The organism is Streptomyces sp. NPDC044063, assembly GCF_056434285.1.
Window position 1 is genome coordinate 75,812 of record NZ_JBWKFM010000025.1, and the last position, 51,845, is coordinate 127,656.

The 51,845-nt window shown below is 72.5% G+C and carries 48 protein-coding genes, 1 tRNA gene and 1 pseudogene (1 of these 50 cut by a window edge); 19 read left to right on the forward strand and 31 right to left on the reverse strand.

What is annotated here, in order from left to right:
- The 4 genes in view from AC07BS_RS26705 to AC07BS_RS26720 are tightly spaced (at most 19 nt apart) and all read left to right on the forward strand, a layout consistent with a single transcriptional unit that may run on beyond the window.
- On the forward strand, positions 1–1,175 hold the 3' portion of the coding sequence (locus AC07BS_RS26705) for an MFS transporter (RefSeq protein WP_478641959.1). 241 nt of this gene lie to the left of the window's left edge; the window shows 1,175 of its 1,416 coding nt (coding positions 242–1,416); its start codon lies off the left edge, out of view; its stop codon occupies positions 1,173–1,175.
- A 2-nt stretch (positions 1,176–1,177) separates the two neighbouring features.
- Positions 1,178–1,765: an RNA polymerase sigma factor gene (locus AC07BS_RS26710; RefSeq protein WP_478641961.1), complete on the forward strand. Its 588-nt coding sequence runs from the start codon at positions 1,178–1,180 to the stop codon at positions 1,763–1,765.
- Entirely contained in the window at positions 1,762–2,568 is an 807-nt protein-coding gene (locus tag AC07BS_RS26715) for an MGMT family protein (RefSeq protein WP_478934716.1), read from the forward strand. The genes AC07BS_RS26710 and AC07BS_RS26715 overlap by 4 nt, the downstream gene beginning before the upstream one ends.
- 19 nt (positions 2,569–2,587) lie before the next feature.
- Entirely contained in the window at positions 2,588–3,193 is a 606-nt protein-coding gene (locus AC07BS_RS26720; RefSeq protein WP_478641966.1) for a methylated-DNA--[protein]-cysteine S-methyltransferase, read from the forward strand.
- Here the strand turns inward: AC07BS_RS26720 and AC07BS_RS26725 are convergent.
- The 7 genes from AC07BS_RS26725 to clpS form a co-directional block, all read right to left on the reverse strand.
- Positions 3,156–3,845 (reverse strand): LysE family translocator, encoded by a 690-nt coding sequence (locus AC07BS_RS26725; protein WP_478934717.1) that lies wholly within the window; start codon positions 3,843–3,845, stop codon positions 3,156–3,158. The two genes, AC07BS_RS26720 and AC07BS_RS26725, sit on opposite strands and share 38 nt — an antisense overlap.
- Positions 3,845–4,198, reverse strand: a complete 354-nt coding sequence (locus AC07BS_RS26730) for a Rieske 2Fe-2S domain-containing protein (protein WP_478934718.1) — start codon at positions 4,196–4,198, stop codon at positions 3,845–3,847. Before AC07BS_RS26730 ends, AC07BS_RS26725 begins: the two co-directional genes overlap by 1 nt.
- Positions 4,189–5,607: an iron-containing redox enzyme family protein gene (locus AC07BS_RS26735; protein ID WP_478934719.1), complete on the reverse strand. Its 1,419-nt coding sequence runs from the start codon at positions 5,605–5,607 to the stop codon at positions 4,189–4,191. The genes AC07BS_RS26730 and AC07BS_RS26735 overlap by 10 nt, the downstream gene beginning before the upstream one ends.
- A gap of 51 nt (positions 5,608–5,658) precedes the next feature.
- Positions 5,659–6,696, reverse strand: coding sequence for a class I SAM-dependent methyltransferase (locus AC07BS_RS26740; protein WP_478641976.1), 1,038 nt, complete (start codon positions 6,694–6,696; stop codon positions 5,659–5,661).
- A 611-nt stretch (positions 6,697–7,307) separates the two neighbouring features.
- Positions 7,308–8,756: an amino acid permease gene (locus tag AC07BS_RS26745; protein WP_478641978.1), complete on the reverse strand. Its 1,449-nt coding sequence runs from the start codon at positions 8,754–8,756 to the stop codon at positions 7,308–7,310.
- A gap of 294 nt (positions 8,757–9,050) precedes the next feature.
- Positions 9,051–9,644 (reverse strand): DUF2017 domain-containing protein, encoded by a 594-nt coding sequence (locus tag AC07BS_RS26750; protein WP_478641981.1) that lies wholly within the window; start codon positions 9,642–9,644, stop codon positions 9,051–9,053.
- Positions 9,644–9,955, reverse strand: coding sequence for an ATP-dependent Clp protease adapter ClpS (gene clpS / locus AC07BS_RS26755; protein ID WP_071963615.1), 312 nt, complete (start codon positions 9,953–9,955; stop codon positions 9,644–9,646). The genes AC07BS_RS26750 and clpS overlap by 1 nt, the downstream gene beginning before the upstream one ends.
- A 133-nt stretch (positions 9,956–10,088) precedes the next feature.
- On the opposite strand from clpS, the gene AC07BS_RS26760 reads away from it, so the two are divergent.
- Positions 10,089–11,429 carry a nicotinate phosphoribosyltransferase gene (locus AC07BS_RS26760; protein ID WP_478934720.1) on the forward strand — a complete coding sequence of 447 codons (1,341 nt, stop codon included), beginning with the start codon at positions 10,089–10,091 and terminating at the stop codon, positions 11,427–11,429.
- Positions 11,430–11,654: 225 nt separating this feature from the next.
- Positions 11,655–12,248, forward strand: a complete 594-nt coding sequence (locus AC07BS_RS26765; protein WP_478641987.1) for an isochorismatase family protein — start codon at positions 11,655–11,657, stop codon at positions 12,246–12,248.
- 36 nt (positions 12,249–12,284) lie between these two features.
- Here the strand turns inward: AC07BS_RS26765 and AC07BS_RS26770 are convergent, their stop codons facing one another.
- Positions 12,285–12,641, reverse strand: a complete 357-nt coding sequence (locus AC07BS_RS26770) for a hypothetical protein (RefSeq protein ID WP_478641989.1) — start codon at positions 12,639–12,641, stop codon at positions 12,285–12,287.
- 213 nt (positions 12,642–12,854) lie between these two features.
- Entirely contained in the window at positions 12,855–15,269 is a 2,415-nt protein-coding gene (locus AC07BS_RS26775) for an immune inhibitor A domain-containing protein (RefSeq protein WP_478641991.1), read from the reverse strand.
- A 318-nt stretch (positions 15,270–15,587) separates the two neighbouring features.
- Between AC07BS_RS26775 and AC07BS_RS26780 the strand changes: the two genes are divergently transcribed.
- The gene (locus AC07BS_RS26780; RefSeq protein WP_478934721.1) at positions 15,588–15,848 is read left to right on the forward strand and encodes a hypothetical protein; all 261 of its coding nucleotides are present in this window, start codon (positions 15,588–15,590) and stop codon (positions 15,846–15,848) included.
- 26 nt (positions 15,849–15,874) lie between these two features.
- On the opposite strand, the gene AC07BS_RS26785 is transcribed toward AC07BS_RS26780, so the two are convergent.
- Entirely contained in the window at positions 15,875–16,507 is a 633-nt protein-coding gene (locus tag AC07BS_RS26785; RefSeq protein WP_478934722.1) for an RDD family protein, read from the reverse strand.
- A gap of 60 nt (positions 16,508–16,567) precedes the next feature.
- On the reverse strand, positions 16,568–17,983 hold the full coding sequence (locus tag AC07BS_RS26790; protein WP_478934723.1) for an RDD family protein: 1,416 nt from the start codon (positions 17,981–17,983) through the stop codon (positions 16,568–16,570).
- Between the two features lie 245 nt (positions 17,984–18,228).
- On the opposite strand from AC07BS_RS26790, the gene AC07BS_RS26795 reads away from it, so the two are divergent.
- Positions 18,229–18,645: an SsgA family sporulation/cell division regulator gene (locus tag AC07BS_RS26795; protein ID WP_478642002.1), complete on the forward strand. Its 417-nt coding sequence runs from the start codon at positions 18,229–18,231 to the stop codon at positions 18,643–18,645.
- Positions 18,646–18,792: 147 nt separating this feature from the next.
- Here AC07BS_RS26795 and AC07BS_RS26800 read toward each other — a convergent pair whose 3' ends face one another.
- Positions 18,793–20,166: an FAD-binding oxidoreductase gene (locus tag AC07BS_RS26800; protein ID WP_478934724.1), complete on the reverse strand. Its 1,374-nt coding sequence runs from the start codon at positions 20,164–20,166 to the stop codon at positions 18,793–18,795.
- Between the two features lie 56 nt (positions 20,167–20,222).
- Positions 20,223–21,365, reverse strand: coding sequence for a 4-hydroxyphenylpyruvate dioxygenase (gene hppD, locus AC07BS_RS26805; RefSeq protein WP_478642006.1), 1,143 nt, complete (start codon positions 21,363–21,365; stop codon positions 20,223–20,225).
- A 124-nt stretch (positions 21,366–21,489) separates the two neighbouring features.
- Here hppD and AC07BS_RS26810 point away from each other — a divergent pair, with 124 nt between their 5' ends.
- The gene (locus AC07BS_RS26810) at positions 21,490–21,954 is read left to right on the forward strand and encodes an Lrp/AsnC family transcriptional regulator (RefSeq protein ID WP_478642009.1); all 465 of its coding nucleotides are present in this window, start codon (positions 21,490–21,492) and stop codon (positions 21,952–21,954) included.
- Between the two features lie 31 nt (positions 21,955–21,985).
- On the opposite strand, the gene AC07BS_RS26815 is transcribed toward AC07BS_RS26810, so the two are convergent.
- From AC07BS_RS26815 to AC07BS_RS26845, 7 genes are all read right to left on the reverse strand, one after another.
- The gene (locus AC07BS_RS26815) at positions 21,986–22,852 is read right to left on the reverse strand and encodes a S16 family serine protease (protein WP_478934725.1); all 867 of its coding nucleotides are present in this window, start codon (positions 22,850–22,852) and stop codon (positions 21,986–21,988) included.
- 89 nt (positions 22,853–22,941) lie between these two features.
- Positions 22,942–23,583: an IclR family transcriptional regulator gene (locus AC07BS_RS26820; RefSeq protein ID WP_478642014.1), complete on the reverse strand. Its 642-nt coding sequence runs from the start codon at positions 23,581–23,583 to the stop codon at positions 22,942–22,944.
- Positions 23,584–23,888: 305 nt separating this feature from the next.
- On the reverse strand, positions 23,889–25,679 hold the full coding sequence (locus tag AC07BS_RS26825) for a DEAD/DEAH box helicase (RefSeq protein WP_478642016.1): 1,791 nt from the start codon (positions 25,677–25,679) through the stop codon (positions 23,889–23,891).
- Between the two features lie 129 nt (positions 25,680–25,808).
- The gene (locus AC07BS_RS26830) at positions 25,809–27,290 is read right to left on the reverse strand and encodes an MFS transporter (RefSeq protein ID WP_478934726.1); all 1,482 of its coding nucleotides are present in this window, start codon (positions 27,288–27,290) and stop codon (positions 25,809–25,811) included.
- Positions 27,291–27,501: 211 nt separating this feature from the next.
- Complete coding sequence (locus AC07BS_RS26835; RefSeq protein ID WP_478934727.1) at positions 27,502–28,548, reverse strand: YeiH family protein; 1,047 nt, start codon at positions 28,546–28,548, stop codon at positions 27,502–27,504.
- Positions 28,548–29,102, reverse strand: coding sequence for a cysteine dioxygenase family protein (locus tag AC07BS_RS26840; RefSeq protein WP_478934728.1), 555 nt, complete (start codon positions 29,100–29,102; stop codon positions 28,548–28,550). Before AC07BS_RS26840 ends, AC07BS_RS26835 begins: the two co-directional genes overlap by 1 nt.
- A 110-nt stretch (positions 29,103–29,212) precedes the next feature.
- A complete protein-coding gene (locus AC07BS_RS26845) occupies positions 29,213–30,118 on the reverse strand; it encodes a LysR family transcriptional regulator (protein ID WP_478934729.1) in 906 nt (301 codons plus the stop codon).
- Positions 30,119–30,512: 394 nt separating this feature from the next.
- Here AC07BS_RS26845 and AC07BS_RS26850 point away from each other — a divergent pair.
- The 3 genes from AC07BS_RS26850 (at position 30,513) to AC07BS_RS26860 (ending at position 31,663) form a co-directional block, all read left to right on the forward strand.
- A tRNA-Cys gene (locus AC07BS_RS26850) sits at positions 30,513–30,584 on the forward strand.
- Between the two features lie 94 nt (positions 30,585–30,678).
- Positions 30,679–31,023, forward strand: coding sequence for a hypothetical protein (locus AC07BS_RS26855; RefSeq protein WP_478934730.1), 345 nt, complete (start codon positions 30,679–30,681; stop codon positions 31,021–31,023).
- Between the two features lie 121 nt (positions 31,024–31,144).
- A complete protein-coding gene (locus AC07BS_RS26860) occupies positions 31,145–31,663 on the forward strand; it encodes a hypothetical protein (protein ID WP_478934731.1) in 519 nt (172 codons plus the stop codon).
- Here AC07BS_RS26860 and AC07BS_RS26865 read toward each other — a convergent pair whose 3' ends face one another.
- A complete protein-coding gene (locus AC07BS_RS26865; protein WP_478934732.1) occupies positions 31,664–32,035 on the reverse strand; it encodes a DUF1801 domain-containing protein in 372 nt (123 codons plus the stop codon).
- Between the two features lie 192 nt (positions 32,036–32,227).
- Between AC07BS_RS26865 and AC07BS_RS26870 the strand changes: the two genes are divergently transcribed.
- The 6 genes from AC07BS_RS26870 to AC07BS_RS26895 all read left to right on the forward strand — a co-directional run bounded on the left by AC07BS_RS26870 (position 32,228) and on the right by AC07BS_RS26895 (position 37,422).
- Positions 32,228–32,551 (forward strand): YciI family protein, encoded by a 324-nt coding sequence (locus tag AC07BS_RS26870; RefSeq protein WP_478642167.1) that lies wholly within the window; start codon positions 32,228–32,230, stop codon positions 32,549–32,551.
- A gap of 13 nt (positions 32,552–32,564) precedes the next feature.
- Entirely contained in the window at positions 32,565–34,580 is a 2,016-nt protein-coding gene (locus tag AC07BS_RS26875) for a sigma-70 family RNA polymerase sigma factor (RefSeq protein ID WP_478934733.1), read from the forward strand.
- 206 nt (positions 34,581–34,786) lie between these two features.
- Complete coding sequence (locus tag AC07BS_RS26880) at positions 34,787–35,134, forward strand: hypothetical protein (protein WP_478934734.1); 348 nt, start codon at positions 34,787–34,789, stop codon at positions 35,132–35,134.
- Entirely contained in the window at positions 35,131–36,417 is a 1,287-nt protein-coding gene (locus tag AC07BS_RS26885; protein WP_478934735.1) for a hypothetical protein, read from the forward strand. The genes AC07BS_RS26880 and AC07BS_RS26885 overlap by 4 nt, the downstream gene beginning before the upstream one ends.
- Positions 36,418–36,448: 31 nt before the next feature.
- Positions 36,449–36,946, forward strand: a complete 498-nt coding sequence (locus AC07BS_RS26890) for a hypothetical protein (protein ID WP_478934736.1) — start codon at positions 36,449–36,451, stop codon at positions 36,944–36,946.
- Between the two features lie 2 nt (positions 36,947–36,948).
- Positions 36,949–37,422, forward strand: coding sequence for a hypothetical protein (locus AC07BS_RS26895; protein ID WP_478934737.1), 474 nt, complete (start codon positions 36,949–36,951; stop codon positions 37,420–37,422).
- A gap of 16 nt (positions 37,423–37,438) precedes the next feature.
- On the opposite strand, the gene mycP is transcribed toward AC07BS_RS26895, so the two are convergent.
- From mycP to AC07BS_RS26935, 8 genes are all read right to left on the reverse strand, one after another.
- Positions 37,439–38,644, reverse strand: coding sequence for a type VII secretion-associated serine protease mycosin (gene mycP / locus AC07BS_RS26900; RefSeq protein ID WP_478934738.1), 1,206 nt, complete (start codon positions 38,642–38,644; stop codon positions 37,439–37,441).
- A gap of 1,552 nt (positions 38,645–40,196) precedes the next feature.
- The gene (locus AC07BS_RS26905; RefSeq protein WP_478642043.1) at positions 40,197–40,658 is read right to left on the reverse strand and encodes a hypothetical protein; all 462 of its coding nucleotides are present in this window, start codon (positions 40,656–40,658) and stop codon (positions 40,197–40,199) included.
- A gap of 91 nt (positions 40,659–40,749) precedes the next feature.
- Positions 40,750–43,107, reverse strand: a complete 2,358-nt coding sequence (locus AC07BS_RS26910) for a xanthine dehydrogenase family protein molybdopterin-binding subunit (RefSeq protein ID WP_478642169.1) — start codon at positions 43,105–43,107, stop codon at positions 40,750–40,752.
- 23 nt (positions 43,108–43,130) lie between these two features.
- Positions 43,131–45,089, reverse strand: coding sequence for a (2Fe-2S)-binding protein (locus AC07BS_RS26915; RefSeq protein ID WP_478642046.1), 1,959 nt, complete (start codon positions 45,087–45,089; stop codon positions 43,131–43,133).
- Positions 45,086–45,991 (reverse strand): FAD binding domain-containing protein, encoded by a 906-nt coding sequence (locus tag AC07BS_RS26920; RefSeq protein ID WP_478642049.1) that lies wholly within the window; start codon positions 45,989–45,991, stop codon positions 45,086–45,088. The genes AC07BS_RS26915 and AC07BS_RS26920 overlap by 4 nt, the downstream gene beginning before the upstream one ends.
- A 323-nt stretch (positions 45,992–46,314) precedes the next feature.
- Complete coding sequence (locus AC07BS_RS26925) at positions 46,315–48,063, reverse strand: beta-N-acetylhexosaminidase (protein WP_478934739.1); 1,749 nt, start codon at positions 48,061–48,063, stop codon at positions 46,315–46,317.
- Between the two features lie 155 nt (positions 48,064–48,218).
- Positions 48,219–48,506: a DUF3039 domain-containing protein gene (locus tag AC07BS_RS26930; RefSeq protein ID WP_478642053.1), complete on the reverse strand. Its 288-nt coding sequence runs from the start codon at positions 48,504–48,506 to the stop codon at positions 48,219–48,221.
- Between the two features lie 30 nt (positions 48,507–48,536).
- Positions 48,537–49,169, reverse strand: coding sequence for a YqgE/AlgH family protein (locus AC07BS_RS26935; RefSeq protein ID WP_478934740.1), 633 nt, complete (start codon positions 49,167–49,169; stop codon positions 48,537–48,539).
- 263 nt (positions 49,170–49,432) lie between these two features.
- Here AC07BS_RS26935 and murA point away from each other — a divergent pair, with 263 nt between their 5' ends.
- Complete coding sequence (murA, locus tag AC07BS_RS26940) at positions 49,433–50,764, forward strand: UDP-N-acetylglucosamine 1-carboxyvinyltransferase (protein WP_478642057.1); 1,332 nt, start codon at positions 49,433–49,435, stop codon at positions 50,762–50,764.
- A 328-nt stretch (positions 50,765–51,092) separates the two neighbouring features.
- On the opposite strand, the gene AC07BS_RS26945 is transcribed toward murA, so the two are convergent.
- Together AC07BS_RS26945 and AC07BS_RS26950 are read right to left on the reverse strand one after the other, a co-directional pair.
- Positions 51,093–51,374, reverse strand: a complete 282-nt coding sequence (locus AC07BS_RS26945) for an HU family DNA-binding protein (protein ID WP_004951951.1) — start codon at positions 51,372–51,374, stop codon at positions 51,093–51,095.
- Positions 51,375–51,663: 289 nt separating this feature from the next.
- Positions 51,664–51,845, reverse strand: a pseudogene (locus AC07BS_RS26950) (NAD-dependent malic enzyme); the annotation flags it as partial.

Genomic DNA, 51,845 nt, shown 5'->3' on the forward strand with positions numbered 1-51,845 from the left:
CCGTCTTCACGGCGGCCTCCCTGGCCTGCGCCCTGGCCCCCGGGCCGGTGACGCTCATCTGCGCCAGGGTCGTGCAGGGCGCGGGGGCGGCGCTGATGGTCCCCCAGGTGCTCAGCGGCATACAGCTGCACTTCACCGGCAGTCAGCGGATGAAGGCGCTGGGGTACTACGCCGTCGCCCTCTCCGGGGGCGCGGTGGCGGGGCAGGCGCTGGGCGGTGTCCTCATCGCCGCGGACCTGTTCGGCACGAGCTGGCGGCCGATCTTCCTGATCAATGTGCCGGTCGGGCTGGTGCTCATCGCGGCCGCGCTGCGGGTCATGCCCGCCGACGACGGCGAGCGCGAGGAGCAGCGGCTGGATCTGCGGGGCATGGCGCTGCTGTCGGTGGCGGTGCTGCTGCTCATCGTCCCGCTGCTGCTGGGCACCGATCAGGGCTGGCCGCTGTGGATGTGGGTGTCGCTGGTGGCGAGCGGCGGGGTGCTGGTCGCGTTCCGGCGCAGTCAGCGCCGGCTGTCCGCCCGGGGCGGCAGGCCCCTGATAGCGGAGGAGGTGATCCGGGAGCCGGCGGTGCGCTGGCCGTTGATAGCCCACGGCGTGACCACCCTGACGTACTTCGCCCTGCTGTTCGTCCTGGCGGTGTATCTGCAGGACGGCCTGGGGCACGGGCCGGCCTACGCCGGGCTGGCGATGGTGTCGTGGGTGACGGCGTTCGGTTTCGCCGGGCCGCTGCTGGCCCGGGTGCCGGAGGAGCGGAGGGCGCTGATGCCGGTGCTGGGCTGCCTGATCCTGGCCGTGGGCTATCTGTCGGTGTGGCTCTATCTGCTGGCCGGGCACCGCACCGGGCCCCTGCTGTTCGTGCTGCTGGGCGTCGGCGGGCTGGGGCTGGGCATCAGTTCCAACGCCCTGATCGGATGGATGACCTTCGCGCTGCCCGACCGCTACGCGGCCGATCTCTCGGGGGTGATCAGCACCAACGCCCAGCTGTGCGGGGCGCTGGGGGTGGCCACCCTGGGGGGCGTCTATCTGGCTCTGGCGCGGGGAGGTTCGGCCCGGATCTCCGCCGGCGCGCTGGCGGTCGCCCTGGGCGTCTCCGCGGTGCTGGCCCTGCTCAGCGCCGTGGCGGCCCACCTGGGCACCCGGCATGCAACCCATCGGGCGCCATCAGTGTTCACCTAGTAATGGACGAGATGGCAGAGCAATTGACTGACCGCTTGGCCATGGACCTCGACAACGGCTTCGTGGAACTGGTCCGGGTTCATGGCTCGGCGATCCGCACGTATCTCTTACGCCTCACCGGTTCCGCGGCTGAAGCGGACGACCTGGGTCAGGACACGTTCCTGCGCGCCTATGTGGCGCTGCGGGAGTACTCCACCGCCCGTCGCCGTGCGCTGCGCCCGCGGGCATGGCTGATGAGCATCGCCATCAATGTGTGGCGCAATGACATCAGATCGAAGAGCAGACGCCCGGTGCCCGCCGGGTGTGTCGAGGACAGCGGGATCGTCTGGCCGGACGAGCGGCCGGGCCCCGAGGAGCGGGCGGCGCTCGGCGCCGACCGCAAGGTGCTGGTCGACGCGCTGGCCGCCCTGCCGGAGCGTTACCGCGTGGCGGTGGTCCTGCGCCATGTGGTCGGGATGAGCTATACCGAAGTGGCCGAAATCCAGGGCTGTCCCGTCGGGACGGTCAAGGCCCAGGTGTCCCGGGGACTGGCCCGGCTCCGCGAGCTGCTGGAACGGGGTGAGCTGATGCAGGAGGAGGTGATGAGGTGAACGGAAAGGATGACGGGGGGCCGGTGGACGGCGAGTTGGAACGTGCGCTGGCGGGCCTGGCCGAGGCGTCGCCGACGGGCTTCGAGTTGCGGATCCTCCGGGCCGTGGGGATCCCGGAAAGCCGCTTCGACACCTACACATATCTGGAGGCGCCCGCGGGCGGGCTCTATGTGGCCAGTCGGCGGGAGGAGTTGACGGGAGCGCTGCTGGCCGCGGAGGTGGCGGACGGCAGAGCCTTCGAGGAGCGATATCTGAAGCGCACGGGGCGCTCCGCCGTCAGCACGACGGCGTCGCCGGCGGGGGTCCGTACGGCGCTGCGGACCGGCCGGGCCAAGCGGCTGAGAGTGGATCTTTCCGGGCTCACAGAGGTCGAGCAGGCGGTACTGACGGCCGTCCGGGCCATTCCCGGCGGGCAGTTGAGGCCCATATCCTGGCTGGCCCGGGAGGCCGGTCTGCCCGACGGCGGCCCGGTGGTCGAGGCGCTGGCCCGCAATCCCCTCCACCTGCTCATTCCGTGCCACCGCGTGGTGGACGACGACGGCCTGCCGTGCGACGCGTCCTACGGCCGGCCGGTGGGGGACGCGCTCCGGCGCGCCGAGGGGCTCGACCCCGATTTCATCGACGCTCTGGCGGGCCTGCGTACGCTCTTCCTCGGCAGTGACACCACCCAGATCTACTGCCATCCGACGTGCGCCCACGCGCGCCGGATCACCGCACCCCACCGGGTGCCGTTCCGCTCCGCCGGGGAGGCCCGGCACGCGGGCTACCGCCCGTGCAAGAGCTGCCGGCCGCTCGCGGCCTGAGCCGGACGAGGAGTCCCTCTTGTACAGCCAAAGCACGTCCCCCCTGGCCGAGGCGGCCGTCGTCGTCCATGACACGTCGCTGGGCCGGCTGGTCCTGGCGGCCGGCGACGGAGCACTGATCTATTGCGGCTTCGCCCATCTGGACATGGCCCGAAGACGGATCGCACAGCGGGCCCGCGCCTGCCTGGTGGACCCGGCGGCGTTCTCACCGGGACAGACGGCGGTGCTGGCGCGGGCGCGTTCCGAGATCGACGACTATCTCGCCGGGCGGAGCCACTCGTTCACCGTGCCGGTGGACCTGTGCCTGGCCACACCGTTCTGCACGGAGGTGCTGGTCGCGCTGGACGACCTCGTCCCGTACGGCTGGACCACCACCTACGCGGAGGTGGCCGCGCGGCTGGACCGGGCGGGGGCGGCCCGGGCGGTGGGGGCGGCGCTGGGGGCCAACCCCGTGTGCATCGTGCTGCCCTGCCACCGGGTGGTGGGCGCCTCCGGGCGGCCGACCGGGTACGCCGGCGGCGTCCCGGCCAAGCGGGCCCTGCTCGCCCTGGAGGCGCGGGAGGGGTCCCGGTCGACGGCGTCCCCGCTCATCCGCTCAGCGCCAGACGGGCTGCGAAGCCGATGAAGACCAGGCCGACCAGCCCCTCGGTGAGACGGCCCAGGCGGGAGGGGGAGCCCCCCTCGCCGGTCCGCCCCGCGGCCCGTCTCCTGGCGACGGCCCAGGTCCGGAGCGCGTGGACCGTCATGGTCAGGAAGCCGAGCCAGAGGGCGGCCAGCCCCAGGTGCACCGCCGACAGCACGGCCATGCTGCGCGCCGACGGGGCGCCCGCGGGGACGAACTGCGGCAGATAGGCGAGGAGGAAGAGACCGACCTTGGGATTGCCGCCGGTCGTCAGCAGTCCCCTGACGAAGCAGCGGCCCGCCGATTCGGCGGACCGGACGGCGTCCCCGCCGCCCCCGCCATCCGGCCGCGCGCCGCCGTCCGTGCCGGGCGGGCGGACGGCGGAGCGCAGGGCCGCGGCTCCCCAGAGGAGCAGCAGGGCCGCGCCGCCCCACTGCAGGGCGGTCAGCAGGGCGGGTTCGGTCCGCAGGAGGAGGGAGACGCCCGTCAGCGCCAGGGTCGCGTGGACGACCCCGGCGCAGAGCATCCCCAGGGCGGCGAAGGCCGCCGGCCGCCGGCGTCCGGTGCGCAGCACCAGCTGGGCGACCAGGACCGAGTCGGGCCCTGGGGTCGCGATCAGCACCAGGGAGGTGCCCAGGAAGACACCGCTGACCATCAGGCCGCCGGACCGCCCACCCGTTCGCCCCCCAGGTCCGGGGAGAGCGGCCGGTGCCGCCAGGCGATCCCGGCGTCGCCGGGGCCGTCGATCACGGCGGTCACCGTGTCGCCCCTGCGGACGGCCGGTACCTCCCGGCGGAGGCGGGTGAGGGAGACCTTGCGTTCGTGCCAGGGGCACACCAGCCGGTTGCGCTGGGGCGACACGGCCGCCAGATGAAGGGGGCCGCCCCGGTGCGGGCAGGTGGCGGGCATGACGAACGCTCCCTCCGCGGTGCGGGCGTAGACGAAGGGGGTGCCGTCGACCTCGACGCAGTTGCGCGGCCCGGCGACGGAGAAGGTGACTACAGGCACTTCTGGTAATCCCCCACGGAGTGGATCTGGTAGACGCATTCCTCGGATTCGATGATCGCGCCGTGGAGCCGGTCGCGCTGGATGACGGTGCCCTCGCCGGCTTCGAGGATCTGGTACGAGTCGAAGCCGCTGACGAACTTCATGGTGCCCGAGACGATGTGGCACAGCTCGTCGCCCTCGTGGCTGTGGGTGTTGGAGAGTTCGCCGTAGGGCTCGACGATGTCGGCGACGGGGGCGGTGACCCGGCCGCTGGAGATGGCGTCCCAGACGGGGGCGTGGAGCTTCTTGTACTCCGGGCCCCGGTCCATCCAGTCGATCTGGGTGGCGAAGTCGTCGTCGGCGATCTCCTGGACGACCCGGTACTCCTCGATGCCGCGCACGATCTCGGGGATGATCTCCTCGCCGTGCGCCTCGATGAGCGGGAGGATCAGCTTGTCCATGGCCATGCGGCCGTGGTGCTGGTCGATGTGGACGTGCTCGGTGAAGTACTCGGTGTCCACGGTGTCGCCGAAGACCGCCTTCAGCAGGGCGTCGGCCCGGCGGCAGAAGTCGACCAGGGTGGCCTCGGTGTAGAAGAGGGCGCCGACGTAGCGGAAGAACAACTCGTGGTTCTTCCCCAGGTAGTGGAAGTAGTTGTTCATCAGCAGGCTGCTGTTGAGGTAGTACTGCCAGTACCGGTGGATGTCGGACTTCAGGCCGACCGATTCCAGGGTGCGCTCGAAGAGCAGGCTGTGCTTGGTGTCGTGGACCCCGTAGCCGTACTCATCGATAATGATCTTGAACCATTCGGACTGCGGCGCCCCGTAGTGGCCGAGGACGTTGCGGATCATCGGCGACGCCTCGGACAGGAAGTCGGGGGCGAACTGGATCAGCCACATACGCGCGGCGCGCTCCCGGTCGACCGAGCCGAGGATGGCCTTCTCGGAGCGGGACGGCTCGCCGGTGCCGTAGGGGTCCAGGGACTCGACGTAGGAGGCGAAGCTGTCCTTCGTCCAGGTCCCCGAGACCTCGACCTCCTCGTCGAGGAAGCCGAAGGCGAACCGCTCCAGGGCGGGGCGGATCGCCTCGCCCAGGGCCCGGTTGGTGGAGCTGTAGAACCGCTTGAAGTCCTCGGCCCGGCCCCGCAGGCCGGCCCGGGGCATGAACACCAGGTCCGCCTCGTAGACGCAGGTCAGCACCCGTTGCGCGGCCAGGCCGCTGTACTCCAGGATGCGGTCCCGGCCGGGCACCCGGTCGAAGTCCAGGTGCCGCAGCACCTGCGGGCGCAGCTGCCGCCGGTAGGGGTTGTCGTCGTTCTCCCATTCCTCGTTGTCGAGGTAGACGGGGTTGGAGGCGTACCGCACGACCGCGTCGCGCAGGGCGTCGCCGTGGAGTTCGTACGGCTCGTAGGTGAAGGGGGTGTGGCTCATGGCGCCGGCGTCACCTTTCTCTGAGGACCGTCGGGAGGTTCCGGGAATCGTTCAGGACGCGCTCAGGAGCACGTCCGACCAGCGCAGCTCGAAGTCGAACCACTCGCCGGCCGCGACGGGGACCGGCTTCTCGAAGAGGATGAGGGCCTGCATCCAGTGGGAGGTGGGGTTCCGCGGGGAGTTGTGCAGCGTGACACCCCCACCCAGGTCCATCTCGAACCAGGCCACCAGGGCGTGCGCCTCGCCGTCGGCGGTCGCCCGGAGGGACAGGGGGCGCCGGCCGGGGCCGAGCGGGCCGGACTCCAGGTCGAAGGAGACCAGCTCCTGCGGATCGGAGAGCATCTCGTGGGGCCAGGTGTTCAGGCGCACGGGGAAGTGCCCCCGGGTGGCCGCGGCGTTCATCAGGGAGACGTCGAATCCGGCGGCGGTGCCGACGCGGTTGAGTCCGGCGATGGCGTCGCTCTGGACCAGCCGGCCGTGGATGCGGGCCGCCACCGGCATCATCAGTCCGCCGGGGGCCAGCAGCCGTTCCCTGGCGTCCCGTACCGAGGGCAGCAGCCCCTCGCCGATCAGCCCGCAGTCGACGATCTCGGAGACGAGCACATCGACCCGGCGGTCGAGGTCACGGCCGATCTCCAGGCGGGTGGAGCGCTTGTCGAGGACGGTGATGACGTCCGACATCCCGTGCTCGGCGACGGTCTGGCGGGCGATCTCGGCGAGGAGCGGGTTCTCCTCGCAGGTGTAGACGTGGGAGGCGCCCGCCCGCACGGCGCTCATGGCCAGCAGACCGGTGCCGCTGCCGATGTCCAGGACGACGGCGCCCGCCGGGACCCGTCGCTTGAGGGCCTCGCCGAGGGCCGCGTTCCGCTCGCTGTCGTTGAGCATCGCGAAGTGCCAGCGGGGCACGGTGCTCCTGGCGATGTCGGCGAACACCGCCGAGCCCGGCCCGGTCAGGCCCTCCGGGTCCGAGAGCGCCTCGGTGGACGCGTCGATCAGCCGGCCGATCTCACGGGCCTGCGTCTTCAGGGCGGCCAGCATCAGGCGCATGCCCGGGGATATCTCGTGACCTGTATCGATGATCTGGCTCATGGCGACGCCTGCACGCTCCTTCACAACAGTCTCATGACGGGGGGAAATCAGGGAGACGATTATTCGGTGCGGATATCCGGCGAATAGGCGGCGGATATCTGGCGGTGCAATATGTGGCCGGTGCATATATGTCGGTGCGGATATATGGCGGTGCGAAATGCGCGACGGTACGACATACGCTGCGGTGCGCCCCGCCACCCATCGGCGGGCACACGGGTCGGGCCCGGTACGGCCTGCGCCGGACACCGTGGGCGGGGCTTCGGCCCGCGCCCCCTCAGTGGTCTAAGCCAACCGCGAGGTTGTCGCGGCACGCAACTAAAGAAACGGTAAAGCGGCCCGGTCCGAGGGCATAGGACAATCCCATACCCGGCCCCCTCGTCGTAGCGTTCCCGCTGGTCGGAGAAGGGCATGCAACCCGTTCGATTCCGGCGGTGTTAGTACCTGTACGGGGGCCTTGCGTCCCCGGCGCGGAAAAACCAGATCAACTGCATGGTTCACATCGCGCCAGACCGGCCGGGAGGCGACCTCGACACATCCCCCGGAAACGCCGAACCCGCCCGTACCGGAACGGTACGGGCGGGTCCTGGGCGTGCGGCCGGACGGGAAGTCCGTCAGGCGGCCTGCGAGTAGTCCTTGCGCTCGAACGCCTGCGGGTTGCGCTTCTTGAGCACGAGGTACGAGACCCACATGATCGCCGCCCAGACGGGGGCGCAGTACAGCGAGACCCGCGCGTCCTTGTCGATGCCCATCATCACGATGACCATGAGGATGAAGGCGAGGGCGAAGAGGCTGGTCCACGGCGCGCCGGGGGCCCGGAACGCGGACTGCGGGAGCTCGCCGCGGTTGGCCTTGCGGCGGTAGCGCAGCTGCGCGACGAGGATGACGATCCACGCCCACATACCGGAGATGGTCGCGAAGGAGACGACGTAGTCGAACGCCTTGCCCGGCCACTGGTAGTTGATCCAGACGCCGACCAGCATCAGCGCGGCGGAGAAGGTCGTGCCGCGCAGCGGCAGACCACCCTTGGTCAGCTCACCGAAGAACTTCGGACCCTGGCCGTTGAGCGAGAGGTCGCGCAGCATACGGCCGGTGGAGTACATACCGGAGTTGCAGGACGACAGCGCCGCGGTGAGGACGACGAAGTTGACGATGCCGGCGCCGGCCGGCAGACCGATCTTCTGGAACGCGGCCACGAACGGGCTGACGCCCGGCATGAACTCGCCCCACGGGACCACGGCCAGGATAATGATCAGCGCGCCGATGTAGAAGACCGCGATACGCCACGGAACGGTGTTGATCGCCTTGGGGAGCGTCTTCTCCGGGTCCTTGGCCTCGCCCGCGGTGACGCCGACCAGCTCGACGGCGAGGAAGGCGAACATCACGATCTGCAGGGTCATCAGGGTGTTGCCGATGCCGTGCGGGAAGAAGCCGCCGTCGTTCCAGAGGTTGGCGACGGTGGCGGTGTCACCGGCGTCGGAGAAGCCGATGGTGAGCACGCCGATACCGATGAGGATCATGCCGATGATGGCGGTGACCTTGACCATCGAGAACCAGAACTCCAGCTCACCGAAGAGCTTCACGGAGATCAGGTTGGCGAAGTAGAGGACGACGGTGAAGACCAGCGCGGAGACCCATTGCGGAATGGAATGGCTCCAGTACTGCACATAGGAGGCCGCGGCGGTCACCTCGACGATTCCGGTGACGACCCAGAAGAGCCAGTACGTCCATCCGGTCACATAGCCCCAGAAGGGACCGAGGAACTCTCGGGCGTAGTCCGAGAAGGAGCCCGACACCGGGCGGTACATGAGCAGCTCACCGAGCGCTCGCATGATGAAGAAGATGACCAGGCCTGCGATCGCGTAGGCCAGGATCAGGCTGGGGCCGGCCTTCGAGATGGCCTTGCCCGCGCCGAGGAAAAGACCGGTGCCGATGGCGCCACCAATGGCGATCATCTGAATCTGCCGGTTGCCCAGCCCCCGCTGGTAACCCTCGGAAGCGTCCTGTCCGCTTCCCTCTCCGTCCCGCACTGCGGTGCGGTCGGCGACCTGCTCAGAGGTCATGGTGGTGCGCCTTTCTCCATACCGACCCGGTTGCTCCGGATCGGGTTCCGATCCCCCCGGATGGAGTCCTGCAAGTGCCGACGGTCGGCCGGCTCAGCGCTCCCGCCGTGACAGGGGTGGCGTCACGGAGGCAGGTCGGCAAGATGTATCACGTGTGACGGGAAGATCGTCCGACTCGTTATGACGCGCGCCACAAACAAAAGCGGACAAAAGCAATAACGGCGGCCAAGAGCCGCCGTCACAGTGATTCGATCGTTATCCGGAATTGAGCGTTCGCTGAGCGAACGGCCCGTTTCAGGCCATCAGGGCCTCGACCAGCGTCTCCTGGAGGCCGCCGAGCCACAGATAGGCCATGACCATCGGCTTGCGCGGATCCTCGTCCGGCAGCCGGAAGAGCGCGTCACCGTCGTCCTCGTCCGTGATCTCCAGCCGGGTGCCGATGGTCAGCCGGAGATCGTTGAGCGCGCCGAGCCACTGGCGGCACTGTTCGGGAGGGAGCCGGAGCACCGCGGCGCTGTCGCCCGCCACCGCGAGCGAGTCCAGCGAGCGGACCATGCCCAGGGCGTCCTCGCGCTTACGGGCGCGCAGGTCGTTCTCGGTGTAGCGGCGGAATTCGGCGGCGTGGGCGCGCTGCCGCTCGTCCTGCTCGGCGCCCGGGTCGCCGTAGGCGTCGGGGAACAGCCGGGCCAGGGCCGGGTCGGCCGGGGGCTCGCTGGGGCCCTCCGCGAACAGCCGGGCCAGCGGGTCGGCGGCGTCCGGGCCCTCGCCCTCACCCGGGCCGATCAGCTCCAGCAACTGCACGGCCAGGCTGCGCAGGATGGAGACCTCTACCTCGTCCAGGGCGACGGCGGCCCCGCCGCCGGCGAGCGGCTCGAAGTGCCCGGCCATCAACGGTCCTGCGACAGGGTCGCCCAGAGCCCGTAGCCGTGCATCGCCTGCACGTCGCGCTCCATCTCCTCACGACTGCCACTGGAGACCGTCGCGCGGCCCTTGTGATGGACGTCGAGCATCAGCCGGTGCGCCTTGTCCTTGGGGTAGCCGAAGTAGGCCTGGAACACATACGTCACATAACTCATGAGGTTGACGGGGTCGTTGTGGACCAGGGTTACCCAGGGGACGTCGGGTTCGGTCACCGCGAAGGGCGACTCGCCCGTTTCGGGCCGTTCGATCTCGACCGGTGCAACACTCACGCTTCCCATGCTGCCACTCGGCCCGGCGCGACGCACAAACGGGGTCCCCCTGAGCGCGCCGCGGGCCGGGGTTCCGTAGATCACGTCGGATCCCGCCCCAGAAATCGTCAAACTGACGAGAGCCGGGGGTAGCATCGTCGTCATGAACGCTGCGGACCTGAGGCTCCCGGTCGACGTGCCCTCGACGGCCCTCTTCACCGACCGGTACGAACTCACGATGCTGCAGGGCGCCCTGCGCTCCGGAACGGCGGACCGGCGCTCGGTCTTCGAGGTCTTCACCCGCCGGCTGCCCGAGGGCCGCCGCTACGGCGTGGTGGCCGGCACCGGCCGGGTCTTGGACGCCGTGGAGAACTTCCGCTTCGACAGCGGCGTGCTGGACTTCCTCGCCGAGCACCGGATCGTCGACGGACCGACCCTCGAGTGGCTGGCGGACTACCGCTTCCGCGGCGACATCTGGGGCTACCCCGAGGGCGAGGTGTACTTCCCCGGCTCGCCGATCATGCGGGTCGAGGGCACCTTCGCCGAGGCGGTCCTGCTGGAGACGGTGATCCTCTCCATCCTCAACCACGACTCCGCCGTCGCCGCGGCGGCCTCCCGGATGTCGGTGGCCGCGGGCGACCGGGCCCTGATCGAGATGGGTGCCCGGCGCACCCACGAGCTGGCGGCCGTGGCCGCCGCCCGCGCCGCCTTCGTCGGCGGCTTCACCTCCACCTCCGACCTGGCCGCGGGCTTCCGCTACAACATCCCGACGGTCGGCACCAGTGCGCACGCCTTCACGCTCGTGCACGACAGCGAGCGCGACGCCTTCACCGCCCAGGTCGACTCGCTCGGCGCCGGCACCACCCTCCTCGTGGACACCTACGACGTCACCGAGGCGGTCCGGATGGCCGTGGAGATCGCGGGCCCGGGCCTCGGCGCGGTCCGGATCGACTCCGGCGACCTGCTGCTGCTCGCCCACCGGGTGCGGCAGCAGCTGGACGACCTGGGCGCCAAGGAGACCCGGATCGTCGTCACCAGCGATCTGGACGAGTACGCCATCGCCTCGCTGGCCGCGGCCCCCGTGGACGCCTACGGCGTCGGCACCCAGCTGGTGACCGGCAGCGGCCACCCCACGTGCTCGATGGTCTACAAGCTGGTCGCCCGCGCGGACGCCCCCGGCGCGGACGCGCCGCTGCGGCCCGTGGCCAAGAAGTCCATGGGCGCCAAGACGTCCGTCGGCGGGCGCAAGTGGGCGGCGCGCCGGGCCGACGCGGCCGGCGTGGCGGAGGCCGAGGTCGTGGGCACCGGCGAGATCCCGGCGGAGCTGGCGGACCGGCGGCTCCAGGTGGAGCTGGTCCGGGGCGGCGAGGTCGTCGCCCGTGAGCCCCTGGACGCGGCGCGTGACCGGCACCGGCGGGTCCGCGAGGGGCTGCCGCTGTCCGCGACCCAGCTCTCCCGCGGCGAGCCCGTCCTGCCGACGGAATTCCTCCCGGACACCCCCTAGGACCGCCCGGGGGCGGCCGCGCCCGGGCCGACCAGCCCCGGAACGCCCCGGGAAGATCCCGGGGCGCTGCCCGGGCACGGCGGCCGGGCCGGGCCGGGGCCCCTCGGGCGGAAGCCTCCGGGAGCCCCCGAGTGCCCCTCCCGTAACGCAATCCGAGTCACTACCCTCGGTCACACAGGGTTGATCGCATCGTCGGCCGAGGGCCCCTCACAAAGGATCTGCACCATGAACCGTGCGCTGATCGTCGTCGACGTGCAGAACGACTTCTGCGAAGGCGGCAGCCTCGCGGTGGCCGGCGGCGCCGACGTGGCCGCGGCGATAACCGACCTGGTGGGCGAGGCGCCCGCCGGATACGCGCACGTCGTCGCCACCCGTGACTTCCACATCGACCCCGGGGAGCACTTCTCCGCGCACCCCGACTACGAGAAGACCTGGCCGCCGCACTGCGTGGCGGGCACCGAGGGCAGCGGCTTCCACCCGAACTTCGCCCCCGTGCTGGCCTCCGGCGCCGTCGCGGCCGTCTTCGACAAGGGCGCCCACTCGGCCGCCTACAGCGGCTTCGAGGGCGCGGACGAGAACGGCACGTCGCTGGCGGACTGGCTGCGCGAGCGCGGGGTCACCGAGGTGGACGTGGTGGGCATCGCCACGGACCACTGCGTGCGGGCCACGGCCCTGGACGCCCGGCGCGAGGGCTTCGTCACGCGCGTCCTGCTCGACCTGACGGCGGGCGTGGCCCCGCACACCACCCGGCGGGCGCTGGAGGAGCTCCGGGCGGCCGGAGTGGAGCTCAGCGGCGAACCGGTCGTCCGGGGCGACTGAGGGAGGCCGAGGCCGTCCGAGGGCCTCTGAGCGCCCTCAGGGGGCCGCGGCGGGGCCCCGTGGCGTACCCGCGGTCCTGCCGCCGCGCAGCAGGGCGGCGATCGGGTGCCAGGACTCGGTGTCGTCCTCGGGGACGGACCGCCAGACCACCCCGTCCGGGTGGTGGAGCACGGCGGTGATCTCGTCGGGGACGGGCGGCTCGGTGTTGCCGCGCAGGTAGACGGAGCGCAGCCCCAGGTTGCGGAGCCGGGTCAGGGCCCGGGCGCGGTTGGCGGCGTGGACCAGGACGCGGACCCGCGCCCCGGGCCGGGAGCCGTCCTCCGGCGGCACGGTCAGCGACAGGGCGACGACCACGCTGCCGTCGGGGAGCCGGGCGTATCCACCACCTGCCACGCGCCTCACGCCTCCCTCGGGTCCGGGGATGCCGGTAAGACCATCATGAGCATCATGAGGGGCATTCTCAGCACGACCGGCCGCCGCCCGCCAGGGGGCGACGGCCGGTGCGCCGCTGACCTGCGACGTCGGTCGCGGGCCCGAGTACCGCCAGAGGTATTACCGAGGAGTACCACCGAACCGTGGAGTACTACCGGGAGGTGCCTCGGGGGGTCACTTGCCGGACGGACCCACCTGGACGGTCATCGTCGAGCCGCCGGGGGCCTGGAAGAGGATCCCGATCCGGGTGTTGGTGTCGGTGATCTTCACACCGCCCGTGGGGTTCGACGCGTCGTAGTACGTGTTCTTGTGGTCGTCGAAGACCGGGACGCCCAGCTTGCCCTTGACGCGCGTCGGCACGCCCTTGGAGTGCACGGTGTAGCCCTGGGCCGGCAGCCAGCCGAAGGTCGAGTCGTACGCCTGGAAGCGGTTGTCCATGAGCTTGCCGTCGGCCCACTTCTCGGCCTTGGGGTGGGCGTCGATCGGCAGGATGCGGCCGGAGCCCGGGTGGACACCGACGTTGTTGTCCACCTGCGAGGTGTCCCACTGCCAGATCAGCAGGCCGGTCTGGTACGGGAAGTGCTCGACCCAGGAGCGCTTGGTGTCGCGCCAGCCGAAGTTGTACGGGCCGTTGCGCAGGGTCCGGTCGTACGAGACGTACTGCCGGTTCTCCGCGATGTAGTACTGCGGGTACTCCTTGGTGAAGGAGGCGCCGATGCGCGAGAAGCCCTTGACCGTCCAGCCGTTGTCGCCGGACTCGGCGCCGTCCGTGAAGAGGCTCGTGCCGTCCGCGGTCACCGCGATGGCGTCGGCGGTGAAGCCCTTGCCGGAGGTGCCGCCGTCGGTGGCGTAGCGGAAGCGCAGCTGGATCTTCTTGCCCGCGTAGGCGTCGAGGGAGTACGAGAGCTTCTTGTACGCGCCCGAGACGCCGGTCAGGGCGGGCTTGTCGCTGCCGTCGCGGGTGATCGTCTTCCCGTCCGCGGTGCCGTCGAGCGGCGTGAAGTTGGCGCCGCCGTCCGTGGAGACCTCGGCGTAGAGGTAGTCGTAGTTCTCCTCGATGTCCCACCAGCCGGAGAGGTCGAGGGACGCCTTGGCCTTGCCGGTGAGGTCGACGGGCCGGGAGAGGGTGTTCTTCAGGTCGTCGCCCTGGCCGCTCCACCACTGCGTCGCGCCCTCGGCGGGCTTGACCACGTCGGTGGTGACCTTCTTCTGGGGCAGCTCGACGACCAGCGCCTGCTTGTCCTTGGTGTTGTACTCCGCCACGCCCAGCTTGTGCGTCGACTTCGTCGCGGCCTTGGCCTTGCCGTAGTTGAGCCAGCCCAGCTGGAGCTTGTCCCAGGCGCTCATGTCGCCGGGCAGGTCGCCGATGGTGTCCTTGCCCTCGCCGAGCCAGGAGCCGGAGGACATCAGGGACCAGTAGGCGACGGAGGACTCACCGGTGCCGCTGGTGTCGTACTCGTCGGGGAGGCCCAGGTCGTGGCCGTACTCGTGGGCGAAGACGCCGAGGCCGCCGTTCTCCGGCTGCATGGTGTAGTCGCCGACCCAGATGCCGGTGTCGCCGATCTGGGCGCCGCCCGCCTTGTTGCCGGCGGGGCCGGTCTTGCCGGCGTCGGAGCCGTAGGCGTACCAACGGTGGGCCCAGATGGCGTCCTTGCCCTGGACGCCGCCGCCCGCGGACTCGTCCTCGCCGGCGTGCACGATCTGGAAGTGGTCGATGTAGCCGTCGGGCTCGTTGAAGTTGCCGTCGCCGTCGTAGTCGTTGCGGTCCCACTGGTCGTACTTGGCCAGTTCCGCCTTGATGTCGGCGTCGCCGCGACCGGCGGCCTTCTGGTTCTTCACCCACTGGTTGACGCCGTCGCGCACGAGGTCCCAGGCGCTGGGGCAGTTGGTGGAGCCGCAGTAGTTGGACCCGTAACGGGCCTCGTTCCAGTCGACCTTGACCCAGTCGGTGACCGTGCCCTCGACCGAGTAGCGTCCGGAGGACTGCTTCTCGTAGTACTTGGCCAGGGACTCCTTGTCCTTGTCGTGCGAGAAGTAGAGGTCCTGGAAGTACTGGCGGTCGAAGTCCTTCCGCCAGGCCGTGCTGTTGTCCTTCGCACGGTCCGGCTCGGCTATCTTGTTGTGCGCCGGGCCGGCCGTGCCGCCGTACTTCTTGACGGGCGGCTTGGGGCCGTCGGGGCCGTCCGGGTCGTACATCGTGGTGTCGTCGACCTTGTCGCCGAAGTCGACCAGGATGGTGAAGATCCGGTCCGTCTTCTCCCGGGCGAGCTCGACGTACTTCCCCTTGCCGAGCTGGACGACCTTCGACGCGCCCCGCTGCTCGGCCTTGGCCTCGCCCGAGACGACCTGCTCCAGCGCGGCCTTGCGCTGGGCTTCCTTCTTCTTGCTGAACGGGCCCTTGAGGTCGTGCTCGACGGCACGACCGGTCTGCGCCGGGTCCTGGCGCGCGGCGGATGCCCGGTCCGCGCCGGACGGGGCGGTCATGCCCGTCGCCTGCGCGATACCCGTCGTCAGCGTCCCCGCGCCCAGCGCGGCGGCGACGACGACCACGGCGGCGGATCGAGCGATCCGCCGTTGGCTGCTCTTCACTTGTGAATGTCCTCCCCAGTAACAACTGTGGAGGTATTTGACCGGAGCGACTCAAGAAAAGACAGATCTTGACTGAGACCCGACAAGCAAGTACGTTATCCGGCCTTTACGTTGCGGATATCGGGTCACACCGGGCGCACGCTTCGCACGCTCCGGCTCGGTGGGCGAGCCCCTGCGCCCCTCATGCTCCGAGTACGGTGGGTTAGGTCACGCTTACCACCAGTTCCCCTCGGGCAGAGAGCACCGTAGAGTCGGAATCGCTGTAGGCACCACCCGGCTCCGTACCCCCCTGTCGACGCCTTGAGGACGGATCCCGCCATGTCGCGTCCGGCTCCCGCACAGATCGCCTACGGATCGGCCACCGTCGTCGTCTCCGCCCTCGTCCTGCTCCCGCTCGCCGGGGACGGATCGGGTCCGGGGGCCGCGGTCGTCGCCCTGGCCGCCCTCGCACTCGGTCTGCTCGTCGCCGCCCTCGTACCGGGCCGGCGCGAACGGGCGGACACCGCCGCCCGGTTGCCCGAGCAGCGCACGCCCGCCCACGCGGCGCCGGCCGTGGGAGAGCACTCCCTCCACGGCTGACCCGCCCTCACCTCACGGTCGCGCCCTCACTCCACCGTCGAGACCACCACGGTCTTCGCCGCCTTGTCGTGGATGCACTGGTGGTACGGCTGGTCCCATGTGCACCAGAGCACATTGATCAGCCAGAAGACGAAGCCGCAGCACGGCACGACCTCCGGCAGGGAGTAGACGGCGGCGCGCGTCCAGCCGGGCCTGCCCTCGGGGATCGCGCCGTCCTCCAGCATCGCGACCCTGATCCGCATCGCCATCTTGCCGACCGTCTGACCGCGCGTGGTCAGCATCAGGCCCTCGTAGAGGAAGTAGACGAGCGTGAAGACGATGCCCAGTCCGGTGTTCCTGCTCGTGTCCCGCCAGGGGTCGTAGCCCCAGAAGGCCAGCGAGAAGACGAGGCTCAGCGGGATGCCCACGAGCAGGCCGTCGATGATCCGGGCCACCAGCCGCTTGAAGCGGTTGGCCAGCGGCGGCATCCCGGCCAGCGGATCGGCGGCGCCGCGGCCGTCGCCGTAGGGACTGCCCGGACCGCCACCGCCGCCGTACGGGCCACCGCCACCGTACGGACCCCCGCCGCCCGGGCCCGCCCCGCCGGAGCCCGGGTACGGGGGCTCCGGCGGCTTCTTCATGAACGGGTCGTTGTCGTCCGGCGGCTGCGCGGTGCTCATGCCCCCAGTGGAACCCGGGGTTCCGGTGGGCGCATCCGGCCGTATGCCGTTCGAGTCAGGTCAGTCCCGCGCCGACGCCACGAACGTACGGGCCGACTTGTCGTGCCAGCACTGCCGCCAGGGCCGGTCGAACAGGCACCACAGCACGCCCAGCACCCCCACCCCGAGCACGCCCAGCACGCCGTAGAGCAGCCACCGGCGCAAGGCCGCTCCCACCGAGGGCGTCTCGTGGGACTCGATGTCCAGCACCCGCACGCCGAACAGCTTCTTGCCCACCGTGCGCCCGCACTTGGCGATCGGCAGCGCCTCGTACAGCACGCCGCCGATCAGCAGCACGGCCAGTACGACGGCCAGATAGCCGCCGGTCGTGCCGTCGAGCAGCCAGACCGTGACGGTCTCACCCGTCTGCCGGGCCTGCTCGACCTTCGCGTCGATGTGGTCGACCGCCCTGCCCCACAGCGGCACGGCGACCGCCGCCACCACACCGCCCAGCAGCGCCGTGTCCAGCAGCCGGGCGGCGAGCCGCCGGCCGAGACCGGCGGGCCGGCCCTGCGCCTGGGCGGCGCTCAGGAAGGGGTCGTCCTTGGGCGGCTTCCAGGCCGGGGCCGCCTCGCCGGGGGCGGGCGCACCCTGCTGGGCGAGCTGCTGCACCTGCTGGGCCCAGCCCCCGGGCCGGGCCTGCCCGGCGGGGACGGGCGCGGACTCCGGGCGGCGTACGGGCAGGGCGCTGCCGCCGCCCTCCGCCGGGGCCGTGCCGTGGGGAGCGGTGACGGCGGGGGCCACCGGGGCGGCGGCCCGCGCGGCCGGGGCGTGCGACGTCGCGACGGGGCCGTTGCCCCGGGCGGCCGTGGGCGCCGCCGGGGCGGGCTCCCGGCGCGGGTCGACGGACGGGACGGGCGCGGGCGGGCCGCCCGGGGCGGCGCCGTGCGGCTTCGGACGCAGGCTCAGCGTGCCCTGGCCGGGCTCCCCCGAGGCGGTGGGAACGGCCCGCTCCGCGATGTCCCGGGCGGACGGCCCGGTCAGGCGCGGGTCGGCGGCCGGGCGCGGGTCGCGCGCCACGGGCAGCGGCGCCGAACCGGTCCGCTCGCCGCCCCAGGAGACGCGCCGGTCGCGCTCGCCGCCGAAGCCCTCCTGACGCGTGGCGTCGGCCTGCCACACGGGGGCGGCGACCCCGGCCCGGTCGTCCGCGGGGCCCTGGGGCTCCTCGTCCAGGAACACGGGGCCGGTCTCGTCGGGCAGTTGCCGGGGGGCGGGGCGCGGCGTGGGCGGTACGGGCGCGGCGAGCGCGGGCAGTGGCGCGGGGGCCACCGAGGCGGGCGGCGCCGGCATCGGCTCCCCCTCGGCGGGCGCGGGCCTGCTGGTGCCGGGCACCCAGGCGCTGCCGCTCCAGTAGCGGATGTAGCCCGGGATGGAGGGATCGGGGTAGTAGCCGCTGGCGGGGCTGCTGTCGGCGGATCCCGAGGTAGGTGCGCTCATGGTCTCCGGTGTCCCGTATCTCTCGGCCGTACATGAGTAGCCAACAGGTCTACCAGACACCAGTTGGGTCCGGGACCGTCACCGGGCCGGACCACTCACACGTGCGACTGACCGGAGCGGGCAAAAAGCCGGTACCGGTGACCGTAAGTCGCGTAATGATGTGCGCCCTGGACTCTCTCTGAAAGCAGCGGGGCCTCGTCGCGGGGTCGCGTACCGAGGGAAGCGGAGCAGAGAGGGCGTACGTCATGCACACCGTGGTGGAACGAGAGCTCGAGATCGGCCTGGTGCTGTCGCCGGAGCGCAGCATTCCTGTCCCGGCCCTGCTGGCCTACCGTACGGACGACCCCTACGCCGTCCACATCACCTTCCACACCACCTCGCAGAAGCCGGTGACCTGGACCTTCTCCAGGGAGCTGCTGGTCGACGGGACGTTCCGGGCGAGCGGCGAGGGGGATGTGCGGGTGTTCCCCGGCAAGGACCGGGGGCGGCCGGTGGTCTGCATCGCGCTGTCCTCGCCGGACGGGCAGGCGCTGCTCATGGCCCCGGCCGGCGGGCTGTCGGCGTGGCTGGAGCGGACCCTGCGGACCGTGGCGCCGGGCGCGGAGCGCGAGTGGCTGCCGCTGGACGAGGCGCTGCGGGACCTGCTGGCGCCCGGCGCCTAGCCGGGCCGGGGCGGCGGGCGGTCCCGGGCCGGCCGGGACGGGCGGCCGGGCGGAGGGGACCGTTCGGGTGCGGGCGGCCGCCGGGGAGGAACTCGTTGGGGTGGTCGGGACGGCCTCCCGCGTAACCTCCCCGGCGCCCGGCGCCGGTCAGCCGTCGAGCACCTTGCCCGGGTTGAGCAGGCCGAGCGGGTCGAGGACGGCCTTGATGCCGCGCTGGATCTCCAGGGACACGGGGCCGGCCTCCCGGGCCAGCCACTCCTTCTTCAGGACACCCACGCCGTGTTCGCCGGTGATGGTGCCGCCGAGCTCCAGGCCCAGGGCCATGATCGCGTCGAAGGAGGCGCGGGCGCGGGCCGCCTCGTCCGGGTCCGCCGGGTCGAAGCAGACGACGGGGTGGGTGTTGCCGTCCCCGGCATGGGCGCAGACGCCGATGGTCAGATCGTGTTCGCGCGCGATGGCGGCGGTGCCCTCCAGCATGGCGGCGAGCTTCGACCGCGGCACGCACACGTCGTCGATCATCGTGGCGGGCCGGAGGGTCTCCAGGGCGGGCAGGGCCGACCGGCGGGCCCGCAGCAGCAGCTCGGACTCTGCGGCGTCCTCGGCCGGGACGACCTCGGTGGCCCCGGCGGCGGTGCACAGCTCCGCCACGGCGGCCAGGTCGGGCGCCGGGTCGGGGGTGTCGAAGGCGGCCAGCAGCAGGGCCTCGGTGGAGTCGGGGAGCCCCATGCGCATCAGGGAGTTGACGGCCCGTACGGTCGTCGCGTCCATCAGCTCCAGCAGTGAGGGCGCGTGGCCGCGCGCCATGATCTGCCGTACCGCCTCGCAGGCCGCGGCCACGGACGGGAACTCGGCGGCCAGCGCGAGCGGGACGCTCGGGGCCGGCCGGAGGGCGAGGACGGCGCGGACGACGATGCCCAGGCTGCCCTCGGAGCCGACGAACAGGCGGGTGAGGTCGTAGCCGGCGACGCCCTTGGCGGTGCGCCGGCCGGTGGTCAGCAGCCGGCCGTCGGCGAGGACCACGTCGAGGCCGAGGACGTACTCGGCGGTCACCCCGTACTTGACGCAGCACAGGCCGCCGGAGCCGGTGCCGATGTTGCCGCCGATGGTGCACTGCTCCCAGCTGGAGGGGTCCGGCGGGTAGGACAGGCCGTGCTCGGCGACGGCGCGGGAGAGGTCGGCGTTGACGACGCCCGGTTCGACCACGGCGATCCGCTCGACGGGGTCGATCTCCAGGATGCGGTTCATCTTGACGAGGGAGAGCACGACGCAGCCGTCCACCGCGTTGGCCGCGCCGGAGAGGCCGGTCCGCGCGCCCTGCGGCACCACGGGCACGCGCAGGGCGGTGGCGGTGCGCATCACGTGCCGCACCTGCTCCGTCGTGCGGGGCAGGACGACGGCCGCGGGGGTCCCGGCGGCGCAGAAACTCGCCATGTCGTTGGCGTACGCCGCGGTGACGTCGGGGTCGGTGAGGACGGCCTCGGCCGGGAGTCCTTCGAGCAGGAGCTTGATCAGATCGCCCATGGGCCCCACCCTGCCACCGCGCGGTGGCAGGGGGAAGATCGCGGCCCGTGGGTGGCTCAGAGATTGCCGCGCTTGGCCTGCTCGCGCTCGATGGCCTCGAAGAGCGCCTTGAAGTTGCCCTTGCCGAAGCCCATCGAGCCGTGCCGCTCGATCATCTCGAAGAAGACCGTGGGACGGTCCTGCACCGGCTTGGTGAAGATCTGCAGCAGGTAGCCGTCCTCGTCGCGGTCGACGAGGATCTTCAGCTCGCGGAGCGTCTCGACCGGCACCCGGGTCTCGCCGGCCCAGTCGCCGAGGGTGTCGTAGTAGCTGTCGGGCGTGTCGAGGAACTGGACGCCGGCGGCGCGCATGGCCCGGACCGAGGCGACGATGTCGTTCGTGGCGAGCGCGACGTGCTGGACGCCGGGGCCGCCGTAGAACTCCAGGTACTCGTCGATCTGCGACTTCTTCTTGGCGACGGCCGGCTCGTTGAGCGGGAACTTCACCTTGCGGGTGCCGTCGGCGACGACCTTCGACATGAGCGCGGAGTACTCGGTGGCGATGTCGTCGCCCACGAACTCCTTCATGTTGGTGAAGGCCATGACCTTGTTGTAGAAGGTGACCCACTCGTCCATCCGGCCGAGCTCCACGTTGCCCACGCAGTGGTCGATGGCCTGAAAGCGGCGGGGGACGGGCTCGACGAGGGGCTCGGCGGCCACATAGCCGGGCAGGTACGGGCCGGTGTAGGCGGAGCGGTCGACGAGGGTGTGGCGGGTGTTGCCGTAGGTGGCGATGGCCGCCAGGACGACGGTGCCGTGCTCGTCCGTCAGCTCGTGCGGCTCCTCCAGACCGGTGGCGCCGTGCTCGATGGCGTAGGCGTACGCGGCGCGGGCGTCCGGCACCTCGATGGCCAGGTCGACCACGCCGTCGCCGTGCTCGGCCACGTGCTCGGCGAGGAAGCGGCCGCGCTCGGTGGTCGGCTTGATCACGGTGGTGAGGACGAACCGGGCGCTGCCGGACTCCAGGACGTAACTCGCGGTCTCGCGGCTGCCGTTCTCCGGTCCGGAGTACGCGACGCGCTTCATGCCGAAGGCGGTGGAGTAGTAGTGGGCGGCCTGCTTGGCGTTGCCGACGGCGAAGACGACCGCGTCCATCCCCTTGACCGGGAAGGGGTCGGCCTGCCGTGCGGTGTGCGGGGTGTGATCCGTGGTCTGAGTCATGGCCGCAGGGTCTCTCTGAACCACAAGGTGCGCAATAGTTTGTGTTTTCGCTGGGCATTATGCATAGCGATGCTCCGGGTAACCCGGGCTATGTGTGCAGGATGACCACGAGAGGCGGATCGGCGTGATCGATCGTTTGGACGGGCGGCTGATCGAGCTGCTCGCCGAGGAGCCCCGCGTCGGGGTGCTGGAGGCCTCCCGGCGGCTCGGCGTGGCGCGCGGCACGGTCCAGGCACGGCTGGACCGGTTGCAGTCCCAGGGCGTGATCCGCGGCTTCGGCCCGGACGTCGACCCGGCGGCGCTGGGCTATCCGGTGACCGCCTTCGCCACGCTGGAGATCAAACAGGGCCAGGGCGCGGACGTCCGCACCCATCTGGCGTCCGTCCCGGAGGTGCTGGAGCTGCACACCACCACCGGGCACGGCGACATGCTCTGCCGGCTGGTGGCCCGCTCGAACGCCGACCTCCAGCGGGTGATCGACAGGGTGGTGGCCTTCGAGGGCATCGTCCGGGCCTCCACGGCGATCGTCATGGAGAACCCGGTGCCCCTGAGGATCATCCCGCTGGTCAAGCAGGCGTCGGAGGACTGAACGGGCGCGGTCCCGCCGGGGCGGACCGGCGTCAGGCCGGGCAGGAGGGAACGTTCCCGCCGCTCGCCAGGGCCCTGAGGGAGGAGACGGCGCCCTTGAGGTCGGTGACGGGGACCAGCCGCAGGCCCGCGGGCAGCTCGGCCCCGGCGTCCGAGCACTCGCCCTTGGGCACGAGGAAGACCGTGGCGCCGGCCCGGCGCGCCGCCTGCGTCTTGAGCGAGACACCGCCGACGGGGCCGACCGTGCCGTCCGGGGCGATGGTGCCGGTGCCGGCGATGTCGCGGCCCCCGGTCAGGTCGCCGCCGCGGCCGTCGCCGTCGAGCTTGTCGATGACGCCGAGGGTGAAGAGCAGTCCGGCGCTGGGCCCGCCGACGTCGGCCAGGCTGAGCTCCACCTTCACGTCCTTGGGCGAGCGGTGGAGATAGCGCAGCGCGGCCTGGGCCGCGGAGTCCTGGGACTTCCTCATCTCGGCGGTGTTGTGCCGCTCGATCTCCTCGTCGGACTGCCCGGCGGGGTAGACGGAGTCGCGCGGCATCACGGCCCGGTCGGTGCGCAACCAGCTGTCCGCGACGTCGCCGAGGCGGATCGGGGTGTCCGGGCCGGTGGCCTCGATGGTGGTCATGCGCAGCTGTCCGGTGGTCCGGCGGACCGGGGCGCCGGAGATGGAGATCACCGGCTTGCCCTTGTGCTCGCCGAGCACGTCCGCGGTCGTGGAGCCCGGCTGGGCGATGACGAACGGCAGCGGGACGACGGCCGCCACCGCGAGCAGGGCGACGACGGGCGCGGCGCACACGGCGAGGGTACGGGCGCGCTTCTTCCGGGCGGCCCGGTCGTCGGCACCCTCGGAGGGGGAACCCGTGTTCTTCGCGCCCGGCGCGGGCTGGGACGGAGCTGGCATGCTGCGAATCTAATTCACTCCCGGGGCGGGTGCGGCATGCGGGCGGCCCGGGGCCGCCCGCACGGAGGTGCCCGGGCGGGTGCCGGGCGTCACCTCAGGGCGTCCGCCACCTCCTTCGCGGCCTCCACGACCCGCGCGCCGACGCGTTCGGGGACGGAGTCGGCGAGCATGACCACACCCACGCTCCCCTCGATCCCGCTCACCCCGAGCAGCGGCGCCGCGGCCCCGCTCGCCCCGGCCTCCAGCTCGCCGTGGGTGAGCGCGTACCCGGGGGCGTCGGTCTCGCCGCGGCGCGCGGCGAGGATCGCCCGGCCGGCCGCACCACGGTCCAGGGGGTGGCGGAACCCGGTGCGGTAGGCGACGTGGTAGTCGGTCCAGGTCGGCTCGACGACGGCGACCGCGAGCGCCTCGGCGCCGTCGACGAGCGTGAGGTGGGCGGTCGCCCCTATGTCCTCGGCCAGCGACCGCAGGGCGGGCATGGCCGCCTCGCGGACAAGCGGATGGACCTGGCGGCCCAGCCGCAGCACTCCCAGGCCCACCCGGGCCCGGCCGCCGATGTCGCGGCGGACGAGTGCGTGCTGCTCCAGGGTGGCGAGCAGCCGGTAGACGACCGTGCGGTTGACGCCGAGCCGGGTGGACAGCTCGGTGACGGTCAGACCGTGATCGGTGTCGGCGAGCAGTTTGAGGACGCGCAGTCCTCTGTCGAGCGTCTGCGAAGTCTCCGCGGTCACGACGCCCCTCCTCCGATGAGAGGCGGCCCTCGTCCCGGTGGGGTGTTGCGCCACCGGTCCCGTCCGGCAGCGCGCGACGAGAGGCCGCCGGCCGTTGACGCATGATCCGGCTGCGCTCCGCGGCGGCGCTGCCACGGGGCGTGTGCGTGAGCGGACCGTAGCGCCGCCGGTCCGCTCAGCGGAAGAGTCTGCCCACAATCCGGTCACGGTGCCCGTGATTCGCGGGTTTTGGCGGGTGCTTCCCAGCATATGGACAGGGCGTGGGCCCCCACCGGGAGGACCCACGCCCCGTACGACACGTCACATCAGCGCATGCGCGTGGCCCACTCGCGCACCTTCTTGATGCGCTCGGCGAGCTGACCGGCCGTCGCCTCCGCGCTGGGCGGGCCGCCGCACACCCGGCGCAGCTCGGTGTGGATCACTCCGTGCGGCTTGCCGCTCTGGTGGACGTACGCGCCGACCAGCGTGTTGAGCTGCTTGCGCAGTTCCAGCAGCTCCTTGTGGGTGACCACCGGCCGCCGCTCCGCCGGGAGTTCGAGCAGGTCGGCCTCGGTGTCGGGGCGCTTGCGGCTGTGCGCGATCTGGCGGGCCTGCCGCTTCTGCAGCAGCAGCTGCACCTGATCGGGCTCCAGCAGGCCGGGGATGCCGAGGTAGTCCTGCTCCTCCGCGCTGCCGGCGTGCGCCTGCATGCCGAACTCGGCACCGTCGTAGAGCACACGGTCGAAGACGGCGTCCGACTCCAGCGCCTCGAAGGAGAGTTGGTCGCTCTCGCCGGTGTCCTCGTCCTGCTGCCGCTCCGCCTCCGCGAGGAGCTTGTCCTCCTCGGCGTACGGGTTCTCGTCGTCGCCGTCCTTCTTGGGCTTGTCCAGCGCGTGGTCGCGCTCGACCTCCATCTCGTTGGCGAAGGTCAGCAGCGTCGGGACGGTGGGCAGGAACACCGACGCGGTCTCGCCGCGCCGGCGCGAGCGCACGAAGCGTCCGACGGCCTGCGCGAAGAACAGCGGTGTGGAGATCGTCGTGGCGTACACGCCGACCGCCAGCCGGGGCACGTCCACGCCCTCGGACACCATGCGGACGGCGACCATCCAGCGGTCCTCGGAGGCCGCGAAGTCGTCGATGCGCTGCGAGGCGCCGGAGTCGTCGGAGAGGACGAGGGTGGCGCCCTCGCCGGTGATCTCGCGGATCAGCTTGGCGTAGGCGCGCGCCGACTCCTGGTCGGAGGCGATCACGAGGGCCCCGGCGTCGGGGATGGACTTGCGGACCTCGCTCAGCCGCCGGTCGGCGGCGCGCAGCACGTTCGGCATCCAGTCGCCGCGCGGGTCCAGGGCGGTACGCCAGGCCTGCGAGACGGCGTCCTTGGTCATCGGCTCGCCGAGGCGGGCCTCCAGCTCGTCGCCGGACTTGGTGCGCCAGCGCATGTTGCCGCTGTAGGAGAGGAAGATGACCGGCCGGACGACGCCGTCGGACAGCGCGTTGCCGTAGCCGTAGGTGTAGTCGGCGGAGGAGCGGCGGATGCCGTCGGTCCCCTCCTCGTAGGTGACGAACGGGATGGGGTTGGTGTCCGAGCGGAAGGGCGTGCCGGTCAGGCACAGGCGCCGGGTGGCCGGCTCGAACGCCTCCAGGCACGCCTCGCCCCAGGAGCGGGAGTCGCCGGCGTGGTGGATCTCGTCGAGGATGACGAGCGTCTTGCGCTGCTCGCTGCGGTTGCGGTGCAGCATGGGGCGCACGCCCACGCCCGCGTAGGTGACGGCGACGCCGTGGTACTCGCGGCCGAGGGGGCCGGCGCTGTACTCGGGGTCCAGCCGGATGCCTATGCGGCCCGCGGCCTCGGCCCACTGCTTCTTCAGGTGCTCGGTGGGGGCGACGACGGTCACCTGCTGCACGACGTGGTGGTGCAGCAGCCAGGAGGCGAGGGTGAGGGCGAAGGTGGTCTTTCCGGCACCCGGGGTGGCCACGGCGAGGAAGTCACGCGGCTGCGTCTGGATGTACTTCTCCATCGCACCCTGCTGCCACGCGCGCAGCTTGTTCGCGGTACCCCAGGGGGCCCGGCCGGGGAAGGCGGGTGAGAGGTGGTGGTTCGCTGTGGTGGTAGTCACGGTCTCCGTCTGGGGGTGCCCCAGCGGCGGCTGGGGGAGGTTCGGCGATCGGCAACCGCGACAGCCTACCTGCGCGGCCCCGCCGTCCCGGGTGGGACAAGCGGGGCTCACCCGAGGGTGGGACGGAGGTCACACGGCCTTCTCGAGTCGGACATTCCGCTCGCGGGGGACGAGCCGCGTGGCGATGTACGAGCCCACCAGCGCCGATGCCGAGGCGAGGGCGAAGACGATCGCGAAGGCGTGCGGCGGGGCCGCCCCGCCGGCCGCGTCCCCGCCCACCGAGCCGCCGCCGGACGAGACGAAGAGCACACCGGCCAGGCCCACCAGGACGATGCTGCCGAGCGCGTCGGACACCTGGAGAGAGGCCGAGTTCGCGCCCTCCTCCCCCGGCTTGGAGAGCTTGAGCAGCAGCATCGCGCCGCCGGAGATCGTCAGGCCCATGCCGTAGCCGCCGATGATCCAGGCGACGGCCACGATCCACACCGGCACCGAGCCGATCAGCACCAGCGGCGTCAGGGCCACGGCCAGCGCCAGCAGGGCCATACCCACGCTCATCAGACGCGCGCGGTACGGCTCCAGGCGGGCCCGGCTCTGGGTGAACGAGCCCAGGGCCCACGTCAGCCCCCCACCGGTGAGGGACAGCCCGGCGAGGGTCGCCGACAGGCCGCGCTCGGTCACCAGCAGCAGCGGGACGAAGCTCTCGGCGGCCAGGAAGGACCCCTGCGCGATACCGCGCAGCAGCACGACCGAGGGCAGCCCGCGCCCGGCCCGGAAGGTGCCCGCCGGCAGCAGCCGCAGCACGCAGGGGACGAGCAGGGCGAGCCCGGCGGCGGCGGGCAGCGCGGAGAGCGGGCGCAGGTCCTGGCCGGCGTACTGCAACAGCCCGGCGCCGGTGGCCACGGCGAGGGCCAGCAGGATGCGGCGGCGGTCCATGGCCTCGGTGCGCTCGCCGACGGGCAGCTTGCGCAGCGCCGGCAGCATCACGGCCAGCGGCAGCAGCACCAGCACCGGGATGGCCAGGAACACCCAGCGCCAGCCGAGCCGCTCGGTGACCGTGCCCGCCACCACCGGGCCGACGATCACAGGGACGACCCAGGCCGCCGAGAAGGAGGCGAGGACCAGCGGCCGCAGCCGCTCGGGGTACGCCCGGCCGACCACCACGTACAGCGAGACGATCACCAGGCCGGCGCCGACGCCCTGGATGCCGCGGCCCGCGACGAACGTCCACATCTGCTGCGCGGAGCCCGCGACGACCAGGCCGGTGCCGAAGGCGGCGATGCCGGTGAAGAGCGGGGCGAGCGGTCCGGAGCGGTCGCACCACTCCCCCGACAGCGCCATGGCGAACAGGCTCGCCGTGAAGAAGGCGGAGAAGGAGAAGGCGTAGAGCTCCAGTCCGTCGAGCGCGCGTGCCGCGACGGGCATCGCGGTGTTGACCGCGCTCGCCTCGAAGGCGATCAGGGAGACGACGGAGACGATGCCGAGGGTGAGCGCCCGGTAGCGGCGCCCGAGTATGCCGCCGCCGGGGTCGGGTTCGGCGGCGGGGCCTGTGGTCGTCGTGCCTTCTGTGGCGGGGCCTTCTGTCGTGGTGCCTTCGGCGTCGGTTGCGGTCATGGCCGCCAGCGTAGGGAGGGACACCCGGTCCCGGCCCCGGCCGGACGAACGGAATTCCATGGTCCGAAGGGCCTAGTCCGCAGGGCCCGCGACGGGTGGGGCCCGGGATGCGCGAGAGGCCCGGGCGGCGTCGCCCGGGCCTCGATCGCGGGTGCGCGCCCCGCTCAGGTCGCGGGTGCGCGCCCCGCTCAGGTCGTGAGCAGCACCCCGCTCAGGTCGTGAGCAGCACCCCGCCGTACGAGGCACCAGCGATCACGATCCACGAGCTCAGCCCGAGCGCCGCGACGCGCCCCCCGGTACGCACCAGCGTGGGCAGGTGCACCGCGCTGCCGAGGCCGAAGAGCGCGGCGGCCAGCAGCAGCTCCTGGGCGTGCTGGGCGGCGTCGAGGGCGCCGGCGGACAGCCATCCGGTCGTCCTCAGGGCGACGGCCGCCAGGAAGCCGAGCACGAAGAGCGGGACGAGCGGCGGCCGCTTGCCGGACGCCGTGGCGGCCGCGCGGCGGCGGCCGCGCACGGACACCGCCACGGCGGCCACGAGCGGGGCGAGCAGCGCGACCCGCATCAGCTTGACCAGGACGGCCTCGCTGAGCGCGGCCTGTCCGGCGGTCTGGGCCGTGGCCACGACCTGGCCCACGTCGTGGACGCTCGCCCCGGCCCAGCGGCCGAACTGCGCGTCGCCGAGCCCGAGCGGGTGGTGCAGCAGCGGCAGTACGGCGATGGCGAGGGTGCCGCACAGCGTCACCAGCGCCACGGACGTGGCCACGTCCTCCTCGTCGCTGCCCGAGACCTCGCTGACCGCGCCGATCGCGGAGGCGCCGCAGATAGAGTAGCCGGTGGCGATCAGCAGCGGCTGGTCGCCGCGCAGCCCGAGCCGGCGGCCGAGCCACAGGGTGCCGAAGAAGGTGGCGGCGACCACCGCGAGCACCATCGCGACGGTGGCCCAGCCCAGCCCGAGCACGTCGTCCAGGCTGAGCTTGAGCCCGAGCAGGACGACGCCGATCCGCATCAGCCGCTTGCCCGCGAGCGTCAGCCCCGGCTTGCCGGCCCCGCGCACCCGCGCCCGCACGCCCGGCAGATGGGCGGCGGCGATGCCCAGGACGACGGCGGCGGTGAGCATGGGGACGACGGGCAGGAGTGTGTGGACGCCCCAGGCCAGGGCGACCCCGCCGGCCGCCATGGCGAGGCCGGGGAGGGCTCCGGGGGCCTTCGGGCGCGGCGGGGCGGGCGGGCTCGTGACCCGCGTGTGGAGGACGGCCATCAGAGGTCGTCGGCCGGCAGGTCGTACACGCGCCGGACGCTGGAGCCCAGGCGTGAGACGTCGGCACCGTAGACGTGGAGGGAGATGGCGACGGACGAACAGGCGTTGCGCACCCGGTGGATGTCGCCGGGCGGCGCGAAGCCGCAGACGTCGCCCTGCCGATTGACGACGTCCTCGGTGGCGACCAGCCGGGAGCTCAGGCCGTCGGGGACGAGCCGGTAGCGGCGCTCGCTCTCGGTGCCCTGGTGGACGCCGGTGACGCACCAGGAGACGTGGTCGTGGACGGACGTCCGCTGGCCCGGCATCCACACGAGCGCGACGACGGAGAAGCTGCCGTCGCTCTCGGCGTGGAGGATGTGCTGGCGGTAGCGCTCGGGGTCGCCCTCGCACTGTTCGGGGGTGAGCAGATCGGGAGCGCCGAGGTGGACCGCGAGCCGCTCTCCGACGAGGTACGCCGTCGTGTCGGGCGGCAGGCCGCGGCCTACGACCTCCCGGACGTCGGCGACGAACTGACCGAGCCGCGCGGTCGTCAGGGGTGCGGTAGGTGTGGTCATGGGTGCAGCGTCGAGGTGGTTGATCCATCACGTCCAACGACAGTTCTTTGCCGTACCACCAACTCCCGCTTATGGGTCGGACGCACGCTCACGCGTTTCGGGAACGCCGGTCAGCACCCCACGCGACGGGCGGCGACCGCCTTGAGCTCGTCGAGGACGAGCGCGACGGCGGGGATGCGCAGATGGTCCCGGAGGGCGTACGCGGAGACGTGGCGGCGCGCGGCCGGCTCCAGGGGGCGCCCGGTGATCCGGTCGTGGCGGAGGAAGGACAGCACGAGCGCCGGCATCATGGCCACGCCCAGACCCTCGGCGACGAGCGACTGCACCACGAGGTTGTCGTCCGTCGTGAACGCGATGTCGGGCGCGAATCCCTGCTCGGCGCATTCGTGCAGGAAGTTGGTGCGGCAGCGCAGACAGCCGGCGATCCAGCGCTCCCCCGCCAGGTCGCTGAGCTTGACGGCCCGGCGGCGCGCGAGGGCGTGGCCCTGCGGCAGCAGCACGGTCAGCTGGTCCTCGAAGAGGGGTATCTCCACCAGCTCCTCGGGGACCTGTTCGCGCAGGCCGGGATAGGTGAAGGCGAGGGTGATGTCGCACTCCCCGCGCACGACCCGGCGCAGCGAGTCCGGCGGTTCGGCCTCCTGGAGCTCCACCCGGACGCCCGGGTGCTCGGCGGCGAGGCGGGCGAGCGCCTCGGGGACGAGGGTGGCCCCGGCACTGGGGAAGGCGCACACGCGCACGCGCCCGGCGCGCAGCCGCGTCAGGGAGCTCATTTGCTGTTGCGCGGCGGAGAGGCTGGCGAGGATCGTCTCGGCGTGCCGGGCCAGCGCCTCGCCGGCCTCGGTCAGCCGCATGCGCCGGCCGACCCGCGTGAACAGGGGCGTACCGACGGACCGTTCGAGCGCCTTCATCTGCTGGGTGATCGCCGGCTGGGTGTAGCCGAGGGCGCGGGCGGCGGCCGAGTAGGACCCCGCGGTGACCACCGCGTGGAACGTCTTGATGTGCCGGGAGTCGAACACGACGAAATCATAAGCGGAATTTGGGTTAGTGGGGTGAGTGGCAGTGGGTTGCTTTTGGATCACCGCATCTATCCGACATGGTGGACTTATATCGCATTACACCTCGTACGACTCGGCGGAACTGCCCTACCGGTGCCCGTGGGCGGACGAGCCGGACCTGTTCCGTCCGCTGGTGGAGGAGTTCCTGGAGGAGGGGTCGTGAAGCGTAGCGGCGACGATCAACGCGGCGTGTATGAACGGCACATGGCGGTCTTGTGCCACGGCCGTCCGGCCCATTGAGGCCCCTGGCATATCGCTCTATGGTCATGCCCGTAAGAACGACGCCATGGAAGCCATGGACGCCATGGAAGCCATGAGTCGCCGTGGACGCCGTGGGCGCCATGAGCGACGACACGGCCGTGTGCCCGAGTGGCCCAGGGGCTCGCCTGCAAAGCGAGTTACGCGGGTTCGATTCCCGCCACGGCCTCCGCGACCGTACTCAGCCTCCCGTCCGGGAACGGGGGGAGGCTGAGTAGCGGTACTCATGCCCCCGGTGCGTACGCCCGCGCAGGATGCACTCCATGAACACGTACCCCGCTCGCCCCGCCCAGCCCGCTCGCCCCACGCGGCGCGAGGGGTTCATGACGACCCTCGCCATCGTGCTGTGGGCCGTCACCGCGCAGGCGGTCGGCCTGTGCCTGGTGGTCGTGCTGATGATCGCGGTCTGGAGCGCGGCCGAGGGCGCCGCGGTCGGCGGCCTCCTCCTGCAAGTGGCCGGCTTCCTCGCGGCGGCCGGGCTCGTCCTGGCGGCCGCCTGGCACGGCCTGAAGCTCTTCGGCCTGACCGCCGCCACCCGCTCGGCGGTCGTCGGCGCCCTCGCCTGCCCGGGCCCGGTGGGGCTGGCGCTGTACCTGTACGTGGGCTGACGCGGGGCTCAGGCACGTACGCCCGAGGAGCGACGGCGCGCGTCCGGACTCCGCCGGACGGCGGAGAACGATCACTCCCGGGCCCGATCCCCGGCCCGCGCCACCCGGACACGCTGGGATCATGACCATCCGCACCCCACGGACCGCTCGGCCCGTCCCGCTCCGGGCGGAGCACGTCGCCCGCCTCATCCCCCTGCTCGGGCTGCCGGTCTGCCTCTGGCGGCTGCCCTTCGCGTTCGGCTTCACGATGGGTGTCGAGCTCCCGCCCTCGACGTGGCCGCTCTGGTACACCATTCCCTACGTCTTCGGGCTGAGCCTGCTGTCCGAGGCGTTCGCGCTGCTGTGTTTCGGGCTCGTACGCCCCTGGGGTGAGGTCGTGCCCGAGCGCGTCCCGCTCGTCGGCGGCCGGCGCGTACCGCCGATCGCCGTGATCGTGCCCGCCACCCTGGCGGGCCTCGTCCTGACCGCGCTGCTGGTCGACTGGGTGCTGTGCACCTTCACGTTGGCGGGCCGCTCGACCCCGCCCTACGGCAACGCCTGGTGGGAGCTGCTGGCGAACGTCGTCAGCGGGCTGTTCGCCCTGTGGGGGCCGCTGGTGCTGGCCCTCACCTACGCCTACTACCGGCGCCGCTGCCGCTGATCAGGCCGCCGCCGCGGCCTCCAGCCCGCGGGCCAGGCGCAGCCACTCGGTGAACAGCGCGCCGTCGATGTCGTCCGCCGTGCGCAGCTTCACGGCCGCCATCGCCCGGGCGCCGGGCTCCAGACGACCGGACGCGTCGGCGATCTCCTGTCCCCGCCAGAGGCCGAACGAGACGTGGGCGCCGTAGGCCTTGACGTAGCAGACCGGGGACTTGCCCGGGGCGCCGCCCAGGCTCCACACGGGGTGACCGTGCCAGACCGCGCCCGCCGCCGGCAGCGCCCGCTCGACGAGCGGCAGCAGCGCGTCCGTGATCGCGCGCTGGGCGGCGGGGAGGGCGGCGCAGTAGTCCTCGACGGTGGCGAACTTCGGCATGGCGCATCCTTTGCTCTCGTGTCCGGTCCGTGTCTTCCCGACCGGCTCCCACCCGTACGTCGACCGGCCGATGTGACAGGGAACGCCGCTCCGGGCCGGCCGTCGTCCTCTTCTTCTGGGCCTGCTTGATTCCCTGTCACATAGGCTGCGCGACGTGTGGGTGAGAACCGCACGACGACGGAGGAGAAGACGATGCGCTACCTGATGACGACCAAGCCGACGGACACCGCGCCCGACGAGAAGCTGTTTGCGGAGATGGCGCTGTTCGTGGAGGAGCTGACGGCGGCGGGCGTGCTGCTGGCCACCGGCGGGCTCGAGCCGGGCGGCGTCCGGGTGACGTCGGCGGGCGACGAGATCACGGTGACGGACGGCCCGTTCGCGGAGGCGAAGGAGGCGGTGGCCGGCTTCGCGCTGATCGAGGTGCGCACCAAGGAGGAGGCGATCGAGCTCGCCCGCCGCTTCCGCCGGATCGTCGGCGACGGCGAGAGCGTGGTCCAGCAGGTCTTCGGCCCCTGACCGGCCCCGCACCATGTCCACGAAGGACGTCCACGGCGCGGTCGACGCGGTCTGGAAGCTCGAGTCCGCGAAGATCGTGGCCGCGCTGACGCGGCTGGTCCACGACGTCGGCCTGGCGGAGGAGCTCGCCCAGGACGCGCTCGTCGCCGCGCTCGAACAGTGGCCGCTGTCGGGCGTTCCCGCGAACCCCGGCGCCTGGTTGATGACCACCGCCAGGCGCCGGGCCGTCGACCGCATCCGACGGGACCGGCTGCTGGAACGGAAGCGGGAACTGCTGGCGCGGGAGACGCCGGAGGCACGGGCCGACCACGTCGACCACGTCGACCCCGACGACCCCGTCGAGCCCGTCGACCCCGAGCAGGACGACGTCCTGCGGCTGATGTTCATCTCCTGCCACCCGGTCCTGCCCATGGACGCGCGCGTGGCGCTGACGTTGCGGCTGCTGGGCGGCCTCACGGCCGGGGAGATCGCGCGGGCGTTCCTCGTCGACGAGACGACGATCGCCCGGCGCATCGCGGCGGCCAAGCGGACGCTGGCCGAGCGGGGGGTGCCGTTCGAGCTGCCCGCCGGGCCGGAGCTGGGCGAGCGCCTGTCGTCCGTGCTCGGTGTGGTCTACCTCGTCTTCAACGAGGGCTACGCGGCGACCGCCGGGGACGACCTGATGCGCCCGGGGCTCTGCCTCGAGGCGCTGCGGCTGGGCCGGCTGCTGGCCGAACTGGCACCGCACCACGCCGAGGCGCACGGCCTGGTCGCGCTGATGGAGCTCCAGGCGTCCCGCGCGGCCGCGCGCACGGGTCCGTCCGGCGAACCCGTCCAGTTGCACGAGCAGAACCGGGGCCGCTGGGACCCGTTGCTCGTCCGCCGCGGCTTCACGGCCCTGCTGCGGGCCCGCGAGGCGGCCGGAGGCACGGCTTCCGCACCGGGTCCGTACGTCCTGCAGGCCGCGATCGCCGCCTGCCACGCCCAGGCGCGTACCGCCGAGGACACGGACTGGGCGCGGATCGCCACCCTGTACGAGGCGCTGGTGCGGCTGCTGCCCACCGCCGTCGTACGGCTGAACCGGGCGGTGGCCGTCGGCATGGCACACGGCCCGCGGGCGGGCCTCGACCTGGCCGACGCCCTCACGGCCGACCCCGCGCTGCGCGACTACCACCTCCTGCCGGGCGTCCGGGGCGACCTGCTGGCCAAGCTCGGACGGCACGAGGAGGCCCGCCGGGAGTTCCGCCGGGCCGCGTCACTGACCGGGAACGCGGCGGAACGCGCCTTCCTGAACGGCCGCGCGGAGGCGCTGGGGGCCGGTGCCCGAGTCGTCACCCTGGGCGCGGCGGTCCACGACTTCCTCGCACGGGACGACCTGGACGCCGCGACGATCCGCTCGTACGGCCAGACGCTGCGCCGTCTGTGCCGCACCCTGGGCGACGACCTGCCGCTGGCGTCCCTGACCGCCGGGGAGGTGGTGCGGGTGTTCGCGGCGGCGTGGGGCGGGGCGGCGGCCAGGACGTGGAACCGCCACCGCTCGGCGGTGCGGTCGTTCGGCACATGGGCGTCCCTGGAGGACCTGGGAGCCCACCTCGGCCGGCGTGCCGTCACCCGCTCCCCCGCACCGGCGATCGGCCGGACCGAACTGGCGGCGCTGTGGAGCCACCCGGGCCCCGCCCTCCGCGAACGCGCCCTGTGGCATCTCCTGCACGAGTCGGCGGCGGGGGCGGCCACGGCGCTGGCCCTGAACGTCGAGGACCTCGACCTCCCGGGCCGCCGCGCCCGCACGGGCACGACATGGCTGACCTGGCGCGACAGCACCGCGGCCCTCCTCCCCACCCTCGTCGAGGGCCGCACCCGGGGCCCGCTCTTCCTCTCGGACCGCCGCCCGGCCCCGGCCCGCACCCCGCCCCCGGCCGACCTCTGCCCCCACACGGGCCGCCGCCGCCTGTCCTACGAACGCGCCGAACACCTCTTCAAACAGGCCACAAAACCCCTCGACCCCACGGGCACGGGCTACACGCTGAGCCGCCTGAAACCACGGGAGTAGGGCCAGAACACAAGTTCTGTAAGGTACGCGCCAGGCACCCGCACGGCGCTGTTCGGCGCTGAAGAGGTGACTGAAGAGGCGAAGGCGCACACAGGGGGGTTGGGTCGTCTATGAGTTCCGGGGATTCCGCGGAGAGACCGTTAGGACCCGTCGGTCAGGGGACGCTGGCGAGCTCCGCGAGCGACAAGCGGCGGGCCGTGACCTTCATGGAACAGCATCTCCTGCCGGACACCGAGGCCGCCGGCCGCATCGGCGAGGGCGGTGACACGGCGCGGCCGCCCCTGGCCGGTCCGGCGATCCCGCACTCGAACCTCCTGAAGCCGGACGCCGGGCTGCGCGGGCTGTCCGCCTGGGCGCTCAACAACGGACTGTCGGAAGCGATGACCATCTGGCAGTCACAGGCGACCGCCCTGATGAGCCGGCTGGACCAGGAGCTGAACGCGCTGCGCGGCACGCACGCCCTCCTACGGGGCCAGGACCTCGCCACAGGGGCGGAATTCGGCACGGTGACCCCGGGGCCGGGCCCGTTGCGCAGCCGTATAGACCAGTGGTGACAGGCGACAGGGGGGCGACCGTGCCACTGAGCTACGACGACGTGATGACCGCCGACCTCTCACCGCTGCTGAACGCCTCCGAGGTGTGGCAGAGGATGGGAAAGCGATTCGGCGAGCTGAAGGACGACTACGTCAAGAACGTCCAGCACGCCCTGGCCAACGGCAATTGGCAAGGACAGGCCGCCATCGCGCAGCAGAACGGCTCCGCGATCACCGCCGCCGAATACGCCGCTGCCAGGACGGAGGCCCTGGCCGTCGCCGGGCTCCTGAAGCAGGGGCACACCGAGCTTTCCCGGCTGCAGAAGGCGGTGAAGGACCTGGTGGCCGATGCCGAGGCGAAGGACTACAAGGTCGACGGCTCGGGCCGGGCCACCTACGTCGGTTTCGACAAGCTGTCCGAACAGGAGAAGCAGGCCCTCCGGCACGACCCTGACCACCCCCGGCTGGCCGCCGACGCCCGGCGGAAGGCCCAGGAATGGACCGACGGCATCGCCAAGGCGGTACGGGCCGTGGACGAGGCCGACCAGAGCGTCCGGCGGGCGCTGATACGCGCGGCGGGCTTCGGCGGCTTCAACGCCGACGCCGAAAGCGACTTGGCGAAGGCGGGGGCACCGGAGGTCTCCTCGATGAAGACAGACGGGTGGAAGATCACGAAGTCCGGTCCCGATTACGGCTTCGACGTGACCGACGGCCCCTCGTACGGCAAGCAGGGCAGGCTCAAGCTGTACGGCGACCTGGGCCATATCACCGCGGAGAGAAAGCTGACCGACGGGCAGACCGACGTCTCGGTGCTGGGGGACGCCTACGCGGGAGCGAGAGCCACGGCGAACTACGGCTTCAGCAACAAGGGGGCCAGCGGCGCGGGCGAAGTCTCCGTGGGCGGGCGGGCCATGGCCGAAATACGCGAGGACGATGGGCACAGGCCCCGCTACGTACGCGCCGAGGGGTTCGCCGGCGGCGAGGCCGGAGTCACCGCCAAAGCGACCAAGGACGAGGTCGGCTTCGGAGCGAAGAGGTTCCACGGGGCGAAGGGGACCGTGGCCGGGGGGTTCGAGGTCGCCGGAATCAGCATCGGCGGGACGGCCGAGGGGTGGGCCGGTCCCGGCGCCGAGGCCAAATGGGGCTACTTGAAAGACGAGACGACCGGAAGGTTGAAGTTCGGCACCAAGACGGGCGCCTCCGCTCCCCTCGGCGGTGCCGTGGGAATCGAGATCACCGTCGATCCCCACAAGTTCAAGAAGGCCGTCGCCCATGCGGCCGACGCCATAAGCAGCTGGTTCTGATCCGCTTCCCCTGGAAGGAAGGAGTGCCGGGATGGCGACGTCACTGCCGGTACCGATCGAATTCCGCCTGCCCGAGGGCTGGCTCCCGGCCGACCCTGAAGGGAACGGCGCCTCGGGGGTGGCCTTCGCCGCGGTGCGTCCGCGGGAGGATGCCGGATTCGCCCCCAGTATCACCGTCGACGGCGAGTACCGACCGGACACGGCGACGCTGGACGAGCTCGCCGAAGAATCGGTGCGGCGTCTGCTCGAGATGGCCGAGTCGGTCGCGGTGACCGATCGCCGCGAGGTCGGCTCCCCGGACGCACCCGCCCTGATCCAGCGGCTGGCCTTCGCGACCCGCATCGGGGACGCGCACCACGAGCTCGCCCAGTCCCAGGTGTATCTGTCCATGCTGGACGCCGCGGACTCGCGCGAACGGGCGGTGATCCGGCTGGCCCTGACCACCACCGCGGACCGGCACGACACCGCTCTCGGAGACTTCCAGGACTTCGTGCGCACGGTGCGTCCGAGCACCGGGGCGGGGGTCTAGCGATGGGCGCTCTGTGGGACAGGATCCGCGGCACCAAGTACCCCGACAGCGATGCCGTACCGCGCTCCGCCACGGAACTCCGGGACGCGCTGCTCGCGATCAACGGCCCGGCCGTGCCCTACCGCGTGCGCAAGGCCAACCCCTGGGAGAAGGCCGACGTGGCGGCGGAGTGGCGGGTCGAGTTCCGCGCCTTCGGCGAACGGGAGAACCAGAGACTGAAGATCCGGCTGCGCTTGGACCCGGCGCTGCGCGAAGCGCGTGTTCTTCAGGAACGGTGGATCACCACCAGTGGCAACATGAGCTGGTCGAAGGGGTACGGCCGCGGCAGGGGGTACACGGCGCACTGGACGTACGAGCGGGGAGCCGACGGCCGCCTGCACAAGGTCAAGCAGTTGGACACGCGGGACATGAGCAACGCCCTGCAGAAGGTGGTTCTCAGCTCGGGGTGGATCTGGCGCTGGGCACGCAAGCTGTGACCGGCCCGCGGCGAACCTAGCGAGGCAGGGCCCTCCGCCGACGTCGCACCGCGAGAACGGCCACGCCCACCGCCGTGACGACCGCGGCGCCGATACCCGCCACGAGCATGGTGCGATCGAAGTCGTCCTTGCCGGCACCGGACTCCGGGGCACCGGCGTGGCGCGGTGCCTCCGCCTTGTCGCCTGCGGCGAGCTCGGGGAGGGGGCTGGTGTCGGCGGGGCCGGGGTCGCCGGGGCTCTGGAGGGCGATACGGGGGCGGACGACGCCGTACCCGATGGTGTCACTGCGCCGCTCGCCGCTCTTGGGGCCACCGGCGGTGTTGATGAGCACACGCAACACCTGGTTGGCCGTCCAGCTGGGGTGCGCGGCCCAGACCAGGGCGGCGGAGGCCGAGGCCAGGGCGGTGGCCGCGCTTGTTCCATGGCCGCGGCATAGCCCGGTGCCACCACGGCAGGCCGTCACGATGTCGTCGCCCGGTGCCGCGAGGTCCACCTGCTGCCCGCGCTCCGATTCGTCCGTCGCCTTGATATTCGCGTCCACCGCGGCGACTCCCACCACGCCTGGGTAGGCGGCGGGGAAGAGAACCGGATTGCCCTTCCGTCCGGAGTTCCCGACGCCGGCGAAGACCAGCTTCCCCTTGGACAAGGCGTACTCGACCGCACGGGCAACGGCCGGGTCGTCTCCCGGGCCGGCCTGCGAGATGTTGATGATCTTCGCGTCGGAGTCCGCCGCATAGCGGATGGCCGGCGCCATGGTGCCGATCGAGCGAAATCCCCTGGCCGAAGCATCGGCGTTCGCAAAGCGCAGGGGCAGGATCTTGGCGCCTGGCGCGAGGCCGTATGTGCCCGATCCGCCGTCACCCCGGCCTGTGCCGGCGATGATGACGGCCATATCGGTCCCGTGCCCGTCGTAATCCGTGTGGGCGCCTCCTTCGAGACCTGAGAAGTCCCTTCCTTCGAGCACCTGCCCCTGAATATCGGGAAGTTCGGGGTCAACGCCTGTGTCCACCACCGCCACGGTCACGCCGGCACCGGTGCTTTCCTTCCACATTTCCTCGGCGTGCATCGCGTCGAGGTACCACTGACGTGAACGGATTGACTCGGCCTGAGCCGGCCCTGCTGAGACCACGAGTAGACCGAGCGCGGCGATGCCGCACGCCCCTCGCTTCCAGAGTCGGGCCGCAGCCCCTTTGTTCTGGTGCATGCCCTTGTCCGATGTCACTCGATGACGGGAGGAACGACACGACGACTACCGCGAGGCCACGATTCCTCGTCCTCGACCAGGTAGTCAGGCCTGCGGCTCTGCCTTCCGGTCCCCGGCGGGCGGTTGGGCTCGGCAGCGCGTACCAAACCGGCGCCTCCCGGGGTGAACGTCCGGTCCGCGTCCGGTCCGCCGCGTCGCTCCACGCGGCCGCCGACGATCCCGCCACGCTCGGTGGCCAGGCGACGCCCGTTGCCACCGCCGCCCCCTCCCCGCGGCGGGGCGCCCGGAGAGGCGCCGGCTGCGGGCGGGAACATTGCCTGCGAACGGGCCTGTCCCGGTTCGGTTCCGATGACCGTGCCACGGGGAAGCTGAGAGGACGGTGGCGCGACGGGCCGACTGATGGGGCGGCCGCCGAACACCCCGTCTCGTGGAACGGCTGAGGCAGGTGGGCCCGCGATGCCTCGTCCCGGCACACCCGGCGGGGTCACACGCCTAGGAGCTGCGGGAACACCTCCCCGTTCCGTTCCTGCCGGCATCCGGCTCAACGGACCCGTCGGCGGGATTCCGGGCACGGCGGTCACCGGAAGGACGCTCGGCGGATCGATCGAAGCCGGTGGAACGGCTGTGTTCGTCGCGGGGGGCACGGGCAGGTGGGGTGCGATCGTTACGCCGTCGACCTCCATCGGGGCCACCCGCGGCCCCGGATGGAACCCCCAAGCCGTGGGCATGGCGGGATTCGCCGTCCCGAGACCGTCCGCTGGGACTCCCTGCGGCTTGTGCTCGATGTACGGCATCGCCACCGAACCACTCTGGCCGGCGGGGACACCGGGCCCCGCCACCCCGGCGGGGTTCGGGATGTACTCCCGGCCCAGCACGCCGTCAGGGTCGCCAAACCCCGGCATCGGCCGAAACGTAGGCCGAGGCGCCTCCGCAATCTGATGCGCTGACCACGCGTACGAGTCCGCCAGCTTCCGCATCAGGCGTGCCGCCTCCGCCCGGTCCGCGTCCAGCCGCTGCTGCGCCTCGTACGCCTGACGCTGCGACGGACCCGACACCGGCTTCACGCCGCCCGACTGGTCCGACTCCAGAGGCGACGGCACACGCCCCACCTGGCCCGGGCGGGACTTCTGATACGCCTCCAACGTCGAACGGGCGTCGAAGGACGGCCTCGGCATCGACGACTTCACTGTCGCCAGTGTCGCCGCCGCATGCCCCATCCACGACCCCGCGCTCCCGCTCAGCTCGCCCAGCCGCAACGTCGCGTTCGCCAGGTCGCCGCCCCACATTCGGAAGGCGTGGCCCGCCTCGCCCTCCCATGACACCCCCGCCATGTGCCGTTTCAGGTCCTCCCCCACCTCCGCCAGCGACTGCGCCGCGGCGGCCAGGCGAGCGGACATCAGGTTCGTACGATCCACCTGCGCCCCGTCCACCATCGCGCACAGCTCGTCGTGCGTCTTCGACTCGAAGTCCGACGCGATCACCAGCCCGCTCACCGGCTTCGGCAGGAGCGGGGACGGGGACAGGGACGGGGACGGCGGCGCCGGCGGCGGCGGCGGCGGCGGAAGCGTCATCAGATGCTCCCCTCGTCGCTGCCCTTCGGCCGCGGCGGTGCGGCCTGCGGGGCCGGGTGGGGGGCGGACCTGGGGGCGTGGGGGTCGAGGCGGGGGTCGTAGAGGGCCAGGGTGCGGGCCTGGATGGCGGCCAGGCGGGCGCGCAGGTCCTCGTCGACGTTGGCGTAGCCGACGCGGGCGGCGTGGACGGCCGTGCCCAGGGCCTCGATCTGGTCGTTCAGCAGGCCGCAGAGCGTCTTCAGCTTGCCGTGGACGTCGTTGTACGCGCCGTTGAGCGACTCCACCTCGGCGAAGCCCACGCCGAGCTGGGCCGGCACGAGGTGGTTGTCGGCGACGCGGTCGGGGTGGGCCTCCGTGCCCTGGAGGGCGGTGAGGATGCCCTCGATCCGGCCGCGGAACCGCCGCAGCGACTCGAGCTCCGCTTCCAGTCCACCCGCCGCCGGTCCCGTTCCCGAGCCCACTTCGCCCCACCCCTCAATGTCATCCCCGTCGCGACCCGTCACAGCCTAGTGACAGGGGATGACATCCGCTTGAGTACGGGTACTCAGCCTCTCAGGCCTCCTGCGTCACGGCCGTCACCGCCGCCGCGGCCGTCTGCGGCCGGATCGGCAGCCGGTTGACCGGGCGGCCCGTGGCGGCGCGCACCGCGCCCGCGACCGCCGCCGGGGAGGTCACGACCGGGGCCGCGCTGATCGCCTTCGCGCCGAAGGGGGCGACGACGTCGCGCTCCTCGACCAGCTTGACGATGTGCACCTCGGGCGCGTCCAGCGCCGTCGGCAGGGCGTAGCCGGTGAGGTCGGGGCGGCGGACCTGGCCGCCGCTGGTGCGGAGGTTCTCCGTCAGGGCCGCGCCCACGCCCTGGGTGATGCCGGCCTCGATGCGGGCCCTGGCCTGGGCGGGGTTGAGGACGCGGCCGACGTCCTGGGCCACCGCCATCTCCACCACGCGCACCGAGCCGAGCTCGACGTCGACGTCCACCACCGCGCGGACCGCGCAGAAGGCCATGCCGACGAACGCGTCGCCCTGGCCCGTGTCGTCGAGGGGCTCGGTGGGGTGCGGGCGGCACTGGGCCGTCGCCCAGAGCTCCTTGCCGTCGAGCGCCTCGTCGACGGTCGTGCTCAGCACTCCGTCGTACGACGTGATCTTGCCGTCGGCGATCGTCAGCAGCTCCGTCGACATCCCGAACTGGTGGGCCAGCGGCTGGAGCAGCTGCGTGCGCACCATGCGTGCCGCGCGCTCCACCGCGCCGCCGGAGACCCAGGTGTGGCGACTGTGGGCGGCCGGGCCGGACGGGGGCTGGTCGGTGTCGACGGGGGCGACGTGCACCTCCTCGATACCGAGGATCTCCTGGACGATCTGGCGCGCCAGGGTGGTGAAGCCCTGGCCCGTCTCGACCGCCGCGCAGATCACCGTGGCGACCGAACCGCTGACCTTGACCGTGGCCGTGGAGACCTCGTCCGCGCCCTCCGCGCCGAGCATGTGGACCATGCCGAGGCCGTAGCCGACGCCGCGCCGCACCGCGCCGGGCTCGCCGGCGCCGTCGGGGCCGCCGGGCAGCAGCCAGTCGTCCTCGGGGTCGTCCTTGGGCAGGGCGGGCAGCGGGTAGTCGCGGACCGCCCGCAGGAGTTCGGCGACCGGGGCCGGGCAGGTCACGGTCTGGCCGGTGGGCAGCAGGTCGCCCGTCGCCATCACGTTGCGCATGCGCAGCTCGGCGGGGTCGAGCCCGAGCTTCGCCGCGAGCTTGTCCATCTGCCCCTCGTAGGCGGCGCACACCTGCATCGCGCCCTCGCCGCGCACATGGCCGGAGGGCGGGTTGTTGGTGCGAACGGCCCAGCCCTCGACGAAGGCGTGCGGGACGACGTACGGGCCGCAGGCGAACGCCACGGCCGCGGCCAGGGCCTCCCCGGAGGAGTCGGCGTACGCGCCGCCGTCCAGCAGGATCTGGGCCTCCACCTTCACCAGCTTGCCCTCGGCGTCCGCGTGGTGGCGGTAGCGCAGCAGGGTGGGGTGGCGGTGGACGTGGCTGAGGAAGGACTCCTCGCGGGTCGCCGCGAGCTTGACCGGGTGGCCGGTGCGCAGCGCCAGCAGGCCGAGCGCGATCTGCGTACCGACGTCCTCGCGGTCGCCCATCGCGCCGGGGACGCCCGTGACGACGACCTTCACCCGCTCCGGCTCCAGTCCGAAGCAGGCGGCGGCCAGGTCGCGGTCGTGGTGCGGGTCGGTGGAGGCGGTGTAGATCTCGACGCCGCCGTCCGGGCGGGGCACGGCCAGCCCGGCCTCGGCGCCGATGGGGGCGGGGTCCTGCCGGCCGATGCGGTACAGCCCCTCGACGACCACCTCGCCGACGACATCAGGGTCGCCGAAGCGCAGCGGGATGTGCCGGATCAGGTTCCCGTCGGGGTGCAGCGGTTCGGCGCCGAACGCCGCCTCCGGGTCGGTGACGGGCTCCAGCGGCTCGTACTCGACGACGATGGCCGCGGCGGCGAGCCGGGCGGTGTCGGGGTGGTCGGCGGCCACCGCGGCGATCGGCTCGCCGTGGTGGCGGACCTGGTCGGACGCGAAGACGGGCCGGTCCGCGACGCCCCTGCCGTGGGCGGCGTCGCCCGGTACGTCGGCGTGCGTCACGACGGCGCGCACGCCGGGCATCGTCGCCGCGGTGGAGGTGTCGATGGACAGGATGCGGGCGCGCGGGTGCGGGGCGCGCAGCACGGCGGCCCACAGCAGGCCCTCGGCCCACAGGTCGGCGGCGTACGGGAAGGTGCCCTGTGCCTTGGCGACCGCGTCGGCGGCCGGGAGGGAGACCCCGAGGCCGTGCGGCGGTGTCTCGGGGACGGCGGGCGGCACGAGGGAGGCGGTGATGACGGACGCCGGGATGTCACCCGCGCCCGTGCCACCCGCCATTCCACCCATCCCTGCCATCCCGCCCATCTCCGTCATGCCATCGCCCTTCCGCCGCCGCTGTCGCTGCCACCGCCGTCGCCGTACGGGTCGTACGGGTTGTGGGGGTCATACGGGTTGTGGGGGTCGTGCGGGCCCGTCTGGTGCGGGATGTTCGCCGTGGCCGGGTCGGGCTGCTGCTGCGCCCGGTCCTCCTCCAGGGCCGCGGCGGCCTCGGCGCGCTCGTCGGCGACCCTGCGGACGGCCTCCAGCACACCGCGGTAGCCGGAGCAGCGGCAGAGGTTGCCGCACAGCGCCTGGCGGGTCTCCAGCTCGGTGGGCGCGTGGTTGCCCTCCAGCAGGTCGTGCACGGTCATGGCGAAACCGGGGACACAGAAGCCGCACTGTACGGCTCCGCACTCGGCGAGCGCCCGCTGCACGTCGGACGGCTGCCCGTGCTCACCCAGGCCCTCGACCGTACGGACCTCCGAGCCGGCCGTGGTCGCAGCCGGCACCAGGCAGGAGGCGACGAGACGGCCGTCGACCTGCACGGAGCAGGCACCGCACTCGCCCTGCGAGCAACCGTCCTTGGCGCCGGCGAGCCCCAGGCGCTCACGCAGCACGTAGAGCAGCGACTCACCGATCCAGGCGTCCGTGACGGGCCGGTCGGTGCCGTTGACGCGCAGGACGTACGAGGCGCAGGGGTGTTCGTTGTGCGGCTGGGCCGGCGGCTCGACCGGCAGGGACGGCTGCTCCGGCTGCCCGTGCCCGGGCTGCTCGAGCGTCTCCGCCACCGGACCGGCCTGCGCCGGTACGCGGCCGCTCGGGTCGGATGCGTGGTCCTGCTCGTCCGGTACGGGGCCGGGCGCGCCGTCCCGTTCCGCGGTCGCCTCGGGTCCGGCGGGCCCGACGGCATCGTCCGCTACGGCCGGCGGCACGGCGTCGGCCGCCTCCGCGACCGGGGCGCCCATGACCGCGGGGTCCACGAGCACGGAGTCCACGACGGTGGGGTTCGGGCCCGGGGTGTCGATGCCCGGGGTGTCGATGCCCCGGGTGTCGAGCCCCGGGGTGTCCATGGCCGGGGTGTCCATGGCAGAGGAGTCCATGGCGGGGGAATCCGCGACCGGGAAGTCCATGGCCGGGGAAGCCGCAGGGGTGGCCTCCGTGGCGGCCGGGTCCACCGGCATCCCGGCCACCGGTCCGATGCCCGTCGGTCCGATGCCCGTCGGTCCGATGCCCGTCGGTCCGATGTCCGTCGCTCCGGCGTTCGTCGGCCCGGCGTCCGCCGGTCCGGGCTCCGCGGACGTCAGGTCCAGCCCCATGGGCGCGGCACCGTATCCGGCGTCCTGCGGCATCCCGTCCAGCACTCCGCCCGAGGCGTGGGCCTGGGCATGCGTCGCGGCGGTCGTCCACTCTCCGGTCGGATTATCGCCCGCACCGGTGACCCCGGAAGCGACCGGAGCGTACTCGTGGAGCGGCTCCGGGCCGGTGTCGCGCAGCGGGTACTCGCCGGACTCGTCCACCGTGTCGTCCCCGGCGGCCGGCACCGACCACTGGCCCGTGGCCGCGGGTCCGGACACCGGAACGCCGCCCGCGCCCTCGTCGGTCGCGAACGGCATCGGCCACGGCTGGGTGTCGTGCGGGTCGGCGGGACCGGCGTCGCCGACGACGCCGGGCGTCCCGCCCGGGTGCCCGTGCACGGGCGCGTGCCCGTGTCCGTGTCCGTACGAGGTCTCGTACGCGGCCGGTGCGGCGTCCCAGTGCTGCCCGCCGGGCGCCACCGGGACGGGCGGGGCCACGGGCTGCTGCCACGCGTCGGCCACCGGCGGGGCGTAGCCCGTGCCGGGCGCCGCCAGCGGGCCCCAGCCCTGCGCGCCGGTGCCGGGGTGGGCCAGGAGCTCGGGCGGGAGCTGCACGAACGTCGTGCCCTCCGCGTCCAGCTCCCCGCCCCGGGGAATGGGTTGCCAGCCGCCCTCGACGGGCGCATGGCTGTGTCGCTGCTGTTCGTCACTCACGCGAGTGCCCTCCCCAGAGCTCGGCGGGCCAGAGTCGCCACCGTACGACGGAGATGCAGCACGGCCGGCGGCAGGGTACCGGGCTCGGTGCCGTCGAGGGCGGACTGCGCGGGGGGCGGGTCGGGGATGCACGCGGCGGCCACGTAGTCACCGAACGCCGCCAGGGCGTCCGGGGCGAGCGTGCGTTCGCCGTCCCAGTCGACGATCGAGGAGACCCAGCGCTCGGCGTCGAACGGCCGCAGCGGCATCGGGGCGACCGCGCCGACCGCGCACCGCACGCTGCGCCGCGCCGGGTCGAGGACGACGGCCACGGAGGCGATGGCACGGCTGGGGCCGGTGCGGCCGGTGGCCTTGAGGAAGGTCTGCGGGGCGTGCAGCAGGGGCACGCGGACGTACCCGATCAGCTCGCCGGGGCGCAGCATGTCGAGGCCGGCCAGCAGGCGTCCGACGGGGATCTCGCGGCGCTCGCCGCCGGGGCCGGCGATGACCAGGGAGGCTTCGAGCGCGGCGAGGACGGGCAGGGCGTCGCCGGTGGGCGAGCCGGAGGCGATGTTGCCGCCGAGGGTGCCCGCGTTGCGGATCTGGGGCGGGCCGGCGGAGCGGGCGGCGGCCGCGAGGGCCGGGATGAGGGCGGCGAAGTCCGGGCGGCCCATGCGGGCGTGGGTCATGCCGGCGCCGAGCAGGGCGGCGCCGTCCTGGTACTGCCAGCCGCGGATCTCGCTGATGCGGCCGAGGCCGACGAGGGCCGCGGGGCGCAGGAGCCCGGAGTTGACGGCGGCCATGAGGTCCGTGCCGCCCGCGACGGGCACGGCCGTGGGCATGGCGGACAGCGCCGCCACGGCTTCGTCGAGCGAGCCCGGCAACGTCACCGTGTGCGCCGCCTGCGGTGCGTGCGTGGTCAACCCAGCTGCCCCTTCCCCGGAGGTCCCGACTGTTCCGCCAGGTCTCGCCGTACGGTACGTGCTGTCGGCCCGGACGTGGCAACTCTGGCACATCTTCCGGGTGCGCCGTCGCGAGGGTCCACGAACCGCCGGACCGTCCCCGCTCGGGAGGAAGACGAGGAAAGTCCGGAATCGAGCGCTCTCTCCCCTGTGGGGTCTGTGCGCACTCTGGGCCCTTTGCCTGCGTATTGCCATGTTTCAGCGACCCTTGTACGACTTACGGCAGTGTGTGAAGGACCACCGTGCCAGGGGCCGCTCCACGGTTCGTCAGCTTCCGGCGCGCCTCACACGATCGGGGGCGCGCCCTCGATCGGGCGTCCGAGCACGCCGGGCCGGCGCTGCCAGGGCCGGGGACCGCCGGGCGGACGGTAGTCGACGCCCAGCGCGTCGAGGCGGGCGTAGTGGGCGCCGGCCATCCGCCGCTCGAAGGCCGCGTAGTCGCGCGCGGCCGGCGGGGGCAGTACGGACCACACCGTCTCGGCGAAGGCGGCCAGCCGGGGGAACGCCTGGTAGTCGACGCGCCGCTGGTCCTCCATCACCTCGGTCCAGAGGTTGGCCTGGGCGCCGAGCACCCGCGCGGCCTCGTCCCCCGTCAACTCCGCCGGCACCGGCTCGAAGCGGTAGACGTCCTCCAGGGTGCGTACGCGGCCGATGGGGACGGGCTCGTCGTCGCCGGGCGCCTGCCGGTGGTCCAGATAGACCTGCCCCTCCGGGCACATGACGACGTCGTGCCCGGCACGGGCGGCGGCGATGCCGCCCGCACAGCCGCGCCAGGAGGAGACGGCGGCGCCCGGCGTCAGGCCACTACCGCCCTTACCGCCACCACCGCCGTCGCCACCACCGCCACCACCGCCACCGCCGTCGCCGCCGTCGAGGAGCCCACCCTCCAGGATCTCGTCCCAGCCGATCAGCCGCCGGCCCCGGTCGGCGAGCCAGCGGTCGAAGTGCCGGACGAACCAGGCCTGCAACTCGTCCTCGTCCGCCAGCCCCTCCGCCGCCATCCGCGCCCGGGCGGCGGCCGACGCCCGCCACTGCTCCTTGGGGCACTCGTCGCCGCCGATGTGGACGAAGGGTGAGGGGAAGACCTCCAGGACCTCGGTGAAGACGTCCTCGTAGAAGGCGAGCACGGCATCGGTGGGCGCGAGGACGTTCTCACTGATGCCCCAGGTGTCCCAGACCGACAGGGCGGTCGTATCGACAACATCCGTGTTGCCGAGGTGGGGGTAGGCGGCGATGGCGGCCTGCGAGTGGCCCGGAACGTCGATCTCGGGCACGACGGTGACGTGCCGTCCGGCGGCGTAGGCCACGATCTCGCGCAGGTCGTCCTTGGTGTAGTAGCCGCCGTGCGGGCGCTCGTCCCACAGCGGGGACGCCCGGTGGCCCACCTTGGTCCGCGACCGCCACGCGCCGGTTCCGGTCAGTTCCGGACGGCGCTCGATCTCCATGCGCCATCCCTGGTCGTCAGTCAGGTGCAGGTGGAGGACGTTGAGCTTGTGGGCGGCGAGCAGGTCGACGTAGCGCAGGACGCCGTCCTTGGGCAGGAAGTGCCGGGCGACGTCGAGGAGGACGCCGCGCCAGCCGAACCGCGGGGCGTCCTCGATCTCCACTCGGGGCAGCTCCCACCGGCGGCGGGCGGTCACCGGCGCCCGCCGGAAGGCGGCCGGTCCGAGCAGCTGACGGAGGGTCTGCGCGGCCCAGAAGACCCCCGCGGGGCCTCCCCCGGCGAGGCGCGCCGCCTCCTCGCCCACGGTGAGGCGGTAGCCCTCGGGGCCGAGCTCGCGCGTGACGGCGGGGTCGACGGCCAGCACGACGCGGGCGCCTCCGCTTCCGTTTCCCCCTCCGCCTCCGCCCCCGCCCGGCACCAGCGGCAGGCCGGTCGCCGCGCCGACGGTGGCGCGCAGCCAGCGGGCGGCGTCCTCGGTGCCGGGGCGCGCCTCGACGACGGTCGTGTCGTCGAGCACGAGACCGGAGGCGCGGGCTTCCGCGGGCCGCGCGCCCCGCAGCCGCCTCGGCGCCGGGATCAGATCCGTCATGGCACCCCCTGGGCGAACGTACGACCTGGCAGGAGGCTAGGGGCCGCCGTACCCGCGGACAAGGGCGGGAACGACGAACGGCTCCCGGAGCGCGTGCGTCGCGCCCCGGGAGCCGTGAGAGCCGGAGGTGGGGTGGGGGGAGGGTCCGCTACGGGCTACTTCTTGTCGCCCTTGCCGCCCTTGTCGTCCCCGCCGGCGCCCATGCCGTCGAAGATCTCCTTGCACATGGGACAGACCGGGTACTTCTTGGGGTCGCGCCCGGGGACCCAGACCTTGCCGCAGAGCGCCACGACCGGGGAACCGGAGAGCGCGCTCTCCATGATCTTGTCCTTCTGGACGTAGTGGGCGTAGCGCTCGTGGTCGCCGTCGCCGTGCGACACCTGGGGCGTCGGCTCTACGAGGGTGCCTGTACCTGCCCCGCGCTCGGGCTCGAGAGTGCTCATGGTCTCCAAGGGTACTGGGGTCGGGCCGGGTCAGTTGAGGCTCGGGTCGTCCGGATAGGTGGCGACCATCGCCAGTTCGTTGCGCTGACGCCGCAGGACGGCCCGCCACAGCCGCCGGGGGTCCGGGGACGACACGTCGCCCGGCTCGGACTCGACCACGTACCAGGCGCCCTCGACGAGCTCCTGCTCCAGCTGGCCAGGACCCCATCCGGAGTAACCCGCGAAGATCCGCAGTGAGCCCAGCTCGGCCGCCAGCAGCTCGGGCGGGGCCTCCAGGTCGACCAGGCCGATCGCCCCGTGCACCCGGCGCCACCCGATGGGGCCCGCGCGGCCCGGGTGGACCCGGGAGGCGGCCTCGGGCCCCTCGGGCCCCGCCGCGCCCGTGACGGCGTCGTGCGGCTCGCCGGGGACCACGGCGACGCCCAGGGCGGAGTCCAGCGAGACCGGGCCGCCCTGGAAGACCACGCCCGGCTCCCCCGCCAGCGCGGCCCAGGGCCGGAGGATGTCGCCGACGCCGACCGGTGTCGGGCGGTTGAGGACCACGCCGAGGGAGCCCTCCTCGTCGTGGTCGAGCAGCAGGACCACCGCGCGGTCGAAGTTCGGGTCCGACAGCGCGGGCGTCGCGACGAGCAGCCGCCCTGTGAGCGAGGACACCTCGGTCATGGCCACATGATCCCGCATTTCGGGGCAGGAGGGGGAGTGGACGGCGACGACCGGCGGGGGGCGGCGAGGGGGCGTACGAGAGCAGCGCCCGCGCATATGACCGGATTGCGACGCCGCGATAACCGGTAGCTACCATTCCATAAACGCAGAGTGTTGTGACAAAACCATTGCGTGCCCGGAGGGCCCTCGGAGCGGTGGAACCGGCCCCCGGTCGCATTACCCTTTCTTCTTGCCCCTTGCCCAACTCCAGGAACGCGAGATCCATGACCGGCCCTGACGATGTCCTGCTTGTCCACGGCGGTACCCCGCTCGAGGGAGAGATCCGCGTCCGCGGCGCGAAGAACCTCGTGCCCAAGGCCATGGTCGCCGCCCTGCTCGGCCACGGCCCCAGCCGCCTGCGCAACGTCCCCGACATCCGCGACGTCCGCGTGGTGCGCGGCCTGCTCCAGCTGCACGGCGTGACCGTGCGCCCCGGCGACGAGCCGGGCGAGCTGGTCCTCGACCCGACGTACGTCGAGAGCGCCAACGTCGCGGACATCGACGCGCACGCCGGTTCGTCGCGCATCCCGATCCTGCTGTGCGGCCCGCTGCTGCACCGCCTCGGCCACGCGTTCATACCCGGCCTGGGCGGCTGCGACATCGGTGGCCGGCCGATCGACTTCCACTTCGAGGTGCTGCGCCAGTTCGGTGCCACCATCGAGAAGCGCGAGGGCGGCCAGTACCTGGAGGCCCCGCAGCGGCTGCGCGGCTGCAAGATCCGCCTGCCCTACCCCTCGGTCGGCGCCACCGAGCAGGTCCTGCTCACCGCCGTCCTCGCCGAGGGCGTCACCGAGCTGTCCAACGCGGCCGTCGAGCCGGAGATCGAAGACCTCATCTGCGTCCTGCAGAAGATGGGCGCGATCATCGCGATGGACACCGACCGCACCATCCGGATCACCGGTGTCGAGAAGCTCGGCGGCTACAACCACCGCGCCCTGCCGGACCGCCTCGAGGCCGCCTCCTGGGCCTCGGCGGCCCTGGCCACCAAGGGCAACATCTACGTCCGCGGCGCCCAGCAGCGCTCGATGGTCGCGTTCCTGAACACCTACCGCAAGGTCGGCGGCGCCTTCGAGATCGACGACGAGGGCATCCGCTTCTGGCACCCCGGCGGCCCGCTCAACGCCATCGCGCTGGAGACGGACGTCGCCCCCGGTTTCCAGACCGACTGGCAGCAGCCGCTGGTCGTGGCCCTGACGCAGGCCTCCGGCCTCTCGATCGTCCACGAGACGGTCTACGAGTCCCGCCTGGGCTTCACCTCCGCCCTGAACCAGATGGGCGCCCACATCCAGCTGTACCGCGAGTGCCTGGGCGGCTCCGCCTGCCGCTTCGGCCAGCGCAACTTCCTCCACTCCGCCGTGGTCTCCGGCCCGACGAAGCTGCAGGGCGCCGACCTGGTCATCCCCGACCTGCGCGGCGGCTTCTCCTACCTCATCGCCGCCCTCGCGGCCGAGGGCACGTCCCGTGTCCACGGCATCGAGCTCATCAACCGCGGCTACGAGAACTTCATGGAGAAGCTCCGCGACCTGGGCGCGAACGTCGAGCGCCCCGGCGCCTGACCGGCCACCCACACCGGCCGGGGGTCCGGGGGTCGGCCCCCGGGCAAGCACAGCATGGAGAAGCTGCGCGACCTGGGCGCGAACGTGGAGCGCCCCGGCGCCTGAGCCCTCCGTGGAGGCACGGCGCCCCGGCGCCTGACCGGCGCCCGCCCGGCGCCTGACGCCCCGTAAGGCCGCGAGAAGCCCGTACAGACCTTCGAAGGTCCGTACGGGCTTCTTCGTGTTCCGCGGCCGTCCACGGGCCTGACAGGGCCTCATGAAGACCGAAAGGGCGGTCACCCCGGACCGGGGTGACCGCCCTGCGACGCTTTTACGCGGCGCCCGAGGCTTACTTGCCCTTCGCGGCTTCCTTGAGCTTCGAGCCCGCGGAGACCTTCACGCTGTAACCGGCAGCGATCTGGATCGGCTCGCCCGTCTGCGGGTTGCGCGCGGTCCGAGCGGCACGGTGGGTGCGCTCGAAGGTCAGGAAGCCGGGGATGGTGACCTTCTCGTCGCCCTTGGCGACGACCTCGCCGACGGTCTCGGCGAGCGCGGCCAGAACGGCGTCGGCGTCCTTGCGGGTCACCTCGGCGCGGTCGGCCAGAGCGGCCACCAGCTCACTGCGGTTCATGTTGTACTCCCGTGTTCTTCTTGCCAATGAGGCGTGAGATCGAAGCCGATGCTGCCAGGGCCCTCGGACAGTCCCCGGACCCGGGTCCGTTTGCCAGACCCTCGCGCCCGGTTACGCATCCTGCCCCCACCAGTGGCGGGAAAGCCAATCCGGCACCCTGGAGAGTCACACGGAAAGCGCCACGGCCGGCGCGCCACAGCCTCGGATGCGACCGCGTTTCCGCGGTCCGACGTCTGCCCGACACCTTATGGGGGGCCGTGGAGCCCCGCGCCACTCGACGCGCCGTGGGTCAGACCGTCGTGGCGGTCGTCACAGCCGCGCCGGCGGCCTTGGCGGCCTCCCGGACGGCTCCCGCGACAGCCCCGGCGACCTTGTCGTTGAAGACGCTGGGGATGATGTAGTTCGCGTTGAGCTCGTCGCCGGCGACGACGTCGGCGAGGGCGCCGGCGGCGGCCAGCATCATGTCGGTGT

Bases quoted from the DNA above. Each gene is read 5' to 3' on its own strand.
- AC07BS_RS26750 (WP_478641981.1), bottom strand. From the start codon at position 9,644: ATGGCCGGGCACTTCGAGCCGCTCGCCGGCGGCGGGGCCGCCGTCGCC.
- AC07BS_RS26780 (WP_478934721.1), top strand. From the start codon at position 15,588: ATGTCGCGTCCGGCTCCCGCACAGATCGCCTACGGATCGGCCACCGTC.
- AC07BS_RS26725 (WP_478934717.1), bottom strand. From the start codon at position 3,845: ATGGTCAGCGGTGTCTTCCTGGGCACCTCCCTGGTGCTGATCGCGACC.
- clpS (WP_071963615.1), bottom strand. From the start codon at position 9,955: ATGGGAAGCGTGAGTGTTGCACCGGTCGAGATCGAACGGCCCGAAACG.
- AC07BS_RS26890 (WP_478934736.1), top strand. From the start codon at position 36,449: ATGGCGACGTCACTGCCGGTACCGATCGAATTCCGCCTGCCCGAGGGC.
- AC07BS_RS26880 (WP_478934734.1), top strand. From the start codon at position 34,787: ATGGAACAGCATCTCCTGCCGGACACCGAGGCCGCCGGCCGCATCGGC.
- AC07BS_RS26760 (WP_478934720.1), top strand. From the start codon at position 10,089: ATGAACGCTGCGGACCTGAGGCTCCCGGTCGACGTGCCCTCGACGGCC.
- AC07BS_RS26740 (WP_478641976.1), bottom strand. From the start codon at position 6,696: ATGAGCCAGATCATCGATACAGGTCACGAGATATCCCCGGGCATGCGC.
- AC07BS_RS26925 (WP_478934739.1), bottom strand. From the start codon at position 48,063: ATGACGGATCTGATCCCGGCGCCGAGGCGGCTGCGGGGCGCGCGGCCC.
- AC07BS_RS26935 (WP_478934740.1), bottom strand. From the start codon at position 49,169: ATGACCGAGGTGTCCTCGCTCACAGGGCGGCTGCTCGTCGCGACGCCC.
- AC07BS_RS26815 (WP_478934725.1), bottom strand. From the start codon at position 22,852: ATGCCAGCTCCGTCCCAGCCCGCGCCGGGCGCGAAGAACACGGGTTCC.
- AC07BS_RS26800 (WP_478934724.1), bottom strand. From the start codon at position 20,166: ATGGGCGATCTGATCAAGCTCCTGCTCGAAGGACTCCCGGCCGAGGCC.
- AC07BS_RS26855 (WP_478934730.1), top strand. From the start codon at position 30,679: ATGAACACGTACCCCGCTCGCCCCGCCCAGCCCGCTCGCCCCACGCGG.
- AC07BS_RS26895 (WP_478934737.1), top strand. From the start codon at position 36,949: ATGGGCGCTCTGTGGGACAGGATCCGCGGCACCAAGTACCCCGACAGC.
- AC07BS_RS26735 (WP_478934719.1), bottom strand. From the start codon at position 5,607: ATGAGCCACACCCCCTTCACCTACGAGCCGTACGAACTCCACGGCGAC.
- AC07BS_RS26930 (WP_478642053.1), bottom strand. From the start codon at position 48,506: ATGAGCACTCTCGAGCCCGAGCGCGGGGCAGGTACAGGCACCCTCGTA.
- murA (WP_478642057.1), top strand. From the start codon at position 49,433: ATGACCGGCCCTGACGATGTCCTGCTTGTCCACGGCGGTACCCCGCTC.
- hppD (WP_478642006.1), bottom strand. From the start codon at position 21,365: ATGACTCAGACCACGGATCACACCCCGCACACCGCACGGCAGGCCGAC.
- AC07BS_RS26785 (WP_478934722.1), bottom strand. From the start codon at position 16,507: ATGAGCACCGCGCAGCCGCCGGACGACAACGACCCGTTCATGAAGAAG.
- AC07BS_RS26830 (WP_478934726.1), bottom strand. From the start codon at position 27,290: ATGACCGCAACCGACGCCGAAGGCACCACGACAGAAGGCCCCGCCACA.
- AC07BS_RS26835 (WP_478934727.1), bottom strand. From the start codon at position 28,548: ATGGCCGTCCTCCACACGCGGGTCACGAGCCCGCCCGCCCCGCCGCGC.
- AC07BS_RS26840 (WP_478934728.1), bottom strand. From the start codon at position 29,102: ATGACCACACCTACCGCACCCCTGACGACCGCGCGGCTCGGTCAGTTC.
- AC07BS_RS26745 (WP_478641978.1), bottom strand. From the start codon at position 8,756: ATGACCTCTGAGCAGGTCGCCGACCGCACCGCAGTGCGGGACGGAGAG.
- AC07BS_RS26795 (WP_478642002.1), top strand. From the start codon at position 18,229: ATGCACACCGTGGTGGAACGAGAGCTCGAGATCGGCCTGGTGCTGTCG.
- AC07BS_RS26710 (WP_478641961.1), top strand. From the start codon at position 1,178: ATGGACGAGATGGCAGAGCAATTGACTGACCGCTTGGCCATGGACCTC.
- AC07BS_RS26875 (WP_478934733.1), top strand. From the start codon at position 32,565: ATGTCCACGAAGGACGTCCACGGCGCGGTCGACGCGGTCTGGAAGCTC.
- AC07BS_RS26860 (WP_478934731.1), top strand. From the start codon at position 31,145: ATGACCATCCGCACCCCACGGACCGCTCGGCCCGTCCCGCTCCGGGCG.
- AC07BS_RS26870 (WP_478642167.1), top strand. From the start codon at position 32,228: ATGCGCTACCTGATGACGACCAAGCCGACGGACACCGCGCCCGACGAG.
- AC07BS_RS26865 (WP_478934732.1), bottom strand. From the start codon at position 32,035: ATGCCGAAGTTCGCCACCGTCGAGGACTACTGCGCCGCCCTCCCCGCC.
- AC07BS_RS26910 (WP_478642169.1), bottom strand. From the start codon at position 43,107: ATGGGTGGAATGGCGGGTGGCACGGGCGCGGGTGACATCCCGGCGTCC.
- AC07BS_RS26790 (WP_478934723.1), bottom strand. From the start codon at position 17,983: ATGAGCGCACCTACCTCGGGATCCGCCGACAGCAGCCCCGCCAGCGGC.
- AC07BS_RS26945 (WP_004951951.1), bottom strand. From the start codon at position 51,374: ATGAACCGCAGTGAGCTGGTGGCCGCTCTGGCCGACCGCGCCGAGGTG.
- AC07BS_RS26765 (WP_478641987.1), top strand. From the start codon at position 11,655: ATGAACCGTGCGCTGATCGTCGTCGACGTGCAGAACGACTTCTGCGAA.